Here is a 56,782-nt window from a genome sequence, read left to right on the forward strand (position 1 = left end):
TGCACCCGGGCGAGCAGGGCGTCGTCGGCGGGCTCCGGCTTGACCAGGCGTACCCCTGGGCGGTCCAGGATGCCGAGCTCGCGGGCGAGCGCGATGGTCAGCTCCACCCGGACCGGGTCGAGTGGATGCTCGCCCATGTCGTAGGCGAGCAGCGACTCGTCCCACACCACCACCGTGTCCTCGGACATGAGCCCATCGTCGCACGAGGACCGTCGCCGGCCCATCGCACGCGCTGGTCAGCGACCGGGTGTCGGTCCGGAGGCGACCGGCCGGGTCGGGTCGGCCACCCAGTTGCTCCACGATCCGACGTAGAGCGCCGCGTCCGGGCGGCCGGCCAGGTGCAGCGCGAGTACGGCCTGCGCGGCGGTCACCCCGGAGCCGCAGTACGCCCCGACGGACCGCGCCCCGGTCGCCCCGACGGCGGCGAACCGCTCGCGCAGCACGTCGGCGGCCGGGAAGCGCCCGTCCGGTCCGACGTACTCGGTGGCGGGCAGGTTCGCCGCTCCTGGCACGTGCCCGGCGACCGGGTCGATCGGCTCCACCTCGCCGCGGTAGCGGGGCGCGGCCCGCACGTCGAGCAGCACGGCGTCGTCCGCGGTCGCCAGCGCGGCGGCCTGCCCCGCGTCGAGCACCGGGAGATCGCCCGGGCGCACCTCGACGTCGCCCGAGGCCGGGGCGGGCGCCACGGTGGAGACGGGCTGGCCGGCGGCGACCCAGGCCGGGTAGCCGCCGTGCAGCAGGCGGACCGGGCGGTGCCCGGCCCAGCGCAGCGTCCACCAGGCCCGGGCGGCGGCCAGGCCGTCGCCGCCGTCGTACACCACCACGGGGTGACCGGCCCGAACGCCGGCGGCCCGCAGCGCGGCCTGCAACGCGGCCGGGTCGGGCAGTGGATGCCGGCCGCCGGCACCGGGTGGCCCGCAGAGCGCGGTGTCCAGGTCGACGAAGACCGCGCCGGGCAGGTGACCAGCCAAGTAGTCGTCGCGGCCGGGCGGGCCGGTGAGCCGCCAGCGGACGTCGAGCAGGGCGGGCGGATCGGCGCGGTCGAGCTCGGCGGCGAGCCGATCGACCTCGACCAGCGGCTCCTGGGTACCGGACATGGCGACCATCCAACACCATCCCGGTCGTCGGCTCGCGGCTCGGCGGCGGTCGATCGGCGTTCTCCGAGGTAGCATCGTGCACCGGAGGGCCGCTGACGTCATGAAGTCTCACGACCTGGTCGACACGACCGAAATGTACCTACGCACCATCCTCGAGTTGGAGGAGGAGGGTGTGCCGCCGCTGCGCGCCCGGATCGCCGAGCGGCTGAAGCAGAGCGGGCCCACGGTGAGCCAGACCGTCGCCCGGATGGAGCGCGACGGCCTGCTCACGGTTGAGGGCGACCGGCACCTGATGCTCACCGCACAGGGCCGCGGCAGCGCCGTGTCCGTGATGCGCAAGCACCGCCTCGCCGAGCTGCTGCTGGTCAACGTCATCGGGATGCCCTACGAGGAGGCCCACGAAGAGGCCTGCCGCTGGGAGCACGTGATGAGCGACGCCGTGGAGAAGCGGGTGTACGACCTGCTCAACCGGCCGACCCGCTCGCCGTACGGCAACCCGATTCCCGGGCTGGAGGCGCTGGGCTCGCCGGAGGCGGAGACCGCCGAAGCCGGCGAGGGCGAGCGCAACCTGGCCTTCCCCGGCCTTTCCGGGCCGGTCGTGGTGCGCCGGATCTGCGAGAGCGTGCAGACCAACGGTGACGTGCTGCGCCAGCTGCACGCCGCCGGCGTCGACCCGGGTGCCACGGTGACCGTGGCCCAGGAGCGCGACGGGGTGTCGATCGACCGCTCCGGGGACCGGGTCCGGCTGCCCCGCGAGGTCGCCTCCCGGGTCTTCGTCGCGGCCAACTGACCGAGGCCGGCCCCGGCGTCACAGCGCCCGGGTGTTCACCTTCTTGGCCAGTGCGATCAGGTCGGCGGTCAGCTTCTCGGCCGCCGACCTCTCGGCGTCGCGGGCGCCGGTCCAGCTCAGCTCCGCCAGCCGCCCCTCGGTGGCCAGCCAGCCCACCTCGGCGACCGGCCCGCGCCCACCCGCCGCTGCCACGGTCCGCCGGTACGCCTGCTGACCCAGCCCGGTGACCTTCGCCGCCTTGTCGGGCACCACGTCCGCGCCGAAGGTGGCCTTGTCGATCTTGGTGTCGGTCACGGTCAACGTCAGCTCCGGCAGCGCCGCGCTCTCGGCCCGGAGCACGCAGGTGTGGGTGTCGCCGCGTTCGCTGGCGGCCGCCACGTCGAAGCGCACCTTCACCAACTGCTCGATCACGGTGAAGTCCAGCAGTCGGCAGGCGCCGCCCGAGGAGGCCGCCGCCACGTCCACCGCGATCGGCGCCGGCGGCGGCACCGCCACCGGCTCGGCGTCGGCGGCACAGCCGCTCACCAGCAGCCCCGCCAAACCGGCGACCACGATCCGCCCGCGCACGCTCCACCCTCTCGCCGACCGACGGCGGTAGGCGCCCGCCGGATGTCCGTCGGAAACCGTACGGGGTGTCCGGGTCCGGCGGAAGCCCTCGTTCGGCGGGTCCGCCGCGACCCGGCCCGCGCTCATCCGGCCGGCGGATCGTCCACGTACGGGCAGTGCCGGCAGCCGCGTCCACAACAGGTGCCGCGCCGGGCGAGAAACCCGGCGCTGAGCACGAACAACCCCGTCGCCGGGTCCAGATAGCCGGCCTCCCCGGTGGCCAGCGCGGCGGCGTGCGCGGCGAGGATCCGAGCCCGGTCGGGGTGATCGGGCGGTAGCCGGGACGGGTGCGGCTCGGTGAGCGGCCGATCCGCCAACGGTCGTCGCTCTCCGGTCACCGCAGCAGTCTAGGGACGCCCGACCCACTGGTCAGCGGTGCCGGGCCAGGGCGGCGGCCACCTCGTCCCGGCCGGCGCCAGCGGCCAGCAGCAGCCGCAGCAGCACTCGCGCCTTGTACGGGTCGAGCAACCCCCCGTTGAGCAGCCCGCGCCGTTGCAGGTCGGTCTCCGAGCCGACCGCCCCGTAGGTGTGTCGCAGCACCGACCCGGCCCCGGAGCGGGAGGTGAGCACGACCGGCATCCGGCCGGCGAGGTCCCCGAGCACCGGGGCCAGCGCGGCGGGCACGTGCCCGACTCCGAAGCCGGCCACCACCAGGCCCTGGTGGCTGCCGGCCAGGCCGTCCAGCAGCAGCCCGTCGTCGTCCATCGTCAGCACGTACAGGGCCACCCGGGTCGCGTCGAGCCGGGCCGGGTCGACCGGGGGCAGCGGCTCGTGCCGCGCCGGCCGGGTGAGCACCCGCACCTCCCCCTCGATCACCTGCCCGATCGGGCCGGCGTTGGGGGCGGCGAAGGTGGCGGTGCTGGTGCTGTGCGTCTTGCGCAGCCAGCGGGCGGCGTGCACCTCGTCGTTGACGGCGACCAGCACGCCCAGGCCACGGGCGACCGGCGCGGCGGCCACCCGCAGGGCCGCGAGCAGGTTCGCCGGCCCGTCCGCGCCGGCCAGAGTGGGGTTGCGCATCGCGCCGGTGAACACCAGCGGGGCGTCGTGCGGCCAGACCAGGTCGGCCAGGAACGCCGTCTCCTCCAGCGTGTCGGTGCCCTGGGTGACCACCACGCCGGTCGCGCCGCCGGCCACCGCCCGGGACGCGTCCGCGACCACGTCGAGCAGATGACGGCCGGTGAGGTTGGCGCTGGGCACCGCGTGGGTGTCCCGCACGTCCACGGGTACGCCCAGCTCGGCGAGGCCGGGCACGGCAGCGGTGAGATCCGCGCCGGTGAGTCGGGTGACCACACCTGGGCGGCCGGCGTCGACGCCGCCCATGGCGATCGTGCCGCCGAGGGTGATCAGGGCGATGGACACGGGTGGAGCCTCCGTTCCGCCGCCCCGGTGCCGGCGGCCCTGGGACCGTACCCGCCCTGGCGACAGGCCCGATGACCAGGCCGGCGGGGCGAAATGCGGTGTCGCACGGTGTCGCGGCCCCGATAGTGTCCCCGGGCTGCCGCCCGGCGGCACCCGTGACCGCACAGACAGGCAGTGACCGTGACCGAGCAGGCGATCCAAGCCCCGACGGTCGTGGCGGGGCGAGGCCCGTCGCTGTGGCACAGCCGGAACTTCCTGCTGCTCTGGGGCGGGCAGACGGTCAGCGAGTTGGGCACCAGGATCGCCAGCGTGGCGGTGCCGCTGCTCGCCGCCGACACCCTGAACGCCAGCGTGTTCCAGGTCTCCCTGCTGACCGTCCTGGCCTGGCTGCCGTACCTGCTCTTCTCGCTGCCGGCCGGTATCGTCGCCGACCGGATCGACCAGCGACGCCTGATGATCGCGTGCGACCTGGGTCGGGCCGCGCTCATGCTGTCGCTGCCGGTGGCCGCCCTGGTCGACCAGCTCACCCTGGCCTTCCTGTACGCGGTGGTCGGGCTCGGCGGAGTGCTCACCGTGCTGTTCACCGTGGCGTACAAGAGCATGCTGCCCCGGCTGGTGCCGGCGGACCTGCTGGTGGACGGCAACGCCAAGCTCACCATCAGCCAGGACGCCGCCGAACTCGTCGGCCCGACGGTCAGCGGCGCGCTGATCGGGCTGGTCGGCGCCGCCCGGACGTTCCTGGCGAACGGGTGCGCCTTCCTGGTCAGCGCGGTGACGCTCATCCTGATCCGGGAGGCGCCCGTACGCCGCGAGCCGGCCCCGCGGGTGCCGCTGCGGGTGGAGCTGACCGACGGGCTCGCCTTCATCCGGCGGCAACCGATCCTGGTGAGCATCCTGGCCTGCACCACCTGGTCGAACTTCTTCGTGATGGCTTCCGGTTCGATCGAGGTGACCTTCCTGGTCCGTGAGCTGCACGCCACCCCGGTGCAGGTGGGGCTGGTCTTCTCGGTCAGCGCCGTCGGCGGGCTGGTGGTGGGTGTGCTGGCCGCCCGGCTGTCGACCTGGCTCGGCTCGGCCCGGGTGATCTGGGTGGCGATGACCGCGCCGGGCCCGTTCTACCTGCTCATGCCACTGGCGCAGCCCGGGTGGGGAGTGCTGCTCTACGGGGTCGGGCTCGCCGCGTTCTCCGCCAACGCGGTGCTGTACAACGTCGCGGCGATGACGTACCGGCAACGGATCACGCCGCCGGCGATCCTCGGCCGGGTCAACGCGGCGTTCCTCTGGATCTGCTTCGGGGTGATCCCGCTCGGCGCGCTGGCCGGCGGCGTGCTCGGTACCGCGCTGGGACTGCGCGGGGCGCTCTGGGTGTGCGTGCTGGGCACCTGGGCGGCGTGCCTGTTCGTGGTCTGCTCCCCGCTGCGCCGGATGCGCGACATGCCGCCGGTGTCGGCGGAGCGGCCGACGATTCCGTCGTAGGGTCCGACGATGCTCGGCACGGCACCCGTCGAGGAACACGGAGGGAACACGATGCGGAAGATCGTTGTGCACATGAGCCTGTCGCTGGACGGGTTCTTCGAGGGCCCGGGCGGCGACCTCAGCTGGCACCAGGTCGACAACGAGCTGCACGAGCACTTCAACGAGGTCATCGCCCCGATGGGCGGGTTCCTCAACGGGCGGGTCAGCTACCAACTGATGGCCGCGTTCTGGCCGACCGCCGACCAGGACCCGACCGCCAGTGCCCCGATGCGCGAGTACGCCCAGATCTGGCGGGACATGCCGAAGATCGTCTACTCCCGGACGCTCGACCACGCCGACTGGAACGCCACCGTGGTGCGTGAGGTCGACGTCGAGCAGGTCCGGAAGCTCACCGCCGAACCCGGTGGCGACCTGGCGCTCGGCGGGGCCGACCTGGCCGCCACGTTCGCCCGGCACGACCTGATCGACGAATACCGGACCTACATCCACCCGGTGTTACTCGGCCGGGGCCGCCGCCTCTTCCCCGACAGCGACGCCCCGACCGGCCTGCGGCTGGTCGAGAGCAGGAAGTTCGGCAACGGGGTCGTCCTGATCCGCCACGAGCGGGCCCGCTGAGCGGCGCCGGGCGGCTCCCGCAGGATGACCGGTCCTGGCAGGGTGTGCTCATGACCACCTTCACCACGCCGGACGGCACCACGCTCGCCTACCGGGTCCTCGGCGGTGGCGCCCCGCTGGTCTGCCTGCCCGGCGGCCCGATGCGCGACTCGGCGTACCTCGGTGACCTCGGCGGTCTGGGCGCGTACCGGACGTTGGTCGTCCTCGACCATCGGGGCACCGGCCGGTCGGCCGAGCCGGCGGACGTCTCCAGCTACCGCTGTGACCGGCTGGTCGGTGATGTGGAGGCGCTGCGCCGGCACCTGGACCTCGACCGGCTGGACCTGCTCGGGCACTCCGCAGGCGCCAACGTGGCGTTGCAGTACGCCGCCCGGCACCCCGAGCGGGTGGGCCGGCTCGCGCTGGTGACCCCGAGCACCCGGGCGGTCGGGCTCGCGGCGACCGCTGCGCTCCGCGAGGAGGTCACCCGGGTCCGGGCCGGTGAGCCGTGGTACCCGGCGGCGGTCGCGGCACTGGACTCGATGGTGGCCGGTCGGGCCACCGACGACGCCTGGCAGGCGATCGCGCCGTTCTTCTACGGCCGGTGGGACGCCGCCGCCCGGGCACACCAGGCGGCCGAGCCCCACCAGCGCAACCAGGAGGCGGCCCGGGTCTTCGGCGCCGACGGCGCCTTCGATCCGCCCGCTACCCGCACCGCGCTCGCCGCACACCACGGCCCGGTGCTGCTGCTCGCCGGCGAGCTGGACCTCGGCGCGCCGCCGGGCCTGGTGGCCCAGCTCGGCGAGCTGATGCCGGGCGCCGACCTGGTCGTCCAGCCCGGCGCGGGACACTACCCGTGGCTCGACGACGCCGACCGGTTCACCGCGACGCTCGCGGCGTTCCTCGGCTGACCGTCGGCACCAGCCGCTTGAGTCTCCACCGGGAGGAGACAGCATGGTGAAGGGCATGAACGGCGAGACGCGTTACACGATCGGCGAACTGGCCCAACGGACCGGCCTGAGCGTCAAGACCATCCGCTACTACGCCGACCGGGGCATCGTGCCACCGACCGACCGCAGCCCGGCCGGCTACCGCCGCTACGGCCCGGACGCCGCCGCCCGGTTGGAGCTGGTCCGGACGCTGCGCGACCTCGGCGTGGACCTCGCCGCCATCCGACGGGTGGTGGACCACGAGGTTCCGCTGCACGAGGTGGCCGCGGCGCACGCCGAGGCGTTGGCGGTGCAGATCCGCGTGCTGCGGCTACGCCAGGCGGTGCTCACCGCGGCTGCCAAGCGCGGCGGCGGAGCCGAGGAGATGGAGCTGCTGCACACCCTGGCCCGGCTCTCCGGGCAGGAACGTCGACGGCTGGTCGCCGACTTCCTCGACGCGGTCTTCGACGGCCTGGCCACCACACCGGCGTACCCGGGGATCATGCGGTCGCTGACCCCGGAGCTGCCCGACGATCCCCGCACCGAGCAGGTGGAGGCGTGGGTGGAGTTGGCCGAGCTGGCCCAGGACCCGGACTTCCGGGCCAGCATGCGACGGCTGGTGCGGCAGTACGCCGCCGACCACGACGTCCCAGGGCTGCCCCGCCCGGACGCCGTCGCGGTGGTCCGGGACGGTGTGGCCCCCGCCCTGGCGGCCGGTCTCGATCCGACCGGACCCGAGGCCGATCCGGTGGTCGTGGCGGTCATCGGCCGGTACGCACACCTCACCAACCGGCCCGATGACGCCGACCTGCGCCAGCGGCTGCTGGACCGGCTGGACACGGCGAACGACCCCCGCCGGGACCGCTACCTCGACCTGCTCGCGGTGATCAACGGATGGTCGACCGGCGGTGGGGTGGCGCCGGCAGTGGACTGGTTCAGCCGGGCCCTGCGCGCCCGGATGCTGACCTGATCGCCTGCGGGCGAAGGGCGTCAGGCGAACCAGCTCATCGCCTGACCGTGACCTCGGGTCCAGGCCAGCGGCGCGCCGTCCAGCGCCAGGACGTTGTACAGCCCCTCCTCCGGCGACTCCGGCAGCCCTTCATAGGGCAGCACCTCCGGGTCCTCGTTGGCGATCCAGTGACCGGGCAGCCCACGGACCAGCCGGACGAACGCCTCCCGGCGCGGCACGGGCACCTGGTAGAGCACGGAGGTGTGGAAGACCACCAGCGTCGCTTCCGCCGGCGCCCGCGCGGCCAGCGCCGGCAGGTCGTCCACCAGGTCGCCACGGACCAGCAGCGGCGGTTCGGCCGCGGCGACCGCCGCCGCGGCCCGCAGCCGCGCCCGCCGGTGCGCGTGCTCCGGCCAGATCAGCGCGTCCAACCAGGACACGTCGTCGTGGTCGGTCACGTCGAGGGGGTTGAGGTCCAGGCCGGCCCGCCACACCACCTGGGGTACGGCTGCCGGCGGGACCAACCCGCTGGCCGCGCACTCCAGGACCGGCTCCCCGGAGCCGACCCGGTGCTCGCCGTAGCGGTAGGCGTACCGGTCGGGATAGAGGCAGAGCCCGGCGGACGCGCCGACCTCCAGCAGGGCGAGCGGCTGCGGCAGCGCGGCGAGCACCGGCAGCAGAACCGCACACCGGCCGGCCTCGTTCGTCTGGGTGGCCCGAGCCCGCATCTGCGCCTCGATGGCCAACCAGTTCGCCACCGCGTAGTCGTGGAACGCAGCCGGGTCCTCGACCGGGCCGCCGAGCCACCGGACAACGCCGAACAGCAGGTTCGGCTGTCGCTTGGCCAGCGGGAGCCCGTCGAGCAGGGCGAGCAGTTCGGCGTCCCGGGACACCGCCCGGGACAGCCGCTCGTACGCGGGCGAGACCCGCCGCACCTCGCGGTTGGCGAACCTGGCGTACGCCTCAGCGGTCGTCATGCCCTGATCGTCGCAGCCATCCCCCGGCAATACCGACCCCGCCTCCCCCGGGTCACGGGCGCGGCTTCCTGCGCCGGGATATCTCCTCCAGGTGCTGACGTTGGTGCTGCCGGACCATCTCGTCCCAGGCTTCCTGGTCGTAGTCCGGGTCTGGCGGGATCCACCTGTGCGAGTTGTCGCTGTAGTGGAACCGCTCGTCGCCCCGCCGGATCAGACTCACCGAATCCAGCCCAGGAAGCGCCGGTGCAGCAGCCCGGCGGGCACCCAGGTCAGGTCCTCGGCCGCCCAGACCAGGTAGGAGCCCATGTAGAGGCCCAGCGATACCGGAGCACCGTCGAACTCGGCGCGCAACTCCGTGCGCCTGGTCCGGCAGGGCCAGGGGCCGTCGCAGCCACCGCAGGTCCACACCGGAAGGACCGGGCCGTGCGTGGTCACGGCAGGCCGTCCAGAAAGCGCCGGGTGGCGACCCGTGCGTGCCAGCGGGCCGCCCATTCCGCCTGATAGCAGGGGTACGGAGACAGCCGTGCCCACCACCAGCGACAGCCAGCGCACAGGCCGTCGACGCCGGGTAGGTGCACGGAGAGGATTCGTCCGACCTGATCCTCGGTCACTCCTGCTCCTCCCCTGGCCAGTGGCCTCGCCGGATCGGGATGCGGTGCCGGGCTCGACAGGGCAGATCCGCGCCGCAGCGACAGACCCGGCGCCACCGCCGCCACGACCAGACCGGCCGATGCCGCCGCGCCAGAGTCATCGCCACCGCCAGCACGTAGTCGTCGTACGACACCCGATTGGGCATCCGGCCTCCCGGCAGTCCGTTCCGCCATCGCCGGGCGCAGCCGATTCATAGACACCACCCTACCTTTGGCTTGACAATCTGTAAGTGACAATAGTCAACCACGAGTCAAGCCTACTTTCAGCCGGTGAAGCGACCGCGCTTGTACGGGCCTGGCGAGTTGGCCGCCCTGTTCGGCGTGTCGCGACAGCGGGTATTGCAGATCACCCGCCGGCCCGGCTTTCCCGAGCCGGTCGCCCGCCTGATCGGGACGACGATCTGGGACGCCGACGAGGTGGACGAGTGGGCGCGGCACAACCGCCCACCACGGCCTACCGACGGCGACGAAGACCGCTGATCCACGCCTCGATGGCAGACCCGCGCCGGGCCGCAGTCAGGACGGCGGTAATCACCGCCGGGTGAGACTCACCGGTCGGTCAGCCACAGGGCGATGAACGCCGGCAAGCATGCACCACCCTGAGCGGTATACCTCAGAGTCATCAATATGCCTCCGAGGTATACCGGTCTCAGGGCACATGCCCTCGGCGAGGACCTGCGGGAGCCAGAGAACAACACTGCCCCGACCTCCCATCAGGAGGCCGGGGCAGTGCGGTGTTTCGCGTACGTCAGCTGCAGCCGCTGGTGGAGCCGCAGCCCTCGCAGACGTAGCAGCTACCGGCGGGGCGCATCTTCGTACCGCAGGTGAAGCAGAGCGGTGCGTCGGCGGCCTTGCCGATCACGGCCTCCAGCAACTCGGTGCTGGAACCCACGTTCGGGGCCGGCTTGGCGGCGGCCACCTCGGCGAGTTCCTGGGCCGGCTGAGCGACGGGCTCCGGCTTGGCCGGGGCCTCCACCGGCGCCGAGGACGCCATCGCGGTGAGCTCGGCACCAGTCACCGCGGCGCTCTCCGCCTCAGCCTCGGCCCGCAACTGGGCGGCCCGCTCGCTGGCCGTGAAGATGCCCAGCTCGGCGCGGCGCTCGTAGGGCAGGAAGTCCAGCGCCAGGCGACGGAAGATGTAGTCCATCACCGACGCCGCCATGCGCACGTCCGGGTCGTCGGTCATGCCAGCCGGCTCGAAGCGCATGTTGGTGAACTTGCTGACGAACGTCTCCAGCGGCACGCCGTACTGCAGACCGATGCTGATGGCCACCGAGAAGGCGTCCATCACACCGGCCAGGGTGGAGCCCTGCTTGGACATCTTGAGGAAGACCTCACCGAGGCCGTCGTCCGGGTAGGACGACGCGGTGAGGTAGCCCTCGGCACCGCCGACGGAGAAGGAGACCGTCTCGGACGGGCGCTTCTTCGGCAGACGCTTGCGCACCGGCCGGTACTCGACGACCTTCTCGACGACCGGCGCGGCCTTGGCGGCCTCGACGGCGGCCGGGGCGGTGGTCTTGTTCGGCTTGGCCACCGAGAGCGGCTGGCCGACCTTGCAGTTGTCCCGGTAAATCGCCAGCGCCTTGAGGCCGAGCTTCCAGCCCTCGAAGTAGATCTTCTCGACGTCCTCGACGGTGGCCTGCTCGGGCATGTTGACCGTCTTGGAGATGGCGCCGGAGATGAACGGCTGGACGGCCGCCATCATCCGCACGTGGCCCATCGGGGCGATCGACCGCTCACCCATCGCGCAGTCGAAGACCGGGTAGTGCTCCGGCTTGAGGCCGGGGGCGTCCACCACGTGGCCGTGGTCGGCGATGTGCTCGACGATCGCCTCGACCTGCTCCTCGGGGTAGCCGAGGCTGCGCAGGGCGCGCGGCACCGTCTGGTTGACGATCTGCATCGAGCCGCCGCCGACCAGCTTCTTGAACTTGACCAGCGCCAGGTCCGGCTCGACGCCGGTGGTGTCGCAGTCCATCATCAGGCCGATGGTGCCGGTCGGCGCGAGGACGCTGGCCTGCGAGTTGCGCCAGCCGTTCTTGTCACCGATCTTGTTGCCCTGGGTCCACTGCTTGGTCGCCTCGCGGACGATCGCGGTGGCCACCGTGCTGGTGGGCTTGATCTCGTCGTTGGCGGCGGCATGCTTGCGCATGACCCGCTTGTGCGGCTCGGCGTTGCGGGCGTAGCCGTCGTACGGGCCCACGATGCCGGCCAGCTCGGCCGAGCGGCGGTACGCGGTGCCGTTCATCAGCGAGGTGATCGCCGCAGCGACCGAGCGGCCCTGCTCCGAGTCGTACGGCAGGCCGGAGGCCATCAGCAGGGCGCCCAGGTTGGCGTAGCCGATGCCGAGCTGCCGGTAGGCGCGGGTGGTCTCACCGATCTTCTCGGTCGGGAAGTCGGCGAAGCAGATCGAGATGTCCATGGCGGTGATGACCATCTCGATCGACTTGACGAACTTCTCCACCTCGAAGCCACCGTCGGCGCGGAGGAACTTCATCAGGTTCAGCGAGGCCAGGTTGCACGAGGAGTTGTCCAGGTGCAGGTACTCCGAGCACGGGTTCGACGCGGTGATCCGGCCGGTCTCCGGGCAGGTGTGCCAGTCGTTGATGGTGTCGTCGTACTGCAGGCCGGGGTCGGCACACTCCCAGGCGGCCTGGGCGATGGTGCGGAACAGCTTCTTGGCGTCGACGGTGTCGATCACCGCGCCGTCCAGCCGGCCGCGCAGGTCGAAGCCGCCGCCGTTCTGCACCGCAGACATGAACTCGTCGGAGACCCGGACCGAGTTGTTGGCGTTCTGGTACTGCACGCTGACGATGTCGGCGCCGCCGAGGTCCATGTCGAACCCGGCGTCGCGCAGGGCGCGGATCTTGTTCTCCTCGCGCGCCTTGGTGACCACGAATTCTTCGATGTCCGGGTGGTCCACGTCGAGGATGACCATCTTGGCCGCCCGCCGGGTCGCACCGCCGGACTTGATGGTGCCGGCGGAGGCGTCCGCGCCGCGCATGAAGCTGACCGGGCCGGAGGCGGTGCCACCGGAGGAGAGCAGCTCCCGGGAGGAGCGGATCCGCGACAGGTTGACGCCGGAGCCGGAGCCGCCCTTGAAGATCAGCCCCTCTTCCTTGTACCAGTCAAGGATCGAGTCCATCGAGTCGTCGACGGCCAGGATGAAGCAGGCGCTGACCTGCTGCGGCGACGGCGTGCCGACGTTGAACCAGACCGGCGAGTTGAAGCTGAACACCTGGTGCAGCAGCATCCAGGTCAGCTCGTGCCCGAAGATCTCGGCGTCGGCCGGGCTGGCGAAGTAGCCGTACTCCTCACCCGCGGTGCGGTAGGTGCTGACCACCCGGTCGATCAACTGCTTGAGCGACCACTCCCGCTCCGGGGTGCCCACCGCGCCCCGGAAGTACTTCGTGGTCACGATGTTGGCCGCGTTGACGCTCCACGACTCCGGGAACTCCACCCCGCGCTGCTCGAAGTTGATCGAGCCGTCCCGCCAGTTCGTCATCACGACGTCGCGGCGCTCCCAGGCGATCTCGTCGTACGGGTGGACCCCCTCGGTCGTCCACACGCGCTCGATCTTCAGCCCGGCGCTCGCGCTGGCCTTGCTCCGTGACCTGCTTGTCGTCACACCATCCCCCGACATCTCATCCGCCCCCTCGTCCACGCGGTCACCCGCCGCGCGTCCACCTGTCAGCAACACAAACCTCAATTGGTACGGCCGGCGGTCCCCGCCGCCCCGGCCTCCACCGCGCCCTCTCGGGCGCGGGCGGCGGCCCGCAATGTCTCGATCTCCTGCTCGAAGTCGGCGAGCGAGTCGAAGGACCGGTAGACGCTGGCGAACCGCAGGTACGCCACCTCGTCCAGGTCCCGCAGAGGGCCCAGGATGGCCAGCCCCACGTCGTGGCTGGGGATCTCGGCCGCGCCCTTGGCCCGTACGGTCTCTTCGACCTTCTGGGCCAGCAGCGCGATCGAGTCCTCGTCGACCGGCCGACCCTGGCACGCCTTGCGCACCCCGCCGATGATCTTCGTACGGCTGAACGGCTCGGTCACCCCGCTGCGCTTGACGACAGCGAGGACCGCCTCCTCGACGGTGGTGAACCGCTTGCCGCACTCCGGGCAGGACCGTCGCCGTCGGATGAGCTGGCCGTCGTCGGCCTCCCGCGAGTCGACCACCCGGGAGTCAGCGTGCCGGCAGTACGGACACCGCATCGCCTACCTCCTAATCATGATCAACTCGGCCGCACCGGGCACCCCCGGACATGGCTCACCGCGACGGCGCCACCCTCAGATGGCCCCCGCCGTGAGCAACCCTACGGGAGTGCGGTCGGTAGTCGGACCCAACCTGTAGGCAACTTACGCCCGTGTCACTACTACATCTAGGGGTTGACCGTATGTCGCGGGCGAACCCGGGTCAAGTTGGCTGGCATGTCCGGCGCGTCACGGACCATCCGGTCATCAGCACCCCAACGCCCCGCCGGAAGACCCAACGTCGGGGCGCCGCGCGAGTTACCGGTCGGCAGGCCGAAGCGGCCCGGAAAACGGCCGACGATCGAACACCCGTGCTACCCGACGTACCATTTATCAGAACATCCGTACGACCGGAGCCGTTTTTCACCCCGACACGCCGGTGAGAGGTCGTACAGATGTTTGAAAATGACCGATGTCACCTATACGGTCAGGAACAACCGGGCGTGATGGATCTTCAGCACCCCCGGCGACGCACCACCCTCAGCACCGTCGTGGCACCACCGCACGCACCACGAGCCGACGAGGCACCCAGCGCCGACCAGGGAGGACGGACGTGACCGAGGACCGGGCCAGCCGGCCGAAGAGCCCGCAGCAGATCACCGAGGCGGGCCCACCGGCCACCCGACGCCGCAGCGCCGCGCGCAGCCGGACGGGCCAGCCCGCCGTGCGCCCGGTCACTCCGGTGGTCAGCACCTTCCCCGACCCGGCGACGGTCGACCTGACCGCCCGCCAGCGCCGCATCCTGGAGTTCATCCGCAACTGGGTGGAGCGGCACGGCTACCCGCCAAGCGTCCGGGAGATCGGCGAGGCGGTCGGCCTGGTGTCGCCGTCCAGCGTCGCCTACCAGCTCAAGGAGCTGGAGAAGAAGGGCTTCCTGCGCCGCGACCCCAACCGGCCGCGCGCGGTGGACGTCCGCGCCCCCAGCGAGGCCATCGACGACGAGCTGAGCCGGGCACAGCGGCCGACTCCGGCGTACGTGCCGATGCTGGGCCGGATCGCCGCCGGTGGGCCGATCCTCGCCGAGCAGGCGGTGGAGGACATCTTCCCCCTCCCCCGCGAGCTGGTGGGCGAGGGCGAGGTCTTCATGCTCCAGGTCAAGGGTGACTCGATGCTCGACGCGGCGATCTGCGACGGCGACTGGGTGGTCGTCCGGCAGCAGCCGACCGCCGACTCGGGCGAGATCGTCGCAGCCATGCTCGATGGCGAGGCGACGGTGAAGACCTACCGGCGGCGCGACGGGCACGTCTGGCTGATGCCGCAGAACCCGGCCTTCGACCCGATCCCCGGTGACGACGCCACCATCATGGGCCGGGTCGTGGCGGTGCTACGTCGGATCTGACCGGTCCGCGGGTGAGTGCCGACAGCGCTCACCCGCGCTGACCCGACGACGGTTCGACCGATCGGCCGTCGCACGCCACGGCCGTGATCCGAGGCGTCAGTAGCGGTCGCCCCGGTGGCCACGACCGCCACCGGGATACGGCCCGTACGGGTCACCGGGCACTTCCTCGTCACGCCGACGGCCGGGCCGCTGGCCCCGGTAGTCGGGCTCCTGACCACCACGCCGGGGCGGCTCCGCACGACCGCCGCCAGGCTGGCCGCCGCCGGGCTGGCCACCGCCGCCGTACACGCCACCGCCGGGACGACCGCCGCCGCCCGCAGGGGGACGACCGCCACCGCCACCCGCCGGCCGGCCACCGCCACCCGCAGGGGGACGACCGCCGCCGTAGACACCACCACCGGCTCCTCCGCCGCCGGGCCGGGCCGGGCCGTAGCCACCATCGGCAGCCGCCGGACGGCCACCGCCGTACACCGCGCCACCTGCCGGGGCCGGACCACCCGCCGGAGCCGGACCACCACGACCCCCGCCGTAGACCGCGCCGCCAGCCGGCGCGCCACCGCCGTAGACACCGCCTGAGCGGTCACCGGCCGCCGGGAAACCGTCGTCGGCACGGCCGCCGCGCCGGTCGACGGGAGCGCCGTCCGGATCAGAGCGGTCAGACGCGTCGGCGGTCGGCGGCCGGCGGCGGGCCCTAAGGATGCCGATGATGCCGGCACCGACCAGCAGCAGACCGACCAGCCCGACCGCGCCGACCAGGTAGGTGATGTCGTCGAAGCTCAGCCCGTCGATCCAGGACTTCGAGGCGGCCGGTTTGGCACCACCGGCGGCCGCCAGCGGCGCCGCCGTCGAGGTGGACGGCGTATAGCTGAGGATGTCGACCGTGTCGTCCTCGGTGAACTGCTGACCGTCGGAGACGGTGAGGAAGGTCTTGCCGTCCAGGGTGTAGGTGATGGCCTCACCGAACGGGTCGGCGAGCGGCGTGACCCGGGGCTTCCCGGTGGTGAGCGCACCGACGATGTCACCGCCGGTCACGTCGAACTCGAAGGCGTCCGCGTAGGTGCGCAGGACCACCCGCGCGCCGTCCGGCGACCGCGCCGCGCCCGTGATCGCGACCCGACCGAACGTGTTGAGCGGGTTCTCGGTCTCTGTCCGAGGCAGTGAGATGTCGCCGACCTTGCGCATCGGCACCGGGTCGGTGTCACCGTTCTTCAACGCCGCTGCCGGCGTGTAGATCTCGGCCTTGCCGCTGGTCACCTTCGTGATGATCAAAGGTTTGCCGTCGTCGCCGATGATCAGCGCCTCGGCGTCGTGCGGCTTGCCCTCGGGGTAGGAGAGCCGGTGCAACACCGGCTGCTTGGCGCCGGTGACCGGCATCGACCAGAGCGCGACCCGGGTACGGCGCTCCTTCGAGGTGGCGTTGTCGCCGATGTCGGCGATCCAGAGGGTCGCGCCGTCCTTGGAGAGGGCGAGGTCCTCGGTGTCGAACGGGCCCTGCCCCGAGTACCGGACCGGCTCCTTCGAGATCTTGCACTTACTGTCCAGGAAGAAGACCCGCTTGCGTGCCGCGTTGTCGGTGCCGTCGTTGATGACGATGTAGCCGCTCTTGGTGGCCACCAGCCCGGACAACTCCCGGAGCCGCTCGTCGACGATCGTGCAACGCTTCTTACCAGGCGTGACGGCAGGCTGCTCGGACGACCCGGGAGCGGGTGCCGCAGCGGCGACTCCGGCGAGCGCCACGGTTGCCCCAAGCAGGCCGAGGGCAACCGTGACCGAGGAAACAACGCGGCGCATTCGGCCAGTGTCGCATGCCACGCGTTTCTGTTGGATGACGCGTGGACGCTCAGGCCCGGGCGCCAGCCGCCTGACCCTGCCGCTCGACATCGAACGGCGCCAGCTCAGCGGCGAGCGCCGCACCGACCCGGACGTGCAGCAGCGTGCCCTCCGGCAGGTGTGACGTGCTGAGCACCTCGCCCGTGCGGTGCACCCGCGCCACCAGGTCACCCCGGTCGTACGGCAGCACAGCGCGGACCTCCACAGCCGGGCGCGGCAACCGCTCCTCGATCGCCTCGCGCAGCCCGTCAATGCCCCACCCGGAGTGCGCGGAGACGAAGATCGCGTCCGGCCAGAGCCGCTTGAGCCGCAGCAGCGTGTCCTCGTCGGCCGAGTCGGTCTTGTTGACCACCAGCAGCTCGGGAAGCCGATCCGCGCCCACCTCGGCGAGCACCTCGTGGACCGCCCGAACCTGCTCCTCCGGATCCGGGTGGGTGCCGTCGACGACGTGCACCACCAGATCCGACTCGGCGACCTCCTCCAGCGTCGAGCGGAACGCCTCGACGATCTGGTGCGGCAGGTGCCGGACGAAACCGACCGTGTCGGAGAGGGTGTAGAGCCGCCCGTCGGAGGCGGTGGCCTTACGGGTGGTCGGGTCCAGGGTGGCGAACAGCGCGTTCTCCACCAGCACGCCCGCGCCGGTCAGCCGGTTGAGCAGGCTGGACTTGCCGGCGTTGGTGTAGCCGGCGATGGCCACCGCGGGGACGGCGTTACGGGAACGCCGCGCACGCTTGGTCTGGCGTACCGTCTTCATGCCCTTGATCTCGCGGCGCAGCCGGGAGATGCGGGTACGGATCCGACGCCGGTCGGTCTCCAGCTTGGTCTCACCGGGACCACGCAGACCCACGCCGCCGCCGGCGCCACCGCCGCGACCGCTACCACCGGTCTGCCGGGAGAGCGTCTCGCCCCAACCGCGCAGTCGCGGCAGCAGGTACTCGAGCTGGGCCAGCTCGACCTGCGCCTTGCCTTCCTTGCTCTTGGCGTGCTGAGCGAAGATGTCGAGGATCAGTGCCGTCCGGTCGACCACCTTGACCTTGGTGCGCTGCTCCAGGTTGCGCAGCTGGGACGGGGACAGCTCGCCGTCACAGATCACCGTGTCGGCACCGCTGGACAGCACCACCGCGCCGAGATCCTCAACCTTGCCGCGGCCGATGTAGGTGGCCGGGTCGGGTCGGGTGCGGCGCTGGATCAGCCCTTCGAGCACCTGCGAACCAGCGGTCTCGGCCAGCGCGGCCAGCTCGGTCAGCGAATTCTCCGCGTCGGTCACCGTGCCCTCGGTCCAGACACCCACCAGGACGACCCGCTCCAGCCGCAGCTGCCGGTATTCCACCTCGGTGACGTCGGTGAGCTCGGTGGAGAGGCCCGGTACGCGTCGCAGCGACTGCCGCTCCGACAGCTCCATCTCGCCAGTGGTGACGTCGTCGAACTCGTCCTCGACGGGGACGAAGCTCTCCTGGTCTCGCAAGCGGGTCTCCTGTCCGTTTTGATAAGTAGAAAGTAATCCTGACATGACGCAACGCTGAGCGCACCTGCTATATGCCCACCCCAGGGGTCACCAAAAGTGGGGGCGAATGCCGGTCGACCTCGACAACCCGGTAGAAATGCGGGGCGGCGGCCGAGCGGCCGCCCAGCCGTGACGGAGGGACCCCGTGGCCATCACCCGACTGCCGAGCGCCGGATTTTCAATCACCATCCGGATCGCCGTAACCGCGGACGCCTCCTCGATCGGCCGGCTCACCACGTCGGTCGGCGAAGCCGGGGCGATCGTCACGGCGTTGGACGTGGTGGACTCGGACCCGACCCACGTGATCGTCGACCTGACCTGTGACACCGCCGACGCGAGCCACGCCGACCAGGTGGTCGACGCGCTGACCGCGCTGGACGGCGTCGACGTGCGCAAGGTTTCGGACCGGACGTTCCTGCTGCACCTCGGCGGCAAGATCGAGGTGACCTCGAAGGTCGCGCTGCGCAACCGTGACGAGCTGTCCCGGGCGTACACCCCGGGGGTTGCCCGGGTCTGCATGGCGATCGCCGAGAACCCGGCGGACGCCCGCCGGCTGACCATCAAGCGCAACACCGTCGCGGTGGTCAGCGACGGCTCCGCGGTGCTCGGCCTGGGCAACCTCGGGCCGGCCGCGTCGCTGCCGGTGATGGAGGGCAAGGCGGCGCTGTTCAAGCGCTTCGGCGGGGTGGACGCCTGGCCGGTGGTGCTGGACACCCAGGACACCGACGAGATCGTGGCCATCGTCAAGGCGATCGCGCCGGCGTACGGCGGGATCAACCTGGAGGACATCGCCGCGCCGCGCTGCTTCGAGATCGAGGCCCGGCTGCGTGAGCTGCTGGACATCCCGGTCTTCCACGACGACCAGCACGGCACCGCGATCTGCGTGCTGGCCGCGCTGACCAACGCGCTGCGGGTGGTGGGCAAGCAGCTCGCGGACGTCCGGGTGGTGGTCTCCGGGGCCGGCGCGGCCGGCACCGCGATCATGAAGCTGCTGCTGCGCCAGGGCGTCGGCGACATCATCGCGTACGACCGGGAGGGCGCCCTGCACCGCGGGCAGACCGGGCTCAACTCGGCCTGGCAGTGGCTGGCGGAGAACACCAACAAGGAGAACTACTCCGGCGATCTGCCGGGCGCGATCCAGGGTGCCGACGTGTTCATCGGGGTGAGCGCGCCGAACCTGCTGACCGGCGACGACATCGCCGGAATGGCCAAGGACTCGATCGTCTTCGCGCTCGCCAACCCGGACCCGGAGGTCGACCCGCGGGAGGCGCGCAAGTACGCCGCGGTGGTCGCCACCGGCCGCTCGGACCAGCCGAACCAGATCAACAACGTGCTCGCCTTCCCGGGTGTCTTCCGCGGCATGCTCGACGCGCACGCCGAGGAGTTCACCGAGGAGATGGCGATCGCGGCCGCCCGGGCCATCGCCGACGTGGTCGGCGAGGAAAAGATCAACCCGACGGTGATCGTGCCGAGCGTCTTCGACCCCCGGGTCGCCCCGGCGGTCGCCGCCGCCGTGCGCGCCGCCGCCCACAACCCCAGCCCGCTGCCGGCCGCCGACCCCGGCCCCGCCGACCTCCCCGAGATCGCCGCCAACGCCTCCGCCACCCCCTGACCCTTCCCTCTGTTGATCAAGAGGTTTGCGTCATTCAGCGCCTCGCTGGCGACGCAAACCTCTTGATCAACAGAGGGCAGGGTCAGGCGGCCCCGGGCAGCGCGGCGAGGTCGACCTCTCCGGTGGCCACCAGGACGGCAGGGCCGGAGAGCCAGCAGGAGTCGTCGGTCACGGTGACCGTGACGCGGCCACCGAGGACGTCCACCGCGACCACCCCGGCGTCCCGGCCGCCGTCGCGCAGGGCCACGGCGGCCACCGCGCAGGCGCCGGTGCCGCAGGAGAGGGTCTCCGCGCTGCCGCGCTCGTACACCCGCATCAGGGTGTGCTCGTCAGTGCCGTCGACCGGCTCGCCCGCCACGATGAACTCCACGTTCACCCCGGCCGGGAAGACCTCCGGGTCGTACCCGGGCGCGGTCTTGAGGTCCAGCGCGGACAGGTCCAGGGCAGCCGGCAGGACACAGACCAGGTGCGGGTTGCCGACGTCCACGGCGGTGCCGGGCAGGGTCAGCCCGCCCAAGGTGGCCGCCGAGCCGGCGTGCAGCCGGGGACGGCGCATCTCGACGGCGACGGTGTCCCCCTCGACCAGCGCGCGTACCAGGCCGGCGCGGGTGGCCACCGGCAGCGCCGCACCCGCAGGCGTGGCCAGCCCGGTGTCGATCAGGTAGCGGACGAAAACCCGCGCGCCGTTGCCGCACATCTCGGCGAACGAGCCGTCGGCGTTCCAGTAGTCCATGAACCACTCGGCCTCACCGGCCTGCCCGGCGCCGTCGGGATGCTTGGCCGCGCGGACCACCCGCAGCACCCCGTCCGCGCCGATGCCCCGCCGTCGGTCGCAGAGTGCAGCGACCAACTCCGGGGTCAGATCGAGCTGACCGTCCGGGTCGGGAAGGAGGACGAAGTCGTTGCCGGTGCCGTGGCCCTTGGTGAACTCCACGTCTCCATCATCGCGCAGCGGCGGGCACCAGGCGCAGGGCGGCCTCGATCAGGTCCGGCGTTGCCGAGTCCAGCCAGTGGATCCGCGGGTCGCGCCGGAACCAGGAACGCTGGCGGCGGACGAACCGCCGGGTCGCCCGGACCGTCTCCTCGTGCGCCTGCGCCTCGGTCAGCTCACCGGCGAACAGGCGCAGCACCTGCTGGTAGCCGAGCGCCCGGCTGGCCGTCCGCCCCTCGGGCAGCCCCCGCCCGACCAGCTCGCGGGTCTCGGCGACCAGGCCGTCGGCCCACATCCGGTCGACCCGCAGGGCGATCCGCTCATCCAGCACCCCGGTGTCCAGGTCGACCCCGAGCTGCACCGACGGGTAGTACGGCGTCGGCTCGGGCAGCGACGCGGCGAACGGCGCACCGGTGAGCTCGATCACCTCCAGTGCCCGGACGATCCGCCGGCCGTTGCCGGGCAGGATGCCCTCGGCGGCGGCCGGGTCGGCGGCGCGCAGCCGCGCGTACAGCGGTGCCGGGCCGACCTCGGCCAGCTCCCGTTCCAGGCGCTCGCGCAGCGCCGGGTCGGTGCCCGGGAAGTCGAAGTGCTCCAGCACGGCCCGCACGTACAGCCCTGAGCCGCCGACCAGCAGCGGCACCCGGCCCCGGGACAGGATGTCGTCCACGGCGGCACGGGCCAGTCGCTGGTACTCCGCGACGCTTGCCGGCTCGGTGACCTCCCAGACGTCCAGCAGGTGGTGCGGCACCCCGTCCCGCTCGGCGGGGGTCAGCTTGGCGGTGCCAATGTCCATGCCCCGGTAGAGCTGCATCGAGTCGGCGTTGACCACCTCCCCGTCCAGGGCGTGCGCCAACGCGATGCTCAGCGCCGACTTGCCCGCCGCGGTCGGGCCGACCACCGCGACGACCGTGCCGACCGGGCGGGTCCCGTCGCGGGTCACGCGGGCTCCCAGGACGCCACGAAGTAGGCGACACCGTAGGGGGCGGCGTCGTGCAGCAGCTCGCCCCGCCACCGGCGCCCCGCCGACCGGGCCGCACCGGCGAGCACTTGCCAGGGCGCCCGGCCGGCGGCCTTCAGCTCCGCGGACAGGCCGGGGTCGAGGTCGAGCAGGACGTCCAGGTCCGCCCCGGCCAGGGCCGTGGCGACCCGCTGGTCGTACGGGCGGGCGCGCGGATCGTCGTACCCGGGAGACTTCTCCCCCCGGCAGGCCGACCCGTCCCCGAGCACCAGCAGCGCCACCCGGGCGCCGACGGCGCTGATCTGGTCGGCGAGCGCGGCCAGCTCGGCGGGGCCGGCGTCGGCGGCCACCTGCACGGCGGTCACCGGCGGCCGCACACGGTGCCGGGCCAGCAGCCATGCGCCGATGGTCAGGCTCAGCGGCAGGACCGCGCCCCGGTCGGGCTGGCCGGGAGTCAGCGGCACGTCCAGGTCGACGCCCCAGGGCTGCAGGGAGCCGGTGGCCGGGGGCAGGATCGGGCCGGTGGCCGGGCCGGCGCCGAGGAGCACCACGGCGTCCGGGTCGGCGGTCAAAAGGCCGCGTACGGCGATGTCACAGGCCGCCCGCAGGTCGTCCAGTTCCGGTGCGGCGGCGGCCGCCACCTCGGGCACGAGCAGGGGCGGATGGGGGCAGACTGCGGCGGCGACCAGTGGCACTCGTTCACCGTAGCGGGAATGCTCGGTGCGTCTCCGCGCCGATCCGGTCATTCGGGCGCTAGGACACCGTATGGTCACGGTCGGCGATAGGCGCTCGACGCGGACGGGGTCGGACCTGTGACAATGCCGGAAGCAACTTGACTGCGCCGTGGCGGCGACGGGGGCCAGTTCCCTCGACGCCGGGAGAACGAGGATGGGCACATGAGCGACTGGACTGCCTTCGGACGGGTGGACGCGGACGGCACCGTGTACGTCAAGACCACCGAGGGCGAGCGGGTGGTCGGATCCTGGCAGGCGGGAGCACCGGAGGAAGGCCTGGCGCACTTCGCACGCCGCTTCGCCGACCTGGTGACCGAGGTGGACCTGACTGAGGCGCGGCTCAACTCGGGCGCGGCGGATGCCGGGCACTCGCTGAGCACGATCCGGCGGATCCGCGCCTCGCTGCCCGAAGCCCACGTGGTCGGCGACATCGACGCGCTGGCCGCGCGGCTGGACAAGCTGGCCACCCTCGCCGAGGAGAAGGCCGGCGAGGCGCGCGCTGCCCGGGACGCCGCTCGCGTCGAGGCCCTGGCCCGCAAGACCGCGCTGGTCGAAGAGGCCGAGAAGCTCGCCGCCGAGTCCACCGGCTGGAAGACCGCCGGGGACCGGCTCAAGGAGATCCTCGACGAGTGGAAGTCCATTCGCGGGGTCGACAAGAAGGCCGACGGTGAGCTGTGGAAGCGGTTCGCCGCCGCCCGGGACGGCTTCACCCGCCGCCGGGGCGCCCACTTCGCCTCCCTGGACGCGCAGCGCAAGCAGGCGCAGACGGCCAAGGAAGAGCTGGTCGCCGAAGCGGAGAAGCTCAGCGACTCCACGGAGTGGGCGGCCACCGCCAACCAGCTCAAGGAGCTGATGACCCAGTGGAAGGCCGCGCCGCGCGCCTCCAAGGAGGCCGAGCAGAAGCTCTGGGAACGGTTCCGGGCCGCACAGGACTCCTTCTTCAGCCGGCGCAGTGAGGTCTTCTCCGCCCGGGACAACGAGCAGCGCGGCAACCTGGAGCGCAAGCAGGCCCTGCTGGCCGAGGCCGAGGCACTGGACATCGACGGTGACCCGAAGGGCGCCCAGGCCAAGCTGCGGGAGATCCAGGCACAGTGGCACGAGGCCGGCCGGGTTCCCCGGGAGGCCGCCTCCGGGCTGGAGCGCCGGCTGCGCGTCATCGACGACAAGGTCCGCGAGGTGATGGACTCGGCGTGGCGCCGGACCACCAAGGAGGACAACCCGCTGCTCGCCCAGATGCGGGCGCAGGTGGCGGAGGCGGAGGACCGGCTGGCCCGGGCGCAGAGCGCCGGGGACGCCCGCCGGATCAAGGAGGCCGAGCAGGCCCTCGCCGCCAAGCGGCAGTTCCTCCAGCTCGCCGAGCAGGCCGGCTGAGCTGACGCGTTCCGGAAGCCCCGGCCCCGCTAGGGGACCGGGGCTTCCGCACGTCCGCGCCCAGCCCATGATCGTGCTCGATCCAGGAAGTAGTGGCATCAGGATCAGAGCGAGACCACTACAACCAGGATCGAGCACGATCATGCGGGGTACGCGCGCCGCGGGCAGGGTGGCGCGGGCGTGAGGCACGGGCAGCGCGGACGGCGAGCGGCACGGTGAGGCTCAACGGCACCAGCTGCTGAGCTGCCGGGCCGCCGGATCACGGCGTGAGCAGGGGTCCCTTGTTGTCGCCGGGCGACAACAAGGGACCCCTGCCGTCGGATCAGTGCGCGGCGCAGCCGCTGGTGGTCGCGGGCACGACCGCGGGGGCGCCGATCGTGGGCAGCCCCAGCAACACCCCGGGGGTACGCGGAGAGCGCCCCGCCTCGGCGGCGTCGCCGGCCCGGGTCCGCCGGTGCGACAGCGGCGCACCGTCGGCGTTGAGGTGATGCGGCGCGGCGTACGTGACGGTGGTGTGCACGATGTCCCCCGGCCGGATCTGGCCGGCCATCGACCCGCCGTCGGCCGTTCCCGTCGCGAAGTGCACCAGCCGACCGTCGCGGGCCCGGCCGGACATCCGCCCGGTCTGCTCGTCCTTGCGGCCTTCGCCGACCGCGACCAGCACCTCGACGGTCTCCCCCACCAGGCGCTTGTTCTCCGCCCAGGTGATCTCCTCGACGGTGGCGACCAGCCGCTCGTAGCGCTCCTGCACGACCTGCTTGGGCAGTTGGCCGTCCATGGTGGCGGCGGGGGTGCCGGGGCGCTTGGAGTACTGGAAGGTGAATGCCGAGGAGAACCGGGCCTCGCGGACCACGTCCAGGGTGCGCTGGAAGTCGGCCTCGGTCTCGCCAGGGAAGCCGACGATGATGTCGGTGGTGATCGCGGCGTCCGGCATGGCCGCCCGGACCTTCTCGATGATCCCCAGGTAGCGCTCGGACCGGTAGGACCGGCGCATCACCCGGAGCACGTCGTCGGAGCCGGACTGCAACGGCATGTGCAGCGAGTGGCAGACGTTCGGCGTCTCGGCCATCGCGGCGATCACGTCGTCGGTGAAGTCCTTCGGGTGCGGGCTGGTGAACCGGACCCGCTCCAGCCCGTCGATGTCGCCGCACGCGCGCAGCAGCTTGCCGAACGCGTACCGGTCACCGAACTCGACGCCGTAGGAGTTGACGTTCTGCCCGAGCAGAGTCACCTCCAGTACGCCCTCGTCGACCAGGGCGCGCACCTCGGAGAGGATGTCGCCGGGGCGGCGGTCCTTCTCCTTGCCGCGCAGCGCCGGCACGATGCAGAACGTGCAGGTGTTGTTGCAGCCCACCGAGATCGACACCCAGCCGGCGTACGTCGACTCGCGCCGGGTGGGCAGCGTGGACGGGAAGACGTCCAGCGACTCCAGGATCTCCACCTCGGCGGCGGCGTTGTGCCGGGCCCGCTCCAGCAGCACCGGCAGCGCACCGATATTGTGGGTGCCGAAGACCACATCCACCCAGGGAGCCTTGCGGACGATCTCGCCACGGTCCTTCTGGGCCAGGCAGCCGCCGACCGCGATCTGCATCCCGGGGTGCTTGTCCTTCACGGGGCGCAGACGACCGAGGTTGCCGTAGAGCCGATTGTCGGCGTTCTCCCGGACCGCGCAGGTGTTGAAAACGACGATGTCGGGGGTGTCGTCGGCCGGCACCGCACGCACGTAGCCAGCCTGTTCAAGCAGGCCGGAGATGCGCTCGGAATCGTGCACGTTCATCTGGCAGCCGTACGTCACGACGTTGTAGGTCCTAGCCACCCTCTTGGTGCCCCTTCCCCTCGGGCTACCAGGGTAGCGGCCCGGTCGGCAGGCCCAGCCGACCGGCATTGACCCGGTGGCCCATGGCGGGGGCTCACGACGGGCAGTACGCTGCACAACAAGAATATGTCTGGGCGATTTCGGGGGCTTTGCACTCGGTGCCGCCGATGCGCGGCTCCGTACTCGGGGGACCACATGACGACCCGCGGGAGGCAACCGTGACGCGACAACATGCGGCACAGCACTCCGTCGCCACTCCGGATGGCCGCCGCCTCGCGGTGGAGACCTCCGGCTCGCCGGACGGGCCCGCGGTCTTCCTGCTGCACGGCACACCGGGCAGCCGCAGCGGCCCCCGCCCTCGCGGCATCGTCCTCTACCGCCTCGGCATCCAACTCGTCTGCTACGACCGGCCCGGTTACGGCGACTCCAGCCGGCACGAGGGTCGACGGGTGGCCGACGCGGCGGCCGACGTGGCGGCGATCGCCGACGACCTCGGCATCGAGCGGTTCGCGGTGGTGGGCCGCTCCGGCGGCGGGCCGCACGCCCTGGCCTGCGCCGCGCTGCTGCCGGACCGGGTCACCCGGGCCGCCGTGCTGGTGGGGCTCGCCCCGGCCGGCGCACCCGACCTGGACTGGTACGCCGGCATGTCCGAGACCAACGTCGAGGACTACGGGCAGGCCGATGAGGACCTGGCCGAACTCACGCTCAACCTGAAGGTCCGCGCGGAACAAACCCGGCGGGACCCGATGACGCTGCTGGAATTCCTCCGCCCTCAGTTGCCCGAGGCGGACATCCGGGTGGTCGACGACGTCGCGATCCGCCGGCTGCTGACCGACATGTACGCCGAAGCGCTGCGGCACGGCCCCGAGGGTTGGATCGACGACGTCCTGGCGATGCGGCGGGGCTGGGGGTTCGACCTCGGCGCGATCCGCGCGCCGGTGCGGCTGTGGCACGGCGAGCAGGACCGCTTCTCCCCGGTCGAGCACTCCTGGTGGCTTGCCTCGCGGATCCCGCACGCCGAGGTCCAGGTGCAGGCCGGCGCCGCGCACTTCGGCGCGGTGGAGATCCTGCCGCAGACCCTGGCCTGGCTGACCACACCGGAACTCGCGGCCAGCCCGCAGCTCTGAGCCCGAGCCGCAGCACGGCCACGGCGACGGCCCGGACGACCGGACCGGCCGCCGAGCCGCCACCTGCCCCCGGTCAGAACGAGTGCGGGTCGATCACCCGGACCACGAACCGCCGCTCACGCAGGGTCTGCACGGTCGGATGCTCCTGGCCGATCACCTCGGCCAGCCGGTCGGCCACCGCGGCCACGGCCTCGGCGGGAGCGCCGTCACCAGCGTGCCTCGACACCAGGGCGAGATCACCGAGGCAGCGAAGCGTGTCGGGGTGAGCCGCGCCGATCACCTCGGACAGCCGGTCGGCGGTCTCCCGCAGCCGCTCCCGCGCCGGCACCCACTCACCCTCCTCGGCGAGGCACACCGCCTGGTTCACCTCCGCCGCCAGGGTGTGCGGGTGATCCGGGCCGAGCACCTTGCGCAGCTCGCCGGCCGCCCGCGCGGCCGACGCGCGGGCCTCCGACCGGCGGCCGACCGCACGTTCGGCGGCGGAGATGTTGCTCAACGTCGCCAGGGTGTGCGGGTGCGTGGGGCCGAGGCGCAGATCCTCCTCGTACGCCTGGCTGACCGCGGTCATCTCGGTGAGCGCCCGGGCCGCGTCGCCGACGGCCAGCAGGTTCGCCGCCCGGCTCGCCCGGCACGACACCGTGTCCGGGTTGTCCGGCCCGAAGCGTTCGTCGAGCTTCCGGTAGGCCGCCTCGAACAAGGGTGCGGCCTCGCCCGCCCGACCGGTACTGCGCAGCGACACCGCCAGGTTGACCTGGGCACCGAGGGAGAGGCCGTCGTCGGGCCCCAGCACCTCGCAGTACGCGTCATACACCGTGCGCAGCAGGATGGCCGACCTCTCGTACTCGCCGGCCTCGCGCAGGTCGCTGCCCAGTCGGACGGCGGAGACCAGGGTGTACGGGTTGGTGGGGCCGAGTACCAGCCGCCGCCGCTGGTGCACCTCGTCGTCCCATCGGCGGGCCGACCGGTAGTCGCCGACCAGCCGGTACGAGACAGCGAGGTTGTTGGCCGCGCTCAACGTCCGGGGATGGTCCTCGCCGAACACCTGGAGCCAGGAGGCGTACGTGGACCGGTCCCGTTCCAGCGCCTCGGCGTACCGGCCGAGCGCCCGCAGGTCACCGGCGAGACTGCCGGCGGTCATCAGACTGTGCGGGTGCAACGGGCCCAGGAGCCGGCGCTGCTCGGCCAGCACCGCCTCGTCCAGGTCCCGGGACTCGTCGAACCGGCCCAGGCTGCGCAGGATGTTCGCCCGGTTGAACCGCAGGTACAGCAGCTGGCGACCCAGCGCCGTGGCCTCACCCTCGTCGTCCAGGCCCTCCAGCCGCGCGGACCAGGTTTCGTCCACCTGCTCGCTGAACCCGTTGGCCTGCTCCAGGCCGCCGCGCTGCCACAGGTAGCGGACCCGGTCGATCAGCAGTTGACACACCGACTCGTCGGGGCAGGACACCGCGTCGGAGACCTCCAGGTGTGGCCAGAGCATGCGCAGCCGGGGCCAGGTGGTCGGATCGTCCACGTCGCCGCGCGGTCGGGACGCGGCCAGCACCAGGTGCACCTGGTGCCGAACGGTGACGATCTCGTCGTCGGTCATCCGGTCCCGCACCACCGCCTGCAACAACCGGTGCACCTGAACCCGACCGCCCTGGACGTCGAGTTTGAGCAGCGCCAGCCGGTTGATCTGCTGGATCAGCGCGCCGCGCACGAGCCGTTCCGACACCGACGGGTCGAACGGCACGAGGGCCGCCGCCATCTCGTCGCTGTAGATCAGGTCGAGGGCGATCTCCGGGGCCAGCACCGAGCAGAGCTGCAACAGCCGGTACGCGGCGGGCGCCTGATCGTGCAGCCGGTTCAACGACAGGTCCCAGGTGGCCTCCACGGAGAGCGCGCTGGGGCCGTGCCGCTCGATCTGCCGCAGGTAGTCGGCGACCGACGTGCCGGTGTCGGCGAGCCACGCGCCCGCGGCGGCCACCGCGATCGGCAGGTCGCCGAGCGCATCGGCCACCCGGTCGGCCTCCTCCCCACTGATCGTGGGCACCCGCTGGGCGAGGTGAGCGACGCTCTCCGTCCGGTCGAAGACATCGACCTGGATCGGGTTCGCCCGATCACCCCAGGCGCGGTTGCGGGAGGTCAGCAGGACGTGCCCAGGCCCCTGTGGCAGGAACGGCTCGATCTGGTCGAGTTCCTCGGCGTTGTCGAGCACGACGAGCCACCGCTCGTACGGCTCGCCCCGGCCCAACACCTGCAGCACCGACCGGACGGTGTCGGGCGTGGTGGGCCCGGCGGTGATGCCGAGCCGCGTGGCGAGGTCGGCCAGGGCGGTGTCGACGAACTGCGGCGGGTCCGCGACGATCCACCAGACCACGTCGTAGGCGGCCTTGAACCGGTGCACGTACTCCAGGGCGACCTGCGTCTTGCCGACGCCGCCCATGCCCTGCAGAGCGACCGGCAGCACCACCGCGCTGCCTCCGCTCTGCAACTGGGCGCGCAGTTGCGCCAGGTCGTCCTCGCGGCCGGTGAAGCGCGCGTTCCGGTTGGGCGCATTGAAGATCAACGGCTCGGCGCCGGGATAGCGGGCACCCCCGCCCGCCGGACCGTCCGCTGGCGACGGAACCGGTCGGCCGACCAGCCGCAACACCCGCTCCACGGCCGTCGCGGCGCTCACGTTGACCAGGTTGGTCGAGCTCTGGGCCGGGAACTCCGCCAGCGGGCGCAGGTCGGAGACGTACACGGCGAGGGCCGTGGAGCCGGTGCTGGTGTCGCGGGCCGGCAGGCCACCGGACGGTGTCGCCACGTAGGCCGGCGACACCACCGTCAGCGTGCGCGGGGCGGGCGTACCGGCGGACCCGACGGCGGACCCGGGGTCCACGACCCGCATCCCGGCCGAGCTGAGCACCCGCTCCAGCCACTCGGCCCAGATGGCGTCCTCCGGGGCGCAGCGGAGCACGATCTGGTCGTCGATCGCCTCGGTACGCCGGCGGAAGCGGGCCTTGCCCCGTTCCCGCACCGACTCGTCCATGACCGGCAGCGAGGTCACCGCTCCCTCGGTGAGGATCCCGGTCAACGTCTCGAACGCGGCCAGCAGTGACGTCGGGGATCCGGGCGGGTCGCCGAACGTCGCCAGCGTCTCCTCGTACGCGTAGAACGGCCGGTACGGGACCTCCACCGCCGCCCAGTACCGCCGCCGCTCGGCCTCCGTCATGCCGGCCGGTAGCCCGCCGAACCGGCGCATGGCCAACAGGCGGCCCGCCTCGGCGCGCTCCTTCTCGGCCTGGTCCACCCGCATCGGCACCGGCAGGACCCGGATGTCCCGCCGCCGATAGCGGTCCCGCACCGAGTGCGCGACCCGGGCCGCGCCGTCGATGCCCTGGTCGCTGAGGGTGAAACAGTCGACCAGGGTGTCCGGCAGGTGCAGGGTGCAGATGTCGGCGACATCGCTCAGCCCCGTCCGGCTGTCGATCAGCGTGAAGTCGTACTGCCGCTTCATGTCCGCCCGCAGCGCCTCGAAGAACTGCGCCCCGCCCAGCCGGTTGTAGAAGTTGTCCCAGTCCAGCCCGCTCACCGAGACGGCGTAGTCGCTGTTCTGGCGGCCGGCGGAGAGGAAGTCGAGCCCGCCGCCGTCCGGGAAGTTCCAGCGCAGCGAGAACGCGTGGCGGCCGACGCGGGCGTACTGCTCCATCCACCGCTCGGGGCGGTCGTCGGCCCGGGTGGTCTCCCACTCGTAGTCGCGGATCAGGTCGATGACGCCGCTGGTGCCCTGGATGGCCTCGGCGTCGAGAAAGGGGTGGAAGAAGCGGTGCAGGCCGGGTGACTCGAGGTCCCAGTCCGCGACCAGCACCCGCCGTCCACTGGCCGCCAGGATCCAGGCCACATTCGCCAGCGCCATCGTCCGGCCCGTCCCACCCTTGAACGAGTAGAAGGTGACGACCTGGCCTTCGCGATCGTTGCTCATTGGTTCTCTCCGTGGGGACGCGGTGTCGCCGGATCATCGGGCGGGGACGCAAGGTCGGCTGGATTCGCCGGGCCGGGGCCGGGCGGCACGTCGCGCAGGCTGGGCACCGGCTCCGGCGGCGGGGGGAAGGCGACGACCGGGGCGTACTTGAGGAACTGGCGGCGGGCCTCGGTCACCAGCGCCGGCATCAGGTCGACGAACTCCCGCATGGTGCACGCCTGCTTCACCTGGGGCAGGCCGGCGTCGTGCAGCAGCTCCGTCACTTCATTGGCCCATCGGGCGGCGTCCTGCGGATCGTCGTCGTCGGTGACCACGAGCGGGACGACCCACTCCCGCAGGCCGTGCAGCAGGCCTTCGAGGGTGCCGGGCGCGTCCGGCGCCGCCACGATCCACGGGTCGACCAACAGCACGGCCGGTCGGCGGTCGAGCAGCCCGGCGGCCTGCGCGAAGTCCGCCGTGCGGGCCGACAGCCCGAGCCGCTCGGCCGTGCTGGCCGCGTACTCGGCGGCGGGCAGCTCCTGACGGCTGCCGTACGGCCGCCAGAGCCGGCCGCTGGCGGCGTAGCCGGCGGGATCACGGTCGGCCGGCAGGTGGTCCCGGGTGGGGGCCAGGACGGCGACGACGAAGTCCGGGTCGGTCGGTGCCGGGCGGGTGACCTCGTCCAGGCCGGGCGCCCGGGACGGGCCCAGCGGCTGCCGCTCGGCGGTGTGCACGATCCGGGCGGCCAACCGGCTCAGCAGGAGTTCGTACTGTGCCCGGTAGGAGGCCAGCATGCAGAGCGCGCGCAGGCCGTTCTCGGCGTACTCCGGGATGTCCCGGCCCAGGTCCAGGGCGCCGTCCAGCTCCGGGTGGGTCTCCCAGGGCGGGAAGGGGATCCACAGCACCGGGGTGAGGTGGCCGGCGGCGGTCCGGGCCTGCCCGGCAGCGGCCAGCCGGGCCCGGAACGATTCCTGCTCTCCCAGTGCCCACGGGCGGCTGAAGTAACCGGGCGAGTAGAGCGGGACGAAGACCTCCGCATCACCGAGCGCCTCCGCGAGGGCCGCCTTCCAGTCGGCGCCCAACGGAATGTGCTGGTCGAAGAACCCGATCCGCAACCCCGCCACCGGCCGCGCCTGGCGGGTCACCTCCGCGGTCAGGTCGTCGAAGAACTGGCCGACCCAGACGTCGGAATCGGCCCGCGCGCCCTGCGGCGGCGCGGAGTGGGCATAGCTGAGGAAGAAGTACGTCCCCCGGGCCGCCGCCCGGCGTCGGCCCGTCGGCGGGCTCATCCCGGTTCCTCGGCGAACCGGTTGCACAGGTCGTCCACGCTCGCCGGCACCCACGGCTCCACCAGGTACGACCGGTGGATGGCCACGATCCGTTGGGCGAGCCGCCAGACCACCGCCCGGTACGCGTTCTCCCACTGCATGGTGAGCAATCCGTAGACCCCATCCCGCTGGTAGTGCACCGCGATGTCGGGATCCGGCATCGCGGTCGGGGTGAACCGTTGGATGTCGCGGAGTACCCGGGGCAGTGGCGTGCCGTTCGTCGGCGACCAGGTGACCGGCACGATCGCCGTCTCGTGCGCCGAGGCGGCGCCGGGCCGCCGGACGATCCGCCTGCGGGAGAAGGCATCCCACTCCCGGCCACACCAGTCGCTGCCGAGCAGCGCGCTGGACACCAGCGGAACGAAGACCTGGCAGGTGCCGGCGGCCTCGAGCAGCTCCGGGCTCCAGCGTTCGCCGCCCGCGATGGAGCTGTCCATGAAGCCGGGGTCGACTCCGGTCACCGGGCCGACCAGCTCGCTGACGTGAACCGACAGGTCCTCGTAGAAACGGGAGACGTACTCGGCGGGGTTGCCGGTGGCCCGGCGGACCGGCGACCGTGAGTAGCTGAGGAAGAACAGTGGGGCGCGCGTGCCGGAGTGCGGGTCCACTGTGCTCACTGCAGTCCCTCCGCCCTCCCCACGCGGCCGGACCATCAGAGTAGTCCCCACGTCAATGCCTGGCCGCCAAGCGGTTCGCGGCGAGCCAGCCGACCGCGAAGTCCACAGTGGCGCGCAGCGGCAGCAGCCGCGCGCTCGCCCGGCCGACCCGACCGTGCCGGACGAACGGCTCGCCGTCGAGCGCGGCCCCCACTGTCGGAAAGTCGCTGTCGTCCAGGTCGAGGGCGCGGAAGTCGAGGCGGACCCGACGCCCGTCGACGAGCCGAAAACAGCGATAGTCCCGCTCCGGCGGCGGCACCGGCAGCCGGTACTCGGCCAGGTGCAGCGCGCTGCACGCCTCGTAGCCGACGCCGAGCAGGAGGATCTGCCCGTCCGCCGCGCACAGGGCACCCATCGGTGAGCGTTCGCCCAGGTGGCAGTCGAGGTCGTGACGGTCGGTGAGCTGCCGCGCCCGGGGACCGAGCGCGGCGAACGAGGTCTGCGGATGATCGCTGCGCACCGCACCGGGGGCACACCGGACGAACTCGGCGAGCGCCCCCATCCGTTGTGAGGGGGTGGTCCGACCGTCCCAGCCGGGCAGGGCGGCCTCGTACCGGGCGAGCTGCGCCGCGTCCATGCCGGCGGTAGCCGCCAGGTAGGTCCGGGAGGTGGTCGAGTTGCCGGCGGTCTGGGTGGGGACCAGCAGCGTGCCGGCCGGGCCGAGGACGTCGCGCAGCGCGCCGGCGAGTGTCGCGGGGCCGCGCTCCAGCGGACCCACCCGCCGGAGGCCACAGTGCACCAGGAGGCACGCACCGGGACGGACGCCCAACGCCCGCAGGTCCGCGGCGAGGCGGGGGCGGCCCAGCGCGGGTGGGTCGCGCGCCTCATCCGGGCCCGACACGGGTCTCCTCCAGGGCGTGCCGGATCCGGCCGACGAACCGCTCCCCTGCCGGGGTGAGCGTGCGGCTGGCCAGCAGCGCGTCGGCGCCGTTCCGGGTCCACGACAGGTAACGGGCTGCGTGCGCGGGCGCGTCCGGGTGGCCGGGCCGGTCGGCATCCGCCCGGGACCGCCACACCTGGGTGACCGCCAGGTGGGCGTACACCCCCTGGAGCACCCCCTCCGGCGGCCGGGGATCGGGGCGCCAGGGCACCCGAATCCGGGTGGCTGAGCTCGGCTCGACGAGGTCGTACAGGTCGAGCACCGCACCGAGCTTCGCGTGCTGCCACTCGTGCACGAGCAGCACCGCCATCGTCTCCGGGTCCGGGATGGGGGTGACGGCGATCGCACCGAACGCGTCCCGGGCGGTGGCGCTCCGCAGCGGTCTCGCCGGGTCGGGGGCCAGCGGCACGACGGCGCGCAGACCGGCGTCGAGCGCGGCCGCGTGGGCCGACACGTCGCGGTGCACGACGCGCCAGGCGTCGGCCAGGGTACGGCCCAACGCACGCACCGCCACGTCGTCCAGGCGGGGCGCGACGGGCTGGCCGTAGCAGTCCCGGTACGGATCGCCGTCCTCGACGAACAGGTGACGACCGGGCACCGGCACGCCGCGCGTGGGTCGCCAGCCGACCGACGGCGGCCCGGCCGGATCGAGGGACACCATCTGCTCCGCCGGCCCGACTCGGACCCGGAACTCGCACGGGAGGACGGTCACCTCGGCGCTCTCCCCGCTGCCGCTCGGCAACACCAGGCTGCCGAGCGTGGGCAGCGTGATCGTGCCGGCCGGCACCGGGATGCTCAGCGCGGTCGGGACGCCCGCCCGGAGGGCGGCGGCGATGGCGAGGGCCGGTAGCGGGTCGACCGCCCGGGCGAGCCCGGACCGGGCCGATGGGCCGAGGCAGTGCGCCAGCCACGGGCGGACGAAGGAGTGCGTGAGGACCGCCCGGACCGCGTCCGGTGCCGTGCCGTCGAGGTGCGCAAGCAGCTCCCAGGCGGCGGTGCGGCCGGTCTTCTCCCGCCACGCCGCCAGCAGCGCCCGGGTGATGGAGAGCTGGGTGGCGGCGAGTAGATCCAGGGTCTGCTCCGACTCGTGCCCGGTCGCCAGCTCGTCCAGCAGCTCGTCGACGGGCGAGTCGTCCCGCTCGGGTGACGCGGGGTGGGCGGCGTGGCCCGGTGGCGGGTACGCGGCCACCGTGTCGATCAGGCCGCGCAGATCGGCGCAGTACACCGAGGGGTTGTCGAAGCCGGAACCGGTGCGCCAACGGTGGGCGTACAGGCCCCCGCCGCACCGGTCGACGACCGGGCAGGACCGGCAGGTGGCACTGAGCCCGGCCACACCGTCCTGTCGAATGGCGACCCCCGGGTGCCGGGCGGCCTCGTCCACCGACTGACCGAACACGTCGAATCCGGTGCCGGCCGCGCCGTGGTACGCGGTCTTCAGCGAATCGACCTGCTCCCAGGTGCCGTCCGCCTCGACCACGAGCACATCGGCCGGGGCGAGGCCGAACGCCTCGGTGCCGCCTCCACCCGGGCGCAGCGCCTCGAACAGCCGGATCGACACGGGCCGCCCGTCGTCCACCCACCGCCGGTAGATGCGCCCCAGCCAGTCCGCGTACGGGGTGGCCGTGACGTCGGGGCGGGCCGGGGGGTGATCCCAGGTGGCGTGCGGCAGCAACAGGTCGACCCGGGGCGGGTGTTCGGCCAGCAGTGCCTCGTAGACCCGGTCGGGATCGTTACGGACGTCGACGGTGCAGAGGATGCCGGCGTAGCTGGCGCGATGAGCCGGGTGACGGAGCAGGGCCAGAGCCCGCCGGACGTGGTCGTGACTGCTGCCGCCGTGGGCGAACACGCGGTGCCGGTCGTTGGCGGCGCGGTCGCCGTCGTACGACACGCCGACCTTCACGTCGTGGTCGACCAGCACGCCGCACAGCTCCTCGTCGAGCAGCACGCCGTTGGTCTGCATGCGTAGGTCGAGCTGAGTCCAGGGGGTGATCGCCGCCCGCAACTCGACCAGCACCTCGCGCAGCCCGGCCGCACCGAGCAACAGCGGCTCGCCGCCGTGCAGCACCACGTGCACCACCGGCAGCCCGTGGTCGCGCGCGTGCTCGGCGATCCGCTTCGCGGCGGCCCGGACGGTGGCCAGTGGCATCCGGACCGGCCGGCCACGCCAGGTCTGGTCGGCGTGCTGGTAGACGTAGCAGTGGTCGCAGCTGAGGTCACACCTGCTGTGCACCTTCAGCACGAACTGGCTGATCCGCCGGCACGATCCGCCCGACCTGGGCGAACCACACCAGCAGACCATCGATCAGATGGACGAGTTGAAGGCGGCGACGGGAACGGTGCCCGAGGGCATCGAATCACCGGCGAGGACGCGCTGCCGGACCGTCGCGACCAGGTCGGCATGGTCGACGGCGATCCGCTCCAGCGGGGTGTGCAGGCAACGCGTCAGATCGGCGAGCGCGGGACGGGATGGGCGGGTGGGGGCATGGTCCACAATGAGTCTCCGGGGGCCCGGGGCGCGGGAGCGCGAGCGGCGGCAATGGCTCGAAAGGCTCTGGTCCGTGACCAGGATAGACAAATATCGACCCAGTGTCACCGTCGGTACAATCGCCGGCACCGCTGGTGGCAGTCGGGGTGTCGACAGCGACAGATGAGGGAGTGTCATATGTGCCGGAGCATCAAGACGCTGCGTGAGCCGTTCACCCCGCAGGTGACCGAGGCGGACATCGAGGCGGCGGCGTTGCAGTACGTCCGCAAGATCTCGGGCTTCCGGGCGCCCGCCGCGCACAACGCCGCCGCGTTCGACGCCGCCGTGGCCGCCGTGACCGAGGCCACCCGCACCCTGCTCGACCAGCTTGTGGTGCGGGGTGCCGGGCCGGCCGCCGCGGACCAGCCGGCCACCGCCTCCGGCCGCGGCTGATCGCCAGGGCGGCGCCCGGTGACCGGGGCCGGCCGGGCCGGACCGGAGGGTCAGGCCGCGGCGAGCACCGGAGCGACCGTGTCGGGCGCCCAACGCGAGCGGTGGCACTGCGACCAGCCCCGGCAGCCCGGGTCGGCCAGCGTGCAGAGCCGCTGCCTGCTGAGCACCTCGCCGTCGTCGGTGTCCCGCATGTCGAAGTGCACCGGGCGGACCGTGCCGTCCGGGGCGACGAGCAGGTGTCGGCCGGCGTCGAGCGTGTCGTCGCGCAGCAGGCAGTTGCGGTCCAGTAGCCGGGCCAGCGCGGCGATGCTGGCGTGCTCGGAGAGCCGCTCGGGCACCCCGTAGCAGTCCACGATCGTCGCGAAGTCGCCCGGCGCCTGCCAGACGTCGCAGACCACCGCGTACGCCGGCAGTCGGGCCGGGTCGGCCACCGCCAGCGGCATCACCACCCGACCGAGCGCCTCGGCCAGCGCCGGGTAGACCTCCACGGGTCGTACCCGGTCGATTCTCCAGTTCCACAGCTCGGTCATTCCGCCTCCTCGCTGCGTTCGTCCCACCGGCCTCCGGATCGGGCCTTACTGACGATGGTGGGGGGCATTTGACCTCAGCCGGGGGCAAGTTACCGGTCTGTGACCATTCCGGGCAAAATTTCCCCGAGCAGCATTGCTTCGAGTGGCCGGAAGGTGACAGTTTATCGGGTATGGTGCGCCATCTGCACCACCGCCGCCGCGTGTTCCGGGCCCTGACGGCGGGGCCGCCCGGCCGGTCAGCGCAGGACGACCAGGTGCTCGCTGCGGGGCAGCAGCTCACCCACCACGGGCGCGCCCGGCAGCTCACCGGCGACCAGCAGGCCGCCCGAGGTCTGCGCGTCGGCCAGCAGCAGCCGTTCGCCCTCGTCCGCGGCGCCGAAGTCGGTCCACGGGGTGACCCAGTCCAGGTTGCGCCGGGTGCCGCCGCTGACGTACCCGTCACGCAGCGCCTCCCGCGCACCGGCCAGGTAGGGCACCCGGGCGGTGTCGATCGCCACCGTGAGGCGGCTGGCCCGGGCCAGCTTCGAGGCGTGCCCGAGCAGACCGAATCCGGTCACGTCGGTGCCGCAGCGGATGCCGGCAGCGACCGCCGCCCGGGCGGCGTCCCGGTTGAGCGCGCTCATCGTGGCCACCGCCTCCGGGAAGCTCTCGCCGGTGTTCTTGTGCCGGGTGTTCAGCACGCCCACCCCGAGCGGCTTGGTCAGCGACAGCGGCACCCCGGCCCGGCCGGCGTCGAGGGTGATCAGCTCCTCCGGCCGGACCGTGCCGGTGACCGCGAGGCCGTACTTCGGGCCGTCGTCGTCCACGCTGTGCCCGCCGGCCAGGTGACAGCCGGCTTCCCGGGCCACGTCCTGGCCGCCGCGCAGCACCTCGCGGGCCAGCTCCAGCGGCAGCACGTCGCGCGGCCAGCAGAGCAGGTTGAGCGCTACCAGCGGGACGCCACCCATGGCGTACACGTCGGAGAGCGCGTTGGCGGCAGCGATCCGCCCCCAGTCGTACGCGTCGTCGACCACCGGTGTGAAGAAGTCGGCGGTGGTGACCAGGCCGGTCCGCTCGTCCAGGCGGACCACCGCCGCGTCGTCGCCGTGGTCCAGACCGACCAGCAGCTCGGCGGTGCCGGTGGCCGGGCCGAGACCCGCCACCATGATCTCGAGTTCGCCCGGGGGAATCTTGCAGGCGCAGCCGCCACCGCGGGCGTAACGGGTCAGCCGTACCGGTTCGGTCATCCCCCTATGATTTCGGTTACTCGCGGCTGGTGCCACCGCCGCAGTCCGCACAGTGACCGGAATCGGACTCGGCACGACGATCGTGACCGGTGTTACCGCTCCGTGACCCGCCAGGTTGCGTTCTGCCACATAGCGCCGCCTACAGTGGCCGCACCGGGGGTCAACCGACCCCGATCCGGGAGACGACAGGGACGGTGGACGACGTGACGACGGGCGAACCGCTCATCGTGCTGGACGCGGTCAACAAATGGTTCGGACCGCTGCACGTGCTGGATGACGTCTCGCTGTCGGTGGGTCGGGGCGAGGTGGTCGTGGTGATCGGCCCGTCCGGCTCCGGCAAGTCGACGCTGTGCCGCGCCATCAACCGACTGGAACCGATCAACTCGGGCACCATCACCTTCGACGGCGAGCCACTGCCGGCCGAGGGTAAGGCCCTCGCCAAGCTGCGCAGCGAGGTTGGCATGGTCTTCCAGTCCTTCAACCTCTTCGCTCACAAGACCATCCTCGAGAACGTCACCCTCGGCCCGGTCAAGGTCCGCAAGGAGAAGCCGGCGGCAGCCCGCGAGCGCGGCCTGGCCCTGCTCGACCGGGTCGGCATCGCCAACCAGGCGGACAAGTTCCCGGCCCAGCTCTCCGGCGGCCAGCAGCAGCGGGCGGCCATCGCCCGGGCGCTGGCCATGCAGCCCAAGGCGATGCTCTTCGACGAGCCGACCAGCGCGCTGGACCCGGAGATGGTCGGCGAGGTGCTGGACGTGATGACCTCGCTGGCCCGCGACGGCATGACGATGGTCGTGGTCACCCACGAGATGGGCTTCGCCCGGCACGCCGCGAACCGGGTCATCTTCATGGCCGACGGCCAACTGGTCGAGGACGCCCCGCCGGCGGAGTTCTTCGCCAACCCGCGCAGTGAGCGCGCCCGGGACTTCCTCTCCAAGATCCTCACGCACTAGGTGTCCGCAGTGGGGCGCGCCGGACACCGGTGGGCTCCGTCGAAGAAGGAGAAGAGTATGCGTATCAAGCGCGTTGCCGCGGTCGCCGCGGTCGCCGCTCTGGCGCTCGGCCTGACCGCCTGTGGCGGTGACGACGGGGAGGACGCCGGTTCCGGCAGCAAGTCCTTCGCGGCCGGCAGCACCATGGAGAAGCTGAACAAGGCGCAGAAGATCAAGATCGGCACCAAGTTCGACCAGCCGGGCTTCGGCCAGAAGGGCCTGTCGGGCAAGCCGGAGGGCTTCGACGTCGAGATCGCCAAGATCATCGTCAAGGAGCTCGGTATCCCCGAGGACAAGATCGAGTACGTCGAGACGCCGTCGAAGGTCCGTGAGGACGTCATCGTCAACGGCAACGTCGACCTCGTCGCGGCGACGTACACGATCAACGACAAGCGCAAGGAGCGGATCGCCTTCGCAGGCCCGTACTACGAGGCCGGCCAGAACATCCTGGTCAAGAAGGACGACACCACCATCACCGGTCCGGACTCGTTCAAGGACGGCACCAAGAAGGTCTGCTCGGTCACCGGCTCCACCCCGGCCGAGACGATCAAGCAGTACGTCAAGGACGTCGGCACCCAGCTGGTGCTCTTCGACACCTACGACAAGTGCCGCGACGCCCTCAAGGGTGGCCAGGTCAACGCCGTCACCACGGACAACGTGATCCTGCTCGGCTACATCGCCAAGGACGAGGCGTCCTTCAAGCTGGCCGGCACCAACTTCACCAAGGAGCCGTACGGCATCGGTGTGAAGAAGGAGGACGCGGACTTCCGCAGCTTCATCAACGACACGCTGGACAAGGCGGTCGCCGACGGTAGCTGGAAGAAGGCCTGGGACGACACCGCCGGCAAGTTCGGCGCGGAACTGGGCGCGGCTCCGACCATCAACCGCTACTGATCTGATCCTTCGATCTGGAGGGTGGGGAGGAACACCGACCCGTGAACGTGCTCATCGACAAGTTCGACGTCTTTGCGGGTGGTTTCTGGCTCACCCTCCAGATCTGCGTACTCGCCGCGATCGGCGCCCTGATCCTGGGCGCCATCGTGGCGGTACTGCGGATCTCCCCCGTGCCGCCGCTGCGGGCGGTCGGCACGGTTTACGTCAACGTCTTCCGCAACATGCCGCTGACCGTGGTGATGTTCTTCGCCGCGTTCGGTCTGCCGGCGCTCGGCTCCAACGCCGACTTCCTGCGCATCCCCGTCCTGGACTCGCTGTTCAACCGGCTCGGCACTGACCTGCCGTACTTCCGCTTCGCCCTGATCGCCCTGGTGCTCTACACCGCGGCGTTCGTCTGCGAGGCGCTCCGCTCCGGGGTGAACGCGGTGCCGCCGGGGCAGGCCGAGGCGGCACGCTCGCTCGGGCTCACCTTCGGCCAGAACCTGCGCCACGTGGTGCTGCCGCAGTCCTGGAAGGCCTCCGTGGTGCCGCTCGGCTCGGTGATCATCGCGATGATCAAGAACTCCGCGCTGGTCGGCTTCTTCGGGGTGGTCGGTGACCTGTCGCAGACCGCCGACCAGCTCACCTCGGCCGAGGGCTACGCCTTCATCCCCGTCGCCATCGGCATCTCGATCGGATACCTGATCATGACTGTGCCGCTCGGCGCCCTGCTGGACCGGCTGGAGAAGCGACAGGCGGTGGCCCGATGACCCGGCAGACCAGCGTCCTCTACGACGTCCCCGGCCCCCGCCAGCGGCGGATCACGCTCATCAGCAGCCTGGTCGCCACGGTGGTGCTGCTGATCGGGGCGTACTTCCTGATCTACCTGCCGCTGGACGACAAGGGCCAGCTGTCGATGGAGCTGTGGGGCCCGCTGGTCGACCCCTCCAACGAGAACTTCTCGCAGGTGTGGGATCGGATCGGCCTCGGCTTCAAGAACACCCTGATCGCGGCGGCACTGGCCATCCTGGCCTCGCTGGTGGTCGGCACGCTGCTCGCCGTACTACGGATCCAGCTCAAGAGCCTGACCCGGCGCCGGTTCACCGGCGCGGCGACGCCGGTGGCGTACCTGCTGCGCGGGCTGAGCACGCTGCTGTCGGCGGTCACCCGGGTCTGCGTCGAGGTGTTCCGCGGCCTGCCCGTGGTGCTCACCATCTTCTTCGTGGCCCGCGGCTTCCCCGAGTTCGGCCTCTACTTCGACAACCTCTGGTACCTGGTGATCGGCCTCACCATCTACAACTCGGTGGTGATCGCCGAGATCCTCCGCTCCGGCATGGAGGGGCTGCCGGGCGGTCAGGCGGAGGCCGCCGCCGCCATCGGGCTCTCCCCGGCGCAGATCACCCGGATGATCCTGCTGCCGCAGTCCTTCCGGATCATGCTGCCGGCGCTGATCAGCCAGCTGGTCGTGGTGCTCAAGGACACCTCGCTGGGCTTCATCATCAGCTACGAGGAAACACTGAACATCGGCAAGCAGATCATCGGCGTGCTGGGCAACCCGATCCAGGTGTACGTCGTGATCGCCGTGCTCTTCATCGCGGTGAACTACTCGCTGTCGAAGCTGGCCCAGTACGTCCAGCGCCGACTCTCCCGGGGCCGCAAGACGGCAGGCATCGCGACGGACCACCTGCCGCCGGCCGCGCTCATGTCGCAGGCCGAAGGCGGCGGCGGGGGCGGCGGCATCTGAGCCACGCCACACCGACCAAGAAGGGCCGCCCCGAATGATTCGGGGCGGCCCTTCGGTCAATGCCAGGGTCGTGCCATCACGCCGGCGACCTGGAACGCTGACTCCGGCCGCCTGGTCCGCCCGGCCGCTTGGTCGGGAGGTCCGCCCGGCCGCTTGGTCCGCCCGGGCGGTCCGCCCGGAGAGGGCTGCCCGGAGAGGGCTGCCCGGAGAGGGCTGCCGGTCTGACTCAGCGGGCGATCTCGGTGACGCGGGACTCGCGGACCACGGTGACCCGGATCTGACCCGGATAGGTCAGCTCCTCCTCGATCTGCTTGGCGACGTCCCGGGCCAACACGGCCGCCCCGATGTCGTCCACGTCGTCCGGCTTGACCATCACCCGGATCTCCCGGCCGGCCTGCATGGCGAAGACCTTGTCCACGCCGAGCTTGCTGGCGGCGATCTCCTCGATCCGCTCCAGCCGCTTGACGTACGCCTCCAGGCTCTCCCGGCGCGCGCCCGGCCGCCCACCGGAGCAGGCGTCGGAGGCCTGGGTGAGCACGGCCTCGATGGTCTGCGGCGGCACCTCGTTGTGGTGCGCCTCGATGGCGTGCACCACGTCCTCGTGCTCGCCGTACTTGCGGGCCAGGTCGGCGCCGATGATGGCGTGACTGCCCTCCACCTCGTGGGTGAGCGCCTTGCCGATGTCGTGCAGGAACGCCGACCGCTTGATGATGGGCACGTCCAGCCGCAGCTCGGCGGCCATGATGCCGGCGATGTGCGCGGTCTCGACCAGGTGCTTGAGCACGTTCTGCCCGTACGACGTGCGGTAGCGCAGTCGGCCCAACAGGGTGACCAGCTCCGGGTGGATCTCGGTGATGCCGACCTCGACCAGGGCGTCCTCGGCGGCCCGCTGGCAGAGCTCCTCCACCTCGTGCCGGGCCAGGTCGTAGACCTCCTCGATCCGGTGCGGGTGGATCCGCCCGTCCAGCACCAGCTTCTCCAGGGTGAGCCGGCCGACCTCCCGGCGCACCGGGTCGAAGCAGGACAGCAGCACCGCCTCCGGGGTGTCGTCGATGATCAGGTTGACCCCGGTCACCGACTCGAAGGCGCGGATATTGCGGCCCTCCCGGCCGATGATCCGCCCCTTCATCTCGTCGCCGGGCAGGTGCAGGACGCTGACCACGCTCTCCGCGGTCTGTTCACTGGCCACCCGCTGGATCGCGTCCACCACGATGTGTCTGGCCCGCTGCTCGGCGGTGCTGCGCGCGTCGGACTCGATGTCCCGCACCAACAGCGCGGCCTCCCGCTTGGCCTGCGTCTCGATGGCCTCGATCAGCTCCAGCCGGGCCGCCTCGGCGGTGAGCCCGGCCACCCGCTCCAGCTCCCGACGGCGCAACTCCTCCGCCTCGGCCAGGTCGGTCTCGCGCTGGCTGAGCGCGGACTTCCGGGCCGCCAGCGCGGCCCTCGCCTCGGTGAGCTGCCGCTCCCGCTCGGCGAACCGCTCCACCTCCTCGGTGTGCAGCCGCTCCCGCTCGTCCATCCGGGCTGCCCGGCGCTCCACCTCGGCGGCCTGCTCCCGGGTGGTGGCGGCGAGCACCGCGACCTCCCGCTCGCCGCTGCGCCGGGCGGTGGTGCGCAACTGCTCGGCGTCCGCCTCGGCCTGCTTGTGCGCGCGTTCCAGCACGGTGTCCGCCTCGGCGCGGGCGTCGTCGAGCACCCGGCGGGCCTCTGCCCGGGCGGCCTTCGCCTCGGCGGTAGCCGCCGCCGCCTCAGCGCGGGCGGCGGCCGCTGCGGATTTCGCCACGTCGATCGTGCTGTTCGCCTTGTCGGCCGCACTGCGCAGGGCGGCCAGCGACTGCTCCTGGCGGTCCTTCTCGGCGATGAAGGCGGGATCCTCCGGCGCCGGCGCCGCACCCATCCGGCGCAGCGTCCGGACGCCGACCAGCACGGCCCCGACCACCACCACGGCGAGGATCAGGACGGCCGCGAGGAGCACGATGTCGAAGGCGTTCATGCCGGGACCCCGTGGGGCCCGCTGGTGAACCTGTGCCGCCGCCCCGCCATGGCCGCCTCCCCTGAACGTCGAGACCGCAGCGACTGTGCCGGGGGCACACTCCTGCGGCTGTGGACGCCCGACCGGAGCGGCTGGCCGTGGTTAGCTTTCTCCGCCGGCGGTGCCCTCGGGCAACGTCGGCGACCGGGTGCAGTTGTCGCGGCGTTCCGGACCGGCCTGTCCGGAACTGCCGCCAAAGGCCGCGGAGTCGGCCAAAGTGATGCTGTTCTGTTACGCGATCTATGTTGTGCGCTTAGCCTGCGCTGGTCGGGCAATGTGAGCCTGTATGGCGAGGCTAGGTCGCCAGGGGCGGTCTGGTCAAGGACTCATGATCAAACCCCCCGAACGGAGCGAAGTTACAGCGTCACGGCGTGCTGATATCGCGTCGGACAGGAGGGGACAAACTCCGCGAGGCGCACTGCCCCCTGGACGTGTCGGGCCTGCTCAGCCCGCGCCCAGGCGGTTGTCAGGCGACGGCCGACGACCGAGCGGGGTGTGACCCATCCGTCTAACTGAGGACACCGGCCCGAGACCCGGCCCGACTCCGGTCAGCCGGCGCCGGCCGCCACCGCTGCCGCCACCAACGCCGCGTTGTCCGCAGCGGGCGAGCCGTCCGGCAGGTGCAGGGTGTCCTCGAGCCCGATCCGGGCGCCCAAACTCCGGCGTACCGCCTCGGCGAGGACCGGCCAGGTCGCCGGACCCTCGGCGTGCAGCAGCACCGGCGATGCGTCTGCCGGCAGCGCGGCGAGGATCCGGGATGCGTCGACCAGCGCGACCGCCACGTCCTCGGCCATGCACTCGACGAGGACCCGCCCGGCCGGCACCCGCCAGCTCCGGTACGCCGCGACCGCGTCGAGCGTCCACAGCCCCACCTCGACGAGCACACCGCGCTCGTGCAGGGCGGCGGCGACCGCTTCGGCGCCGGGCTCGTGTGCGTTGACCGAGGCGAAGTCGGGCAGCACCGGCCAGGCCCGGACGGCGGCGACCCGGGCGGCCGGATCCGGCTCGATCCAGGCTCCGGTGCTCACCCCGACCGGCAGCCCCGGCCGAGCGGCGCGGATCGCGGTCAGCGCGTCAGCGGTCACCGCCGGCCGCAGTGACTCGGCGCCGGCCGCGTCCCTGGGATGGACGTGCACGGCCGCGACGCCGAGTGCCGCGCAGCGGGCCGCGTCGGCGGCCAACTCCGCCGGAGTGAGCGGCACGGCCGGATGGGCCTCCCGGCCGCGCCCGCCGTTCAGACATGCCTTCAGCATCCGGCCCACACCCCCATCGGGATTCGCCCCGGACCACCGACCGGGCCGCTCACTCGACCGGACGGTTGTCGCGGTCCAATTCGCCCTCGGCGTCGGCGAGCGCGTCGGCGTCGATCTGCTCGGCGAACTCGGCCGCCTCGGCGCTCTGCGCCGCGATCGCGTCCTTCACTGCCCGGATCGCCACGCCGGGTGGGTAGCCCTTGCGGGCCAGCATGCCCACCAGTCGCCGGAAGATCGCGTCGGGCTCACCCCGGGCGGTGCGCAGCTTCCGCTCCACGAGGGCACGGGCGGTCTCCGCCTCGGTCTCCTCGTCCAGCTCGCCCAGCGCCTCGGTGGCCACCTCACCGTCCACGCCCCGCTGGCGCAGCTCGTTGGCGAGCGCCCGGCGGGCCAGGCCACGCCCGGTGTGCCGGCTGGACACCCAGGCCCGAGCGAACGCGGCGTCGTCGATGATGCCGACCTCGTCGTACCGGTCGAGGACCTCGGCCGAGACCTGCTCGGAGATGCCCCGCTTGGCCAGTGCCCCGGCCAGCTCGGCCCGGGTGCGTGGCCGGACGGCGAGCTGGCGCAGGCAGATCTCGCGCGCCACCTCCGACTCGTCACGAGGCGGCGCCGAGGACTCGACGGCGTCGGCCTCCTCGGACCGGCCACGGCGACCCCGGCGAGGGCGGGGCGGGTCACTGGCATCGCCCGTACGGGGTGGGCTGGCATCCCAGCCCCGTCCCGTACGGGCGCGTCGTCCTGCCATGGGTCAGCGACCGGTCAGAAGTCGACCGGCGGCAGCTCCGGGCCGCCGGCGGCGTCACCCGCACCGACCCCGACGCCGAGCTTCTCCAGGATCTTCTTCTCGATCTCGGCGGCCACGTCCGGGTTTTCCTTGAGGAACTCCCGGGCCTTCTCCTTGCCCTGGCCGAGCTGGTCGCCGTCGTACGTGTACCAGGCGCCGGACTTGCGGATGATCGCCTGCTCCACGCCGACGTCGATAAGCGAGCCCTCGCGCGAGATGCCCTTGCCGTACATGATGTCGAACTCGGCCTGCTTGAACGGGGCCGCGACCTTGTTCTTCACGACCTTGACCCGGGTGCGGTTACCGACCACGTCGGTGCCGTCCTTGAGGCTCTCGATGCGTCGCACGTCGAGCCGGACCGAGGCGTAGAACTTCAGTGCCCGACCACCGGTGGTGGTCTCCGGGCTGCCGAACATCACGCCGATCTTTTCCCGGAGCTGGTTGATGAAGATCGCCGTGGTGCCGGTGTTGCTGAGCACACCGGTGATCTTCCGCAGCGCCTGGCTCATCAGCCGGGCCTGGAGGCCCACGTGGCTGTCGCCCATCTCACCCTCGATCTCGGCGCGCGGCACCAGGGCCGCCACCGAGTCGATCACGATGATGTCGATCGCGCCGGAGCGGATCAGCATGTCCGCGATCTCCAGCGCCTGCTCGCCGGTGTCCGGCTGGGAGACCAGCATCGCGTCGGTGTCGACCCCGAGGGCCTTCGCGTACTCCGGGTCGAGCGCGTGCTCGGCGTCGATGAAGGCCGCGATGCCGCCGAGCCGCTGGGCGCTGGCCACCGAGTGCAGCGCCACCGTGGTCTTACCGCTGGACTCCGGGCCGTAGATCTCGACCACCCGGCCGCGCGGCAGGCCGCCAATGCCGAGTGCCACGTCGAGCGCGATGGAGCCGGTCGGGATGATCGCGGTCTGGACAACGGGCCGGTCCCCCAGCCGCATCACCGAGCCCTTGCCGAATTGCTTGTCAATCTGAGCGAGAGCTAGGTCGAGTGCCTTCTCCCGGTCAGGCCCTGCTGCCATGGTTGCCACCCCTGCCTTCGCCGGCGTCTTTGCTGAGCTTCGCGTCACGCGGACACGCTAGGCGCTGGGTCCGACAGAAAACCAGCCGACGGGCCGCGAGCTGTGGACGAGCACCCCGCTGTGGACAATAGCCGAACAGGTGTACGACTCGACAAGCGACACGCGGAAGCGCCGGAAAGGCTGCTCAGCGTAGTCGCGCGGGCACTCGGTCGGGGTACGCGGCGCACACCGCCCGCCACACCACGTGCGTCTGCTCCCCCGACGCCAACGCCTGCTCGATGGTGCGTCCATCGAGCTGGGACAGCACCTGGTCGCGGGCGATGCTGGCCGCGTAGCCGGGCCCGAACGCCTCCTCCAGCCGCGCCCAGAAGTCGGTCAGCCGCACGTGATCAGCCCTCCTCGTCCGGTGCCCCGGTCGGCACCGGGCGCAACGCTAGCGCCACCAGGGGCACCGTCGCGACCGCCGCGAGCAGGGTGAGCACCGGATAACCGGCGACCTGCATGACAAACCCGCTAGCCATGGCGGCGCCGGCCCCGGCCAGCCCCATGGTCAGGTCGGACAGCCCCTGGACACTCGGCCGCACGCCGTCCGGCACCGACTCGGAGAGCAGCGTCGAGCCGGCCACCATCGTCCCCGACCAGCCCAGCCCGAGCAGCACCAGACCGACCGAGAGCCGGGGCGTGTGGTGCCCGGCGGTGCCGGCGACCGCACAGGCTGCCAGCAGCAGCCCGACCCCACCGAGGATCACCACCCGCCGGCCGAGCCGGTCGGTGAGCCAGCCGACCAGCGGGGAGAGGGCGTACATGCCGGCGATGTGCAGGCTCAGCACGATGCCGACCAGCCGCAGCACGTCGGCGTCGGCGTGCGACTCACCGAGCCGCACCGGGGTCATCGACATCACCGCCACCATCACCAGGTGGCCGACCGCCACCGCCGCGATGCCGAGCCGGGCGGCGGGCCGCTCGCGTACCACCGACCAGGCCACCCGCATCCCGGCGCCGCGCGGCGCGCGCACCTCGACCGGCTCGGCGGCCGGCGCCGCACCGCCACCGACCGGGCCGCCGTCCGCTGGCACCTCGGCGGCCAGCACGGCCGCCGGCACGTCGGCCACCGGCGCGTCAGCCGCCGCGAGACGGCGCGCGGTGAGCAGCGGGTCGGGCCGGAGCAACCCGAGGAGTACGCCGCCGGCCAGCACGAACGCAACCGCACTGAACGCGAACGGGCCGGCCAGCGGCGGCAGTCCCCAGCCACTCGTGACCCGGTCGGCCAGGGCGGCGAAGTTCGGAGCGGCCACCGCGCCGATGGTGGTGGCCCAGACGATCAGGGAGAGCTGCCGAGCCCGGCGGGCAGGCTCGGCGAGGTCCACCGCCGCGTAACGGGCCTGGAGGTTCGCGGCGGTGCCTCCGCCGAAGAACAGCATGCCGAGGAAGAGCAGCGGCACCGAGCGGGTGACCGCGGCCAGCACCACCAGCACGCCGCCGACGGCACCGACCGCGTACGCCACCACCAGGCCCGGCCGACGGCCGTGCCGCGCCATGATCCGGGTGACCGGGATGGCGAGCAGCGCCGCGCCGACCACCCCGGCGCTCTGCGCCAGGCCGGCTACCGCGGTGCCGGCGATCCGGTCGGCGAGCAGCGCACCGACGGCGATGCCGATGGTCACGCCGATGCCGCCGATGATCTGGGTGGTGAAGAGCAGCCGCAGGGTATGCCGCTGGATCGGCGCGACGTCGGGCCGGACGGTACGTGGCGCGCTCAGGTCGGTGGCCATCGGCGCTCCTCAGGACGGGGGTGCCCATCCTCGCGCACCCGCTGCCGCCGACGGCAGTGGGTTTCGCTGTCAGCCGATCCGACGCTCGTTCTCAGGCGGGCAGGGCGCGGGTGGCGACGGTGAGGTCGGCGACCAGTCCCTCGTACGCCTTGTCCTGGTCGTCGGCGCGCAGCACGGCGGACGGGTGGATGGTGGCCAGCAGCCGGGCCGGCGGCACGCCGGCCACCGTGCCGGCGCTGTCCACCGGCACGCGGGTGAAGTCCTCCGGGTGCTGAGCCGAGGCTGGCCAGGGCAGCAACTCCCCGCGCTGCTTGGTCACCCGGAAGGACGGGCCGAGCAGCGCCTTGGCGGCGGTCGCGCCGAGCACCACCACGATCTCCGGCCGGAGCCGGGCGAACTCGGCGACCAGCCAGGGCCGGCAGGCGGTGATGTGCACCTGGTCCGGGGTCTGATGGATCCGCCGCTTGCCGCGCAGCTCAAAACGGAAGTGCTTCACGCTGTTGGTGAGGTACAGCTGCCTCGGGTCCAGCCCGGCGTCGTCGACCGCGCGGCGCAGCAGCCGACCGGCCGGACCGACGAAGGGCAGCCCCTTCTGGTCCTCCAGGTCGCCGGGCTGCTCCCCGACCAGCACCACTCGCGCGCTCTCGTCCCCCCGGCCGAAGACCGTCTGCGAGGCGTCCCGGTACAGCTCGCACCCCCGACAGCCACCCGCGGCGGCACGCAGCTCGTCGATGGTGTCCGCGTCGGGAGGGATGAACCGCTGGGCGCCCGGGGCACTCCCGGTCTCCTTGGCCATGCCGACTGTTATATACCTGTTCGGTGCCTCGTGCCGGGTACGCCCCGGCGACTGCGGGCAGCCAGCCGTACCGCGTCAGTACCCGTTGCCGCCGCCGCCGTCGCCGGACGCCATCGCGATCAGCACGATCACGATGATGATGATCACCACCGCCACCGCGATCCAGATCCCCTTGCGCGTCCCACCTGAAGCCATGGTCCCCACCTCCGGCGCTCCGCATACCCACCCCACGCAGCCCAAACCGTCGCGATCTCCCGCTTTCTGTCCTGGACGGGACCTGGTCGGGGAGCGGTGGGTCAGGTGGAGAAGCCGGGGAGTGGGGTTGGATCCGCGGCCTGGGCCAGCGCGGCGGCCAGCGGGGCGAGATCGGACGTGGCGAGAGGGCTGATGGTGATGCGGAGGCCGGGCGGGGCGGCGATTCGGTAGAGGCTGCCGGGGGCCACCGACCAGCCGGCGTCGCGCAGCGCGGTGACCGCGCTGGTCTCGTCGGCCACCGGCAGCCAGACGTTGATGCCGCTGCGGCCGTGCGCGGTCAGGCCGTGCTCCGCCAACGCGGCCAGCAGCCCCTCGCGCCGCTGCTCGTAACTCTCCGCCGCCCGCTCCACCAGCTCGGCGACCGCCGGGTCCCGCCACAGCGCGAGCACCAGTCGTTGCAGCACGGTGGAGACCCAGCCGGCGCCCACCCGCGTCCGGCCGGTCACCCGGGCCACCGTGGTCTCGTCGCCGGCCAGCACGGCCAGCCGCAGGTCCGGGCCGAAGGGTTTGCTCGCCGACCGGAGGAAGGCCCAGCTCGGGGTCGCCCCGGCCAGCGGGTGCAGGGGTACGCGGGCCAGCTCGGCGGCGTGGTCGTCCTCGATCAGCAGCAGGTCCCGCCGGCCGGCGAGCAGCGCCCGCAGCGCCTCGGCCCGGGCGGCGGAGACGGCCGCGCCGGTCGGGTTCTGCGCCCGGCTGGTGACCACCAGCGCCCGCGCACCGGCGGCGAGCGCGGCCGCCACCCCGGCCACCAGCGGACCCTCGTCGTCCAGCGGTACGCCGATCGGGCGTAGCCCCAGCGCGGCGACCAGGTCGAGCAGGTTGGCCCAGCCCGGATCCTCCACCGCCACCGCGTCGCCGGGACGCAGGTGGGCGCCGAGCAGCCGCTCGATGCCGTCCAGCGCGCCACCGGTGAGGGTGAGCTCCCCGGCCGGCACTCCGTCGGCGCTCAGCCGGGCGCGGGCCGCCACCGCAAGCTCGGGCAGCACTCCGGCGGTGGAGTAGCCGACCGGCGGGCCGGCCTCGGCGGCGAGGGCCGCCAGGTGCGGGCCGAGCGAGGGCAGCAGCCGGGAGTCGGGCTCGCCCCGGGACAGGTCACGGGCACCGGGCAACGGCGCCGGGCGCAGCGCGGAGCGCCGGGCGGCCACCGGTGGGCGGGGGCGCACCCGGGTGCCGTGCCGCCCGGCGGTGGCGAGCAGGCCGCGCTGGCGCAGCTCCTGGTAGGCACGGGCGACGGTGGCCGGGCTGACGCCCAACTCGGCGGCGAGCACCCGGACCGGTGGCAGGGCGGTCCCGGGTGGCAGGGCACCCGTACGGATGCCCGACTCGATGCTGGCCGAAATCGCGACGGCCGTCGTCCCGGCGAACTGATAGCGTGCTGACACAAATCAGAGATTGTACTAGAACAAAGGGGCGAGCATGTACCCACCCACCGCCCGGACCACCCCCAACCGTTCCCGCGACAAGATGAGCTACGACCGGGACGCCGCGCACGCCGTGCTCGACGAGGCGTACCACTGCGCGCTGGGGTTCACCGTCGACGGCCAGCCGCGGGTGCTGCCCACCCTGCACGTACGGATCGGCGACACGCTCTACCTGCACGGCTCCACCGGCAGCCGGCCGCTGCTCGCCGCCCGGGGCGACGGGCTGCCGGTCTGCGTCACGGTGACCCTGCTCGACGGCCTGGTCTACGCCCGCTCCCAGTTCCACCACAGCGCCAACTACCGCTCAGTGGTCGCGCTGGGCACCGCCCGGCTGGTCACCGACGAGCGGGAGAAGACCGCCATGCTCACCGCGCTGGTGGAGAAGGTGGGCGCGGGACGCAGCGCGGACAGCCGCCCGCCCAGCCGGCGGGAGCTGGCCGAGACCGCCGTACTGGCACTGCCGCTGCGCGAGGTGTCGGTCCGGGCCCGCAGCGGAGGAGTCCGCGAGGACGAGGCCGACCTGCACCTGCCGCACTGGGCCGGGGTCCTGCCGCTGCGGCTGACCGCCGGGCTGCCCGAGCCGGACGCCGGAGTCACCGCGCCGCTGCCGGCGTACCTCCGAGCGCCCCGCACGCCCTGGCACGACCCGGCCCCGATGAGCGGCGAACACGTCCGGCTGGAGCCGCTGGACCTGGCCCACGCCGACGAGCTGCACACCGCCACCGCCGACGAGGAGGTCTGGCGGCACATGAACGTCGCGGCACCGAGCGCGCCAGACGGGACCGCCGAGGTGATCGCCGCCGCGCTGGCCGCGCAGCACCGCGGCGAGCGGGTGCCCTGGGTGCAGCGCTGCGCGGCGACCGGGGCGGTGGTCGGCAGCACGTCCTACTACGAGATCGACCCGGAACGGCGGTCGGTCGCGATCGGGTACACCTTCCTGGGCCGGCCGTGGTGGCGTACCGGGATCAACACCGAGGCGAAGCTGCTGCTGCTCAGTCGGGCCTTCGACGAGTTGGGCGCGGTGCGGGTGGCCTGGCACACCGACATCCGCAACGAACGCTCGCAGGCGGCCATCGAACGGCTCGGCGCCACCCGGGAGGGCGTGCTGCGGATGCACCGGCAACGCCCGGACGGCTCCTGGCGGGACACCGTGCAGTACGCGATGACCGTCGATGAGTGGCCGAACGCACAGCTCAGGCTCCGGGAAAGGCTTCGCCGGACGGCACCGGTGGCGTGATGATGGCGGGCGTGCTGGGGATCACCGACATCTGGACGTACGTGCTGGGCACCGTGGCCATCATCCTGCTGCCCGGGCCGAACTCACTCTTCGTGCTCTCCACCGCCGCCAAACGGGGCGTGGGGGCCGGCTACCGGGCCGCTGGCGGGGTGTTCGTCGGCGACGGGGTGCTGATGTTCCTCTCCGCTGCCGGGGTGGCGTCGCTGCTCAAGGCGTACCCGCCGGTGTTCATGGTGATCAAGTACGTCGGCGCCGCGTACCTCGGGTATGTCGGGGTGACCATGCTGCGCGGCGCCTGGCGGCGCTGGCGCGACCGCAACGACCCGAGCACGCCACGGCTCATCGACGCCGCGGAGCCGGCGGCGATGCGCAGCCCGTTCCGCAAGGCGCTGGTGATCAGCCTGCTGAACCCGAAGGCGATCCTGTTCTTCATCTCGTTCTTCATCCAGTTCGTCGACCCCGGCTACGCCTGGCCGGCGCTGTCGTTCCTGCTGCTGGGGCTGATCGCTCAGGTGACCAGCGCGCTCTACCTGACCGCGTTGATCTTCGCGGGCACCTTCCTGGCCGCGCAGTTCAGCCAGCGCCGCCGGCTCGCCGCCGGCGGCACCACCGCCGTCGCCGCGCTCTTCCTCGCCTTCAGCCTCAAGCTCGCCACCGCCAGCGCCGGCTGACCCGACCCTGGTCAGGTGCCGTCACCGCCGGAGCCGCCACCACCGACGCCGGCCCCGCCAGCGGTGCCGCCGAGGCCGAAGCCGGGCCGGACCGGCTCGTCGGGATGGCGGCTCACATGGGCGGACTCACTGATCTGCGCGGACCAGTCGGCGTGCGCGGCTGCGGCGGCGTGCCGGTTGATGGCGTGGCGCAACCAGCCGTCCACGGTGGTGACCCAGTCCCGCCGGTCGGCATCCGCGTGCCAGATCCGGAACCGGCTGATGCTCTGGTGGGTGATCCCGGCCAGCGCCAGCCGGCGGTCCATCCAGAGAATCGCCTCCAGACCCGCCGAGTTGGTCACGAAGATCACCTCCAGCTCGGTGATCGGGCCGGCGTAGAGCGGCGCCACCCAGTAGCCCCACCGCTGGTGCAGCGGCAGGGTGTGCTCCACCCCGGGCAGCCCGCCCTCCTGCAACCCGGCTTGGCGGATCACGAAACCCAGCGTCTCCAGCGCCGCCAGCACATGCTGCTGGGTGGGGATCGGGTGCACGAAGACCGGCACCATGGCGCCCTGATCCAGCTCCGGGTCGACGGACACCTCGGTCCGCAGCCCCATCCGCAGGTTCAGCAGCGGCACCCCGCCGAAGATGGTCACCGGGGTCTCCCACGGCAACGGCATCGCGAAGTCGACCGCTCGCCGGCGACCGGCCGGCACGACGAACCGGCCGGCGATCGGCACCTGACAGAACTGCATCAGGCGCCGGGCGGCGGCCGGGTCATCCGGCTCGACCGTGGTGACCAGGCCGAGCCGGATGTGCCGCACCAGTACGTCGTCCGGCCCGGCCGCCAGCGTCACCCGCCCTGGCAGGCGCAGGCCCGGTCGGGTGCTCGGATTGGCCAGCGTGGTCTGCACGGACAGCCCGGTCCAGCCGGACTCCCGGGACACCCCCGTCAGCCGCACCGCGCCCCCTCCACCAGGCCACGCTCACAGCCACCTCAACCCCCGCGGACCCACGCGTGGCCCCCTCAACTCTCGCGGACCCCGCGCGTGGCCCCCTCAACTCTCGCGGACCCCGCGCGTGGCCACCTCAACTTCCGCGAAGAGGGACCACCCCTCCGGTTTCATCTCATGCGGCGGCCGCGCGGCACCGTGTCGGTCTCGTCGTCGAACTCGCCGATGACCTCCTCCAACAGGTCCTCCAGCGCCACGAAACCGATCGGCCGGGCCGGGCCACCCCCGTTGCGCACGAGCGCGAGCTGGGACTGCCGGGCCCGCATCGCGGCCACCGCCTCGGTGACCGAGGAGGTCGCGGGCAGGGTGAACGCGGGGGTCATCAGCTCCCCGACGGTGGCGCTGCGGCCGGCGGTGACCACCCGCACCGCCTCCCGGACGTGCACCAGGCCGCAGACGTCACCCGCCTCGTCCAGCACCGCCAGCCGGGACCGGCCACTGTCCCGGCTGACCTGCTCGATCCGCTCGGCCGGGTCGTCCCTGCCAACGGTGACCATGGTGGCGAACGGCTCCATCACCTGCGCCACCGATGTGCCCTGCAACTCCAGCATGCTGGTGAGCAGCTGGTGCTGCTCGGCACCGAGCAACCCGTGCTCGCGGGACTGCTCCAGCAGGATCCGCAGCTCGTCCGGGCCGTGCACCTGGGCCAGCTGATCCTGCTGGTTGACCCCGAACAGCCGCAGGATCGCGTTGGCCATGGCGTTGAGCGCGGAGAGCACCGGCCGGGACACTCGGGCGAAAGCACGGAACGGCAGCGCGAGCAGGATGGCCGAGCGCTCCGGGTCGGTGATCGCCCACGACTTCGGCGCCATCTCCCCCACCACCAGGTGCAGGAAGGTGACCACACCGAGTGCGAAGATCAGAGCGATCCCGTGGCTGGCCGCGTCCGGCAGACCCACGGCGTGCAGCAGAGGGCTGAGCAGGTGCTCGATGGCCGGCTCGGCCAGCGCGCCGAGCCCCAGGGTGCACAGCGTGATGCCGAGCTGCGCACCGGCCAGCATCAGCGACAGCTCACGGACGCCGTCCAGCGCGGCCTGGGCCGCCCGGCCGCCGCTCGCCGCCGCCTGCTCCAGGCGGTACCGCTTGCTGGCGATCAGGGCGAACTCGGCGGCCACGAAGAACCCGTTCAGCGCCAGCAGGACCACCGAGACGAACAGTGCGATCCCGGGGCTCATGCGGACACCTCGCTTCGCTCGCCCGGCTCGGTCAGCTGAAGCCGGACCGAGTCGGCCACGTGCCGGTCCACGGCCAGCACCTCGACCAACGCCCGGGGCTCCGCCTCGCCGTCCTCGGCGTCGGCACCCTCGGGCAGCAGCCTGATCTCCAGCCGGTCGCCGACCTCCGGCACCCGGCCCAGCTCCCGCATGACCAGCCCGGAGAGGGTGTCGTACTCCGGGGCCTCGGGAAGCGCGATGCCAGTGCTGTCGGCGACCTCGTCGATCCGCCAGCGGGCCGGCACCACCCAGGACCCGTCGTCCTGCCGGGCGGGCGCCCGCTCAGGCGGGTCGTCCTCGTCCCGGATCGGGCCGACCAGTTCCTCGGCGATGTCCTCCAACGTGATCACGCCGGCGAAGCCGCCGTACTCGTCGACCACGCAGGCCATCTGTCGGTGCCCGGACCGCAGCCGGTCGAGCACCGTGGGCAGCGGCAGCGTCTCCGGCACCAGCAGCGGCGGCCCGGCCACCGCGCTCACCGGGGTGGTGGCCCGCTCCCCCGGCGGTACGCCGAGCACGTCGGCGATGCCGACGATGCCGATCAGGTCGTCGACGCCGTCCGCGCCGCGCACGGGGAACCGGGAGTGACCGGTGTCCAACAACTCCACCACCCGGCTCACCGGCTCGTGCGCCCGTACGGTGTGCACGTCGACCCGGGGCACCATGGCCTCGCCGGCGGTCAGCTCCCGGAAGTCAAGACCTCGGTCGAGCAGCGTGGACATCTCGGCGTCCAGCGTGCCCTCCTCGCGGGACTCGGCGATGATCTGTTCCAGGTCGGCAGGGGTGGCACCGCTGGGCAGCTCCTCGATCGGCTCGATGCCGATCCGGCGGAGCAGCCGCACCGACGCCCGGTCGAAGAGCCGGATCACCGGCCCGGCGATGGCGAGGTACACCAGGGTGGAGCGGCTCAGCACTCGGGCCAGCGGCTCGGCCCGGGCGATGGCCAGGTTCTTGGGGGCCAGCTCACCGAGGACCATCTGCACCACGGTGGCGAAGATCAGAGCCAGCGCCACCGACAGCGGCAGGCTGACCGCCTCGCTGAGGCCAGCCAGGCCGAACAGGTCGGCGAGGCCGCCGCCGAGGAACGGCTCAGCGACGTACCCGACCAGCAGTGCGGTGACGGTGATGCCGAGCTGCGCTCCGGAGAGCATGAAGGAGAGCCGGCTGGTGACGGCCAGGGCCCGGGCGGCGGCCTGGTCGCCGTCATCGGCGAGCTGGCGGAGCTTGCCCCGGTCCACGGCGACATAGCCGAACTCCTGCGCCACGAAGTAACCGGTGGCGGCGGTGAGCACGATAATCAGAAGAAGGCCAACGACGATCAACACGGGTCGCTCAGGGCTCCCGGGGTCGTCGGGGCGGGAAGATGCC

54 protein-coding genes (1 of these 54 cut by a window edge) are annotated in these 56,782 nt (G+C 72.3%); 17 read left to right on the forward strand and 37 right to left on the reverse strand.

The window, feature by feature from the left end:
- A protein-coding gene (locus tag OG990_RS21545) for an acetoin utilization protein AcuC (protein WP_355608360.1) crosses the window boundary here: on the reverse strand, positions 1 to 188 show its start. Its footprint begins 994 nt before the window's first position; only the first 188 of its 1,182 coding nucleotides appear in the window; the start codon lies at positions 186 to 188; its stop codon lies off the left edge, out of view.
- Positions 189 to 236: 48 nt separating this feature from the next.
- Positions 237 to 1,097 carry a sulfurtransferase gene (locus tag OG990_RS21550; protein ID WP_406076967.1) on the reverse strand — a complete coding sequence of 287 codons (861 nt, stop codon included), beginning with the start codon at positions 1,095 to 1,097 and terminating at the stop codon, positions 237 to 239.
- 100 nt (positions 1,098 to 1,197) lie between these two features.
- Between OG990_RS21550 and OG990_RS21555 the strand changes: the two genes are divergently transcribed.
- On the forward strand, positions 1,198 to 1,887 hold the full coding sequence (locus tag OG990_RS21555) for a metal-dependent transcriptional regulator (protein WP_406076968.1): 690 nt from the start codon (positions 1,198 to 1,200) through the stop codon (positions 1,885 to 1,887).
- An 18-nt stretch (positions 1,888 to 1,905) separates the two neighbouring features.
- Here the strand turns inward: OG990_RS21555 and OG990_RS21560 are convergent, their stop codons facing one another.
- The 3 genes from OG990_RS21560 to OG990_RS21570 form a co-directional block, all read right to left on the reverse strand.
- Positions 1,906 to 2,454 carry a hypothetical protein gene (locus tag OG990_RS21560; RefSeq protein WP_355608354.1) on the reverse strand — a complete coding sequence of 183 codons (549 nt, stop codon included), beginning with the start codon at positions 2,452 to 2,454 and terminating at the stop codon, positions 1,906 to 1,908.
- 122 nt (positions 2,455 to 2,576) lie between these two features.
- Positions 2,577 to 2,831: a DUF5522 domain-containing protein gene (locus OG990_RS21565; RefSeq protein ID WP_386989488.1), complete on the reverse strand. Its 255-nt coding sequence runs from the start codon at positions 2,829 to 2,831 to the stop codon at positions 2,577 to 2,579.
- A gap of 31 nt (positions 2,832 to 2,862) precedes the next feature.
- On the reverse strand, positions 2,863 to 3,852 hold the full coding sequence (locus OG990_RS21570; RefSeq protein ID WP_406076969.1) for an asparaginase: 990 nt from the start codon (positions 3,850 to 3,852) through the stop codon (positions 2,863 to 2,865).
- Between the two features lie 180 nt (positions 3,853 to 4,032).
- On the opposite strand from OG990_RS21570, the gene OG990_RS21575 reads away from it, so the two are divergent.
- From OG990_RS21575 to OG990_RS21590, 4 genes are read left to right on the forward strand one after another with little or no spacing between them, the layout of a single operon-like run.
- On the forward strand, positions 4,033 to 5,328 hold the full coding sequence (locus OG990_RS21575; RefSeq protein ID WP_406076970.1) for an MFS transporter: 1,296 nt from the start codon (positions 4,033 to 4,035) through the stop codon (positions 5,326 to 5,328).
- 51 nt (positions 5,329 to 5,379) lie between these two features.
- Positions 5,380 to 5,943 (forward strand): dihydrofolate reductase family protein, encoded by a 564-nt coding sequence (locus OG990_RS21580; protein WP_386989496.1) that lies wholly within the window; start codon positions 5,380 to 5,382, stop codon positions 5,941 to 5,943.
- Positions 5,944 to 5,993: 50 nt separating this feature from the next.
- On the forward strand, positions 5,994 to 6,833 hold the full coding sequence (locus OG990_RS21585) for an alpha/beta fold hydrolase (RefSeq protein ID WP_406076971.1): 840 nt from the start codon (positions 5,994 to 5,996) through the stop codon (positions 6,831 to 6,833).
- Positions 6,834 to 6,876: 43 nt separating this feature from the next.
- Entirely contained in the window at positions 6,877 to 7,821 is a 945-nt protein-coding gene (locus OG990_RS21590; RefSeq protein WP_406076972.1) for a MerR family transcriptional regulator, read from the forward strand.
- A gap of 20 nt (positions 7,822 to 7,841) precedes the next feature.
- Here OG990_RS21590 and OG990_RS21595 read toward each other — a convergent pair whose 3' ends face one another.
- Genes OG990_RS21595 through OG990_RS21615 form a run of 5 tightly spaced genes read right to left on the reverse strand, consistent with a single transcriptional unit; the run spans position 7,842 to position 9,573 of the window.
- On the reverse strand, positions 7,842 to 8,777 hold the full coding sequence (locus tag OG990_RS21595) for a DUF2332 family protein (protein WP_406076973.1): 936 nt from the start codon (positions 8,775 to 8,777) through the stop codon (positions 7,842 to 7,844).
- A gap of 52 nt (positions 8,778 to 8,829) precedes the next feature.
- Complete coding sequence (locus OG990_RS21600; protein ID WP_328424835.1) at positions 8,830 to 8,997, reverse strand: hypothetical protein; 168 nt, start codon at positions 8,995 to 8,997, stop codon at positions 8,830 to 8,832.
- Positions 8,994 to 9,212, reverse strand: coding sequence for a hypothetical protein (locus OG990_RS21605; RefSeq protein WP_406076974.1), 219 nt, complete (start codon positions 9,210 to 9,212; stop codon positions 8,994 to 8,996). Before OG990_RS21605 ends, OG990_RS21600 begins: the two co-directional genes overlap by 4 nt.
- A complete protein-coding gene (locus OG990_RS21610) occupies positions 9,209 to 9,388 on the reverse strand; it encodes a hypothetical protein (RefSeq protein WP_386989508.1) in 180 nt (59 codons plus the stop codon). The genes OG990_RS21605 and OG990_RS21610 overlap by 4 nt, the downstream gene beginning before the upstream one ends.
- Positions 9,385 to 9,573 (reverse strand): hypothetical protein, encoded by a 189-nt coding sequence (locus tag OG990_RS21615; RefSeq protein ID WP_406076975.1) that lies wholly within the window; start codon positions 9,571 to 9,573, stop codon positions 9,385 to 9,387. The genes OG990_RS21610 and OG990_RS21615 overlap by 4 nt, the downstream gene beginning before the upstream one ends.
- Positions 9,574 to 9,697: 124 nt before the next feature.
- Between OG990_RS21615 and OG990_RS21620 the strand changes: the two genes are divergently transcribed.
- Positions 9,698 to 9,907, forward strand: coding sequence for a helix-turn-helix transcriptional regulator (locus OG990_RS21620; RefSeq protein ID WP_406076976.1), 210 nt, complete (start codon positions 9,698 to 9,700; stop codon positions 9,905 to 9,907).
- 268 nt (positions 9,908 to 10,175) lie between these two features.
- On the opposite strand, the gene OG990_RS21625 is transcribed toward OG990_RS21620, so the two are convergent.
- Positions 10,176 to 13,067 (reverse strand): vitamin B12-dependent ribonucleotide reductase, encoded by a 2,892-nt coding sequence (locus OG990_RS21625; protein WP_406076977.1) that lies wholly within the window; start codon positions 13,065 to 13,067, stop codon positions 10,176 to 10,178.
- Positions 13,068 to 13,129: 62 nt separating this feature from the next.
- Entirely contained in the window at positions 13,130 to 13,633 is a 504-nt protein-coding gene (gene nrdR / locus OG990_RS21630; RefSeq protein WP_328424809.1) for a transcriptional regulator NrdR, read from the reverse strand.
- A 592-nt stretch (positions 13,634 to 14,225) separates the two neighbouring features.
- Here nrdR and lexA point away from each other — a divergent pair.
- Positions 14,226 to 15,011 carry a transcriptional repressor LexA gene (lexA, locus tag OG990_RS21635; RefSeq protein WP_074318043.1) on the forward strand — a complete coding sequence of 262 codons (786 nt, stop codon included), beginning with the start codon at positions 14,226 to 14,228 and terminating at the stop codon, positions 15,009 to 15,011.
- 96 nt (positions 15,012 to 15,107) lie between these two features.
- On the opposite strand, the gene OG990_RS21640 is transcribed toward lexA, so the two are convergent.
- A complete protein-coding gene (locus OG990_RS21640) occupies positions 15,108 to 16,802 on the reverse strand; it encodes a hypothetical protein (RefSeq protein ID WP_406076978.1) in 1,695 nt (564 codons plus the stop codon).
- A 49-nt stretch (positions 16,803 to 16,851) separates the two neighbouring features.
- Positions 16,852 to 18,306, reverse strand: coding sequence for a GTPase HflX (gene hflX, locus OG990_RS21645; protein ID WP_328424803.1), 1,455 nt, complete (start codon positions 18,304 to 18,306; stop codon positions 16,852 to 16,854).
- Positions 18,307 to 18,490: 184 nt separating this feature from the next.
- On the opposite strand from hflX, the gene OG990_RS21650 reads away from it, so the two are divergent.
- Positions 18,491 to 19,957: an NAD-dependent malic enzyme gene (locus OG990_RS21650; protein ID WP_328424801.1), complete on the forward strand. Its 1,467-nt coding sequence runs from the start codon at positions 18,491 to 18,493 to the stop codon at positions 19,955 to 19,957.
- Between the two features lie 82 nt (positions 19,958 to 20,039).
- On the opposite strand, the gene dapF is transcribed toward OG990_RS21650, so the two are convergent.
- Genes dapF through OG990_RS21665 form a run of 3 tightly spaced genes read right to left on the reverse strand, consistent with a single transcriptional unit; the run spans position 20,040 to position 22,595 of the window.
- Entirely contained in the window at positions 20,040 to 20,891 is an 852-nt protein-coding gene (dapF, locus tag OG990_RS21655) for a diaminopimelate epimerase (RefSeq protein ID WP_328424799.1), read from the reverse strand.
- 7 nt (positions 20,892 to 20,898) lie between these two features.
- Positions 20,899 to 21,831 carry a tRNA (adenosine(37)-N6)-dimethylallyltransferase MiaA gene (gene miaA / locus OG990_RS21660; protein WP_406076979.1) on the reverse strand — a complete coding sequence of 311 codons (933 nt, stop codon included), beginning with the start codon at positions 21,829 to 21,831 and terminating at the stop codon, positions 20,899 to 20,901.
- On the reverse strand, positions 21,828 to 22,595 hold the full coding sequence (locus tag OG990_RS21665; protein WP_355608308.1) for a hypothetical protein: 768 nt from the start codon (positions 22,593 to 22,595) through the stop codon (positions 21,828 to 21,830). Before OG990_RS21665 ends, miaA begins: the two co-directional genes overlap by 4 nt.
- Positions 22,596 to 22,745: 150 nt before the next feature.
- On the opposite strand from OG990_RS21665, the gene OG990_RS21670 reads away from it, so the two are divergent.
- Complete coding sequence (locus OG990_RS21670) at positions 22,746 to 23,954, forward strand: DUF349 domain-containing protein (RefSeq protein ID WP_355608305.1); 1,209 nt, start codon at positions 22,746 to 22,748, stop codon at positions 23,952 to 23,954.
- Between the two features lie 322 nt (positions 23,955 to 24,276).
- On the opposite strand, the gene miaB is transcribed toward OG990_RS21670, so the two are convergent.
- Entirely contained in the window at positions 24,277 to 25,770 is a 1,494-nt protein-coding gene (miaB, locus tag OG990_RS21675) for a tRNA (N6-isopentenyl adenosine(37)-C2)-methylthiotransferase MiaB (RefSeq protein WP_406076980.1), read from the reverse strand.
- A 218-nt stretch (positions 25,771 to 25,988) separates the two neighbouring features.
- Between miaB and OG990_RS21680 the strand changes: the two genes are divergently transcribed.
- Entirely contained in the window at positions 25,989 to 26,897 is a 909-nt protein-coding gene (locus tag OG990_RS21680) for an alpha/beta hydrolase (RefSeq protein ID WP_355608302.1), read from the forward strand.
- 73 nt (positions 26,898 to 26,970) lie between these two features.
- On the opposite strand, the gene fxsT is transcribed toward OG990_RS21680, so the two are convergent.
- The 6 genes from fxsT to OG990_RS21710 all read right to left on the reverse strand — a co-directional run bounded on the left by fxsT (position 26,971) and on the right by OG990_RS21710 (position 36,174).
- Positions 26,971 to 30,840, reverse strand: a complete 3,870-nt coding sequence (gene fxsT, locus OG990_RS21685; RefSeq protein ID WP_406076981.1) for an FxSxx-COOH system tetratricopeptide repeat protein — start codon at positions 30,838 to 30,840, stop codon at positions 26,971 to 26,973.
- Entirely contained in the window at positions 30,837 to 32,108 is a 1,272-nt protein-coding gene (locus tag OG990_RS21690) for a TIR-like protein FxsC (protein WP_406076982.1), read from the reverse strand. Before OG990_RS21690 ends, fxsT begins: the two co-directional genes overlap by 4 nt.
- Positions 32,105 to 32,764, reverse strand: a complete 660-nt coding sequence (locus OG990_RS21695; RefSeq protein ID WP_328424783.1) for a TIR-like protein FxsC — start codon at positions 32,762 to 32,764, stop codon at positions 32,105 to 32,107. The genes OG990_RS21690 and OG990_RS21695 overlap by 4 nt, the downstream gene beginning before the upstream one ends.
- A 52-nt stretch (positions 32,765 to 32,816) precedes the next feature.
- Positions 32,817 to 33,644, reverse strand: coding sequence for an AAC(3) family N-acetyltransferase (locus OG990_RS21700; RefSeq protein WP_328424781.1), 828 nt, complete (start codon positions 33,642 to 33,644; stop codon positions 32,817 to 32,819).
- A complete protein-coding gene (locus tag OG990_RS21705) occupies positions 33,628 to 35,922 on the reverse strand; it encodes an FxsB family cyclophane-forming radical SAM/SPASM peptide maturase (RefSeq protein ID WP_406076983.1) in 2,295 nt (764 codons plus the stop codon). The genes OG990_RS21700 and OG990_RS21705 overlap by 17 nt, the downstream gene beginning before the upstream one ends.
- A gap of 63 nt (positions 35,923 to 35,985) precedes the next feature.
- A complete protein-coding gene (locus tag OG990_RS21710; RefSeq protein ID WP_328424777.1) occupies positions 35,986 to 36,174 on the reverse strand; it encodes a hypothetical protein in 189 nt (62 codons plus the stop codon).
- A gap of 171 nt (positions 36,175 to 36,345) precedes the next feature.
- Between OG990_RS21710 and OG990_RS21715 the strand changes: the two genes are divergently transcribed.
- The gene (locus OG990_RS21715) at positions 36,346 to 36,600 is read left to right on the forward strand and encodes a DUF2277 family protein (RefSeq protein ID WP_328424775.1); all 255 of its coding nucleotides are present in this window, start codon (positions 36,346 to 36,348) and stop codon (positions 36,598 to 36,600) included.
- Positions 36,601 to 36,650: 50 nt separating this feature from the next.
- Here OG990_RS21715 and OG990_RS21720 read toward each other — a convergent pair whose 3' ends face one another.
- Positions 36,651 to 37,130, reverse strand: a complete 480-nt coding sequence (locus tag OG990_RS21720; RefSeq protein WP_406076984.1) for a hypothetical protein — start codon at positions 37,128 to 37,130, stop codon at positions 36,651 to 36,653.
- A gap of 236 nt (positions 37,131 to 37,366) precedes the next feature.
- Positions 37,367 to 38,356: a selenide, water dikinase SelD gene (gene selD, locus OG990_RS21725; RefSeq protein ID WP_355608287.1), complete on the reverse strand. Its 990-nt coding sequence runs from the start codon at positions 38,354 to 38,356 to the stop codon at positions 37,367 to 37,369.
- Between the two features lie 194 nt (positions 38,357 to 38,550).
- On the opposite strand from selD, the gene OG990_RS21730 reads away from it, so the two are divergent.
- From OG990_RS21730 to OG990_RS21745, 4 genes are read left to right on the forward strand one after another with little or no spacing between them, the layout of a single operon-like run.
- Positions 38,551 to 39,306, forward strand: coding sequence for an amino acid ABC transporter ATP-binding protein (locus tag OG990_RS21730; protein WP_328424769.1), 756 nt, complete (start codon positions 38,551 to 38,553; stop codon positions 39,304 to 39,306).
- A 57-nt stretch (positions 39,307 to 39,363) separates the two neighbouring features.
- A complete protein-coding gene (locus OG990_RS21735; RefSeq protein WP_328424767.1) occupies positions 39,364 to 40,239 on the forward strand; it encodes a glutamate ABC transporter substrate-binding protein in 876 nt (291 codons plus the stop codon).
- A 41-nt stretch (positions 40,240 to 40,280) separates the two neighbouring features.
- Positions 40,281 to 40,988: an amino acid ABC transporter permease gene (locus OG990_RS21740; protein WP_328424765.1), complete on the forward strand. Its 708-nt coding sequence runs from the start codon at positions 40,281 to 40,283 to the stop codon at positions 40,986 to 40,988.
- Positions 40,985 to 41,962 (forward strand): amino acid ABC transporter permease, encoded by a 978-nt coding sequence (locus tag OG990_RS21745; RefSeq protein WP_386989563.1) that lies wholly within the window; start codon positions 40,985 to 40,987, stop codon positions 41,960 to 41,962. The genes OG990_RS21740 and OG990_RS21745 overlap by 4 nt, the downstream gene beginning before the upstream one ends.
- A gap of 226 nt (positions 41,963 to 42,188) precedes the next feature.
- On the opposite strand, the gene rny is transcribed toward OG990_RS21745, so the two are convergent.
- The 8 genes from rny to OG990_RS21785 form a co-directional block, all read right to left on the reverse strand.
- Positions 42,189 to 43,955, reverse strand: coding sequence for a ribonuclease Y (gene rny, locus OG990_RS21750; RefSeq protein ID WP_406076985.1), 1,767 nt, complete (start codon positions 43,953 to 43,955; stop codon positions 42,189 to 42,191).
- A 587-nt stretch (positions 43,956 to 44,542) separates the two neighbouring features.
- Positions 44,543 to 45,247, reverse strand: a complete 705-nt coding sequence (locus OG990_RS21755) for a 3-keto-5-aminohexanoate cleavage protein (RefSeq protein WP_406076986.1) — start codon at positions 45,245 to 45,247, stop codon at positions 44,543 to 44,545.
- Between the two features lie 49 nt (positions 45,248 to 45,296).
- Positions 45,297 to 45,995 (reverse strand): regulatory protein RecX, encoded by a 699-nt coding sequence (locus OG990_RS21760; RefSeq protein WP_328424757.1) that lies wholly within the window; start codon positions 45,993 to 45,995, stop codon positions 45,297 to 45,299.
- Positions 45,996 to 46,009: 14 nt separating this feature from the next.
- Positions 46,010 to 47,056, reverse strand: coding sequence for a recombinase RecA (recA, locus tag OG990_RS21765; protein WP_053656326.1), 1,047 nt, complete (start codon positions 47,054 to 47,056; stop codon positions 46,010 to 46,012).
- A 184-nt stretch (positions 47,057 to 47,240) separates the two neighbouring features.
- Positions 47,241 to 47,441, reverse strand: a complete 201-nt coding sequence (locus OG990_RS21770; RefSeq protein ID WP_074318010.1) for a DUF3046 domain-containing protein — start codon at positions 47,439 to 47,441, stop codon at positions 47,241 to 47,243.
- Positions 47,442 to 47,445: 4 nt separating this feature from the next.
- Positions 47,446 to 48,828, reverse strand: coding sequence for an MFS transporter (locus OG990_RS21775; RefSeq protein WP_406076987.1), 1,383 nt, complete (start codon positions 48,826 to 48,828; stop codon positions 47,446 to 47,448).
- Positions 48,829 to 48,919: 91 nt separating this feature from the next.
- Positions 48,920 to 49,624: a UdgX family uracil-DNA binding protein gene (locus tag OG990_RS21780; RefSeq protein WP_328424751.1), complete on the reverse strand. Its 705-nt coding sequence runs from the start codon at positions 49,622 to 49,624 to the stop codon at positions 48,920 to 48,922.
- A gap of 296 nt (positions 49,625 to 49,920) precedes the next feature.
- Complete coding sequence (locus tag OG990_RS21785) at positions 49,921 to 51,261, reverse strand: aminotransferase class I/II-fold pyridoxal phosphate-dependent enzyme (protein ID WP_406076988.1); 1,341 nt, start codon at positions 51,259 to 51,261, stop codon at positions 49,921 to 49,923.
- Between the two features lie 34 nt (positions 51,262 to 51,295).
- On the opposite strand from OG990_RS21785, the gene OG990_RS21790 reads away from it, so the two are divergent.
- Positions 51,296 to 52,537 (forward strand): bifunctional pyridoxamine 5'-phosphate oxidase family protein/GNAT family N-acetyltransferase, encoded by a 1,242-nt coding sequence (locus OG990_RS21790; RefSeq protein WP_328424747.1) that lies wholly within the window; start codon positions 51,296 to 51,298, stop codon positions 52,535 to 52,537.
- Entirely contained in the window at positions 52,537 to 53,208 is a 672-nt protein-coding gene (leuE, locus tag OG990_RS21795) for a leucine efflux protein LeuE (protein WP_328424745.1), read from the forward strand. The genes OG990_RS21790 and leuE overlap by 1 nt, the downstream gene beginning before the upstream one ends.
- 11 nt (positions 53,209 to 53,219) lie before the next feature.
- Here leuE and OG990_RS21800 read toward each other — a convergent pair whose 3' ends face one another.
- From OG990_RS21800 to OG990_RS21810, 3 genes are all read right to left on the reverse strand, one after another.
- Positions 53,220 to 54,149, reverse strand: a complete 930-nt coding sequence (locus tag OG990_RS21800) for a sporulation protein (protein ID WP_406076989.1) — start codon at positions 54,147 to 54,149, stop codon at positions 53,220 to 53,222.
- Between the two features lie 161 nt (positions 54,150 to 54,310).
- Positions 54,311 to 55,375: a hemolysin family protein gene (locus OG990_RS21805; protein WP_355608251.1), complete on the reverse strand. Its 1,065-nt coding sequence runs from the start codon at positions 55,373 to 55,375 to the stop codon at positions 54,311 to 54,313.
- A complete protein-coding gene (locus OG990_RS21810; RefSeq protein ID WP_386989577.1) occupies positions 55,372 to 56,739 on the reverse strand; it encodes a hemolysin family protein in 1,368 nt (455 codons plus the stop codon). Before OG990_RS21810 ends, OG990_RS21805 begins: the two co-directional genes overlap by 4 nt.
- Positions 56,740 to 56,782: the final 43 nt, after the last annotated feature.

The sequence above is a fragment of the Micromonospora sp. NBC_00858 genome (genome assembly GCF_045207365.1).
Taxonomy (GTDB): Bacteria; Actinomycetota; Actinomycetes; order Mycobacteriales; family Micromonosporaceae; genus Micromonospora.

Excerpts from the sequence above, each read along its gene's own strand:
- fxsT (WP_406076981.1), bottom strand. The coding sequence starts at position 30,840 with ATGAGCAACGATCGCGAAGGCCAGGTCGTCACCTTCTACTCGTTCAAG.
- OG990_RS21720 (WP_406076984.1), bottom strand. The coding sequence starts at position 37,130 with ATGACCGAGCTGTGGAACTGGAGAATCGACCGGGTACGACCCGTGGAG.
- OG990_RS21715 (WP_328424775.1), top strand. The coding sequence starts at position 36,346 with ATGTGCCGGAGCATCAAGACGCTGCGTGAGCCGTTCACCCCGCAGGTG.
- OG990_RS21580 (WP_386989496.1), top strand. The coding sequence starts at position 5,380 with ATGCGGAAGATCGTTGTGCACATGAGCCTGTCGCTGGACGGGTTCTTC.
- OG990_RS21640 (WP_406076978.1), bottom strand. The coding sequence starts at position 16,802 with ATGCGCCGCGTTGTTTCCTCGGTCACGGTTGCCCTCGGCCTGCTTGGG.
- rny (WP_406076985.1), bottom strand. The coding sequence starts at position 43,955 with ATGAACGCCTTCGACATCGTGCTCCTCGCGGCCGTCCTGATCCTCGCC.
- nrdR (WP_328424809.1), bottom strand. The coding sequence starts at position 13,633 with ATGCGGTGTCCGTACTGCCGGCACGCTGACTCCCGGGTGGTCGACTCG.
- OG990_RS21690 (WP_406076982.1), bottom strand. The coding sequence starts at position 32,108 with ATGAGCCCGCCGACGGGCCGACGCCGGGCGGCGGCCCGGGGGACGTAC.
- OG990_RS21585 (WP_406076971.1), top strand. The coding sequence starts at position 5,994 with ATGACCACCTTCACCACGCCGGACGGCACCACGCTCGCCTACCGGGTC.
- OG990_RS21590 (WP_406076972.1), top strand. The coding sequence starts at position 6,877 with ATGGTGAAGGGCATGAACGGCGAGACGCGTTACACGATCGGCGAACTG.
- OG990_RS21760 (WP_328424757.1), bottom strand. The coding sequence starts at position 45,995 with ATGGCAGGACGACGCGCCCGTACGGGACGGGGCTGGGATGCCAGCCCA.
- leuE (WP_328424745.1), top strand. The coding sequence starts at position 52,537 with ATGATGGCGGGCGTGCTGGGGATCACCGACATCTGGACGTACGTGCTG.
- OG990_RS21780 (WP_328424751.1), bottom strand. The coding sequence starts at position 49,624 with ATGGCCAAGGAGACCGGGAGTGCCCCGGGCGCCCAGCGGTTCATCCCT.
- OG990_RS21775 (WP_406076987.1), bottom strand. The coding sequence starts at position 48,828 with ATGGCCACCGACCTGAGCGCGCCACGTACCGTCCGGCCCGACGTCGCG.
- recA (WP_053656326.1), bottom strand. The coding sequence starts at position 47,056 with ATGGCAGCAGGGCCTGACCGGGAGAAGGCACTCGACCTAGCTCTCGCT.
- OG990_RS21735 (WP_328424767.1), top strand. The coding sequence starts at position 39,364 with ATGCGTATCAAGCGCGTTGCCGCGGTCGCCGCGGTCGCCGCTCTGGCG.
- selD (WP_355608287.1), bottom strand. The coding sequence starts at position 38,356 with ATGACCGAACCGGTACGGCTGACCCGTTACGCCCGCGGTGGCGGCTGC.
- OG990_RS21615 (WP_406076975.1), bottom strand. The coding sequence starts at position 9,573 with ATGCCCAATCGGGTGTCGTACGACGACTACGTGCTGGCGGTGGCGATG.
- OG990_RS21550 (WP_406076967.1), bottom strand. The coding sequence starts at position 1,097 with ATGTCCGGTACCCAGGAGCCGCTGGTCGAGGTCGATCGGCTCGCCGCC.
- OG990_RS21790 (WP_328424747.1), top strand. The coding sequence starts at position 51,296 with ATGTACCCACCCACCGCCCGGACCACCCCCAACCGTTCCCGCGACAAG.
- OG990_RS21625 (WP_406076977.1), bottom strand. The coding sequence starts at position 13,067 with ATGTCGGGGGATGGTGTGACGACAAGCAGGTCACGGAGCAAGGCCAGC.
- OG990_RS21805 (WP_355608251.1), bottom strand. The coding sequence starts at position 55,375 with ATGAGCCCCGGGATCGCACTGTTCGTCTCGGTGGTCCTGCTGGCGCTG.
- OG990_RS21745 (WP_386989563.1), top strand. The coding sequence starts at position 40,985 with ATGACCCGGCAGACCAGCGTCCTCTACGACGTCCCCGGCCCCCGCCAG.
- OG990_RS21670 (WP_355608305.1), top strand. The coding sequence starts at position 22,746 with ATGAGCGACTGGACTGCCTTCGGACGGGTGGACGCGGACGGCACCGTG.
- OG990_RS21555 (WP_406076968.1), top strand. The coding sequence starts at position 1,198 with ATGAAGTCTCACGACCTGGTCGACACGACCGAAATGTACCTACGCACC.
- OG990_RS21755 (WP_406076986.1), bottom strand. The coding sequence starts at position 45,247 with ATGCTGAAGGCATGTCTGAACGGCGGGCGCGGCCGGGAGGCCCATCCG.
- OG990_RS21665 (WP_355608308.1), bottom strand. The coding sequence starts at position 22,595 with ATGACCGGATCGGCGCGGAGACGCACCGAGCATTCCCGCTACGGTGAA.
- OG990_RS21595 (WP_406076973.1), bottom strand. The coding sequence starts at position 8,777 with ATGACGACCGCTGAGGCGTACGCCAGGTTCGCCAACCGCGAGGTGCGG.